At 42.8% G+C, this 51,079-nt stretch carries 47 protein-coding genes and 1 pseudogene; 24 read left to right on the top strand and 24 right to left on the bottom strand.

Features of this window, described 5'->3' with window-relative positions; all coding sequences use genetic code 11:
• Window positions 1-263 (top strand): hypothetical protein (locus Q0L00_RS16915; protein ID WP_297338071.1); only part of this gene is annotated, 263 nt, incomplete at its 5' end.
• Here Q0L00_RS16915 and Q0L00_RS16910 read toward each other — a convergent pair.
• From Q0L00_RS16910 to Q0L00_RS16890, 5 genes are all read right to left on the bottom strand, one after another.
• Window positions 244-732, bottom strand: a complete 489-nt coding sequence (locus Q0L00_RS16910) for a hypothetical protein (protein ID WP_297338070.1) — start codon at window positions 730-732, stop codon at window positions 244-246. The genes Q0L00_RS16915 and Q0L00_RS16910 overlap by 20 nt on opposite strands.
• Window positions 733-790: 58 nt before the next feature.
• On the bottom strand, window positions 791-1,513 hold the full coding sequence (locus Q0L00_RS16905) for a hypothetical protein (RefSeq protein WP_297338069.1): 723 nt from the start codon (window positions 1,511-1,513) through the stop codon (window positions 791-793).
• The gene (locus Q0L00_RS16900; protein ID WP_297338073.1) at window positions 1,513-3,210 is read right to left on the bottom strand and encodes an AHH domain-containing protein; all 1,698 of its coding nucleotides are present in this window, start codon (window positions 3,208-3,210) and stop codon (window positions 1,513-1,515) included. The genes Q0L00_RS16905 and Q0L00_RS16900 overlap by 1 nt, the downstream gene beginning before the upstream one ends.
• A 481-nt stretch (window positions 3,211-3,691) precedes the next feature.
• Window positions 3,692-6,028 carry a M1 family metallopeptidase gene (locus tag Q0L00_RS16895; RefSeq protein WP_297338068.1) on the bottom strand — a complete coding sequence of 779 codons (2,337 nt, stop codon included), beginning with the start codon at window positions 6,026-6,028 and terminating at the stop codon, window positions 3,692-3,694.
• Window positions 6,029-6,041: 13 nt separating this feature from the next.
• The gene (locus Q0L00_RS16890; protein ID WP_092790188.1) at window positions 6,042-6,623 is read right to left on the bottom strand and encodes a HupE/UreJ family protein; all 582 of its coding nucleotides are present in this window, start codon (window positions 6,621-6,623) and stop codon (window positions 6,042-6,044) included.
• A 124-nt stretch (window positions 6,624-6,747) separates the two neighbouring features.
• On the opposite strand from Q0L00_RS16890, the gene Q0L00_RS16885 reads away from it, so the two are divergent.
• On the top strand, window positions 6,748-7,203 hold the full coding sequence (locus tag Q0L00_RS16885) for a DUF6702 family protein (RefSeq protein WP_297338067.1): 456 nt from the start codon (window positions 6,748-6,750) through the stop codon (window positions 7,201-7,203).
• Window position 7,204: 1 nt separating this feature from the next.
• Here the strand turns inward: Q0L00_RS16885 and Q0L00_RS16880 are convergent, their stop codons facing one another.
• Together Q0L00_RS16880 and Q0L00_RS16875 are read right to left on the bottom strand one after the other, a co-directional pair.
• Window positions 7,205-7,864: a hypothetical protein gene (locus Q0L00_RS16880; RefSeq protein ID WP_297338066.1), complete on the bottom strand. Its 660-nt coding sequence runs from the start codon at window positions 7,862-7,864 to the stop codon at window positions 7,205-7,207.
• 75 nt (window positions 7,865-7,939) lie between these two features.
• Window positions 7,940-8,518: a Crp/Fnr family transcriptional regulator gene (locus Q0L00_RS16875; RefSeq protein WP_297338065.1), complete on the bottom strand. Its 579-nt coding sequence runs from the start codon at window positions 8,516-8,518 to the stop codon at window positions 7,940-7,942.
• Window positions 8,519-8,626: 108 nt separating this feature from the next.
• On the opposite strand from Q0L00_RS16875, the gene Q0L00_RS16870 reads away from it, so the two are divergent.
• Window positions 8,627-9,049 (top strand): MarR family transcriptional regulator, encoded by a 423-nt coding sequence (locus Q0L00_RS16870; protein WP_297338064.1) that lies wholly within the window; start codon window positions 8,627-8,629, stop codon window positions 9,047-9,049.
• A gap of 6 nt (window positions 9,050-9,055) precedes the next feature.
• On the top strand, window positions 9,056-9,478 hold the full coding sequence (locus Q0L00_RS16865; RefSeq protein ID WP_297338063.1) for an organic hydroperoxide resistance protein: 423 nt from the start codon (window positions 9,056-9,058) through the stop codon (window positions 9,476-9,478).
• A 53-nt stretch (window positions 9,479-9,531) separates the two neighbouring features.
• On the opposite strand, the gene Q0L00_RS16860 is transcribed toward Q0L00_RS16865, so the two are convergent.
• The gene (locus Q0L00_RS16860) at window positions 9,532-10,509 is read right to left on the bottom strand and encodes an NADPH:quinone oxidoreductase family protein (protein ID WP_297338062.1); all 978 of its coding nucleotides are present in this window, start codon (window positions 10,507-10,509) and stop codon (window positions 9,532-9,534) included.
• 98 nt (window positions 10,510-10,607) lie between these two features.
• On the opposite strand from Q0L00_RS16860, the gene Q0L00_RS16855 reads away from it, so the two are divergent.
• Complete coding sequence (locus tag Q0L00_RS16855) at window positions 10,608-11,996, top strand: dipeptidase (protein WP_297338061.1); 1,389 nt, start codon at window positions 10,608-10,610, stop codon at window positions 11,994-11,996.
• Between the two features lie 54 nt (window positions 11,997-12,050).
• Window positions 12,051-14,168, top strand: coding sequence for a cytochrome c biogenesis protein CcdA (locus Q0L00_RS16850; protein ID WP_297338060.1), 2,118 nt, complete (start codon window positions 12,051-12,053; stop codon window positions 14,166-14,168).
• A gap of 37 nt (window positions 14,169-14,205) precedes the next feature.
• On the opposite strand, the gene Q0L00_RS16845 is transcribed toward Q0L00_RS16850, so the two are convergent.
• On the bottom strand, window positions 14,206-14,394 hold the full coding sequence (locus tag Q0L00_RS16845; RefSeq protein ID WP_297338059.1) for a hypothetical protein: 189 nt from the start codon (window positions 14,392-14,394) through the stop codon (window positions 14,206-14,208).
• Between the two features lie 115 nt (window positions 14,395-14,509).
• Between Q0L00_RS16845 and Q0L00_RS16840 the strand changes: the two genes are divergently transcribed.
• From Q0L00_RS16840 to Q0L00_RS16780, 13 genes and pseudogenes are all read left to right on the top strand, one after another.
• Window positions 14,510-15,955, top strand: coding sequence for a BatD family protein (locus Q0L00_RS16840; protein WP_297338058.1), 1,446 nt, complete (start codon window positions 14,510-14,512; stop codon window positions 15,953-15,955).
• Window positions 15,955-17,040 (top strand): chorismate synthase, encoded by a 1,086-nt coding sequence (gene aroC / locus Q0L00_RS16835; protein WP_297338057.1) that lies wholly within the window; start codon window positions 15,955-15,957, stop codon window positions 17,038-17,040. Before Q0L00_RS16840 ends, aroC begins: the two co-directional genes overlap by 1 nt.
• A gap of 11 nt (window positions 17,041-17,051) precedes the next feature.
• Window positions 17,052-18,380, top strand: a complete 1,329-nt coding sequence (locus Q0L00_RS16830) for a dicarboxylate/amino acid:cation symporter (protein ID WP_297338056.1) — start codon at window positions 17,052-17,054, stop codon at window positions 18,378-18,380.
• Between the two features lie 95 nt (window positions 18,381-18,475).
• Window positions 18,476-19,180 (top strand): annotated as a pseudogene (gene ccsA, locus Q0L00_RS16825) (cytochrome c biogenesis protein CcsA); the annotation flags it as partial.
• A gap of 2 nt (window positions 19,181-19,182) precedes the next feature.
• Window positions 19,183-19,428 carry a CcmD family protein gene (locus Q0L00_RS16820; protein ID WP_297338055.1) on the top strand — a complete coding sequence of 82 codons (246 nt, stop codon included), beginning with the start codon at window positions 19,183-19,185 and terminating at the stop codon, window positions 19,426-19,428.
• Between the two features lie 276 nt (window positions 19,429-19,704).
• Window positions 19,705-20,121 (top strand): cytochrome c maturation protein CcmE, encoded by a 417-nt coding sequence (locus tag Q0L00_RS16815; RefSeq protein ID WP_297338054.1) that lies wholly within the window; start codon window positions 19,705-19,707, stop codon window positions 20,119-20,121.
• Window positions 20,122-20,144: 23 nt separating this feature from the next.
• Window positions 20,145-22,664 (top strand): cytochrome c biogenesis protein CcsA, encoded by a 2,520-nt coding sequence (gene ccsA, locus Q0L00_RS16810; protein ID WP_297338053.1) that lies wholly within the window; start codon window positions 20,145-20,147, stop codon window positions 22,662-22,664.
• 311 nt (window positions 22,665-22,975) lie between these two features.
• On the top strand, window positions 22,976-23,344 hold the full coding sequence (locus Q0L00_RS16805; protein WP_297338052.1) for a molecular chaperone DnaK: 369 nt from the start codon (window positions 22,976-22,978) through the stop codon (window positions 23,342-23,344).
• Between the two features lie 15 nt (window positions 23,345-23,359).
• Complete coding sequence (locus Q0L00_RS16800; RefSeq protein ID WP_297338051.1) at window positions 23,360-24,121, top strand: hypothetical protein; 762 nt, start codon at window positions 23,360-23,362, stop codon at window positions 24,119-24,121.
• Complete coding sequence (locus Q0L00_RS16795) at window positions 24,114-24,869, top strand: ATP-binding protein (protein ID WP_297338050.1); 756 nt, start codon at window positions 24,114-24,116, stop codon at window positions 24,867-24,869. The genes Q0L00_RS16800 and Q0L00_RS16795 overlap by 8 nt, the downstream gene beginning before the upstream one ends.
• Window positions 24,870-24,905: 36 nt before the next feature.
• Window positions 24,906-25,532, top strand: coding sequence for a response regulator transcription factor (locus tag Q0L00_RS16790; protein ID WP_297338049.1), 627 nt, complete (start codon window positions 24,906-24,908; stop codon window positions 25,530-25,532).
• Complete coding sequence (locus Q0L00_RS16785; protein ID WP_297338048.1) at window positions 25,532-26,584, top strand: Gfo/Idh/MocA family oxidoreductase; 1,053 nt, start codon at window positions 25,532-25,534, stop codon at window positions 26,582-26,584. The genes Q0L00_RS16790 and Q0L00_RS16785 overlap by 1 nt, the downstream gene beginning before the upstream one ends.
• 47 nt (window positions 26,585-26,631) lie before the next feature.
• Entirely contained in the window at window positions 26,632-27,054 is a 423-nt protein-coding gene (locus Q0L00_RS16780; protein ID WP_297338047.1) for an outer membrane insertion C- signal, read from the top strand.
• A 2-nt stretch (window positions 27,055-27,056) separates the two neighbouring features.
• Here Q0L00_RS16780 and Q0L00_RS16775 read toward each other — a convergent pair whose 3' ends face one another.
• Window positions 27,057-28,010 carry a pyridoxal-phosphate dependent enzyme gene (locus Q0L00_RS16775; RefSeq protein ID WP_297338046.1) on the bottom strand — a complete coding sequence of 318 codons (954 nt, stop codon included), beginning with the start codon at window positions 28,008-28,010 and terminating at the stop codon, window positions 27,057-27,059.
• Between the two features lie 96 nt (window positions 28,011-28,106).
• On the opposite strand from Q0L00_RS16775, the gene Q0L00_RS16770 reads away from it, so the two are divergent.
• The gene (locus Q0L00_RS16770; protein ID WP_297338045.1) at window positions 28,107-28,772 is read left to right on the top strand and encodes a peptidoglycan DD-metalloendopeptidase family protein; all 666 of its coding nucleotides are present in this window, start codon (window positions 28,107-28,109) and stop codon (window positions 28,770-28,772) included.
• Here the strand turns inward: Q0L00_RS16770 and Q0L00_RS16765 are convergent.
• Entirely contained in the window at window positions 28,769-29,545 is a 777-nt protein-coding gene (locus tag Q0L00_RS16765) for a type III pantothenate kinase (protein WP_297338044.1), read from the bottom strand. The genes Q0L00_RS16770 and Q0L00_RS16765 overlap by 4 nt on opposite strands.
• A gap of 71 nt (window positions 29,546-29,616) precedes the next feature.
• On the opposite strand from Q0L00_RS16765, the gene Q0L00_RS16760 reads away from it, so the two are divergent.
• Window positions 29,617-30,093: a GNAT family N-acetyltransferase gene (locus Q0L00_RS16760; RefSeq protein WP_297338043.1), complete on the top strand. Its 477-nt coding sequence runs from the start codon at window positions 29,617-29,619 to the stop codon at window positions 30,091-30,093.
• Window positions 30,094-30,925: 832 nt separating this feature from the next.
• On the opposite strand, the gene Q0L00_RS16755 is transcribed toward Q0L00_RS16760, so the two are convergent.
• Window positions 30,926-31,456 carry a DinB family protein gene (locus tag Q0L00_RS16755; RefSeq protein WP_297338042.1) on the bottom strand — a complete coding sequence of 177 codons (531 nt, stop codon included), beginning with the start codon at window positions 31,454-31,456 and terminating at the stop codon, window positions 30,926-30,928.
• 75 nt (window positions 31,457-31,531) lie between these two features.
• Here Q0L00_RS16755 and gldD point away from each other — a divergent pair, with 75 nt between their 5' ends.
• A complete protein-coding gene (gldD, locus tag Q0L00_RS16750) occupies window positions 31,532-32,110 on the top strand; it encodes a gliding motility lipoprotein GldD (RefSeq protein ID WP_297338041.1) in 579 nt (192 codons plus the stop codon).
• On the opposite strand, the gene Q0L00_RS16745 is transcribed toward gldD, so the two are convergent.
• The gene (locus Q0L00_RS16745) at window positions 32,107-33,882 is read right to left on the bottom strand and encodes a sodium:solute symporter family protein (protein ID WP_297338040.1); all 1,776 of its coding nucleotides are present in this window, start codon (window positions 33,880-33,882) and stop codon (window positions 32,107-32,109) included. The genes gldD and Q0L00_RS16745 overlap by 4 nt on opposite strands.
• 166 nt (window positions 33,883-34,048) lie before the next feature.
• Here Q0L00_RS16745 and Q0L00_RS16740 point away from each other — a divergent pair, with 166 nt between their 5' ends.
• Both Q0L00_RS16740 and recG read left to right on the top strand, forming a co-directional pair.
• Window positions 34,049-35,110: an aminoglycoside phosphotransferase family protein gene (locus Q0L00_RS16740; RefSeq protein WP_297338039.1), complete on the top strand. Its 1,062-nt coding sequence runs from the start codon at window positions 34,049-34,051 to the stop codon at window positions 35,108-35,110.
• Between the two features lie 64 nt (window positions 35,111-35,174).
• Window positions 35,175-37,268: an ATP-dependent DNA helicase RecG gene (recG, locus tag Q0L00_RS16735; RefSeq protein ID WP_297338038.1), complete on the top strand. Its 2,094-nt coding sequence runs from the start codon at window positions 35,175-35,177 to the stop codon at window positions 37,266-37,268.
• A gap of 37 nt (window positions 37,269-37,305) precedes the next feature.
• Here recG and Q0L00_RS16730 read toward each other — a convergent pair whose 3' ends face one another.
• From Q0L00_RS16730 to Q0L00_RS16680, 11 genes are all read right to left on the bottom strand, one after another.
• The gene (locus tag Q0L00_RS16730) at window positions 37,306-38,409 is read right to left on the bottom strand and encodes a glycosyltransferase (protein ID WP_297338037.1); all 1,104 of its coding nucleotides are present in this window, start codon (window positions 38,407-38,409) and stop codon (window positions 37,306-37,308) included.
• Complete coding sequence (locus Q0L00_RS16725; RefSeq protein WP_297338036.1) at window positions 38,406-39,554, bottom strand: glycosyltransferase family 4 protein; 1,149 nt, start codon at window positions 39,552-39,554, stop codon at window positions 38,406-38,408. The genes Q0L00_RS16730 and Q0L00_RS16725 overlap by 4 nt, the downstream gene beginning before the upstream one ends.
• The gene (locus Q0L00_RS16720) at window positions 39,554-40,684 is read right to left on the bottom strand and encodes a glycosyltransferase family 1 protein (protein ID WP_297338035.1); all 1,131 of its coding nucleotides are present in this window, start codon (window positions 40,682-40,684) and stop codon (window positions 39,554-39,556) included. The genes Q0L00_RS16725 and Q0L00_RS16720 overlap by 1 nt, the downstream gene beginning before the upstream one ends.
• A gap of 291 nt (window positions 40,685-40,975) precedes the next feature.
• The gene (locus tag Q0L00_RS16715) at window positions 40,976-41,785 is read right to left on the bottom strand and encodes a class I SAM-dependent methyltransferase (RefSeq protein ID WP_297338034.1); all 810 of its coding nucleotides are present in this window, start codon (window positions 41,783-41,785) and stop codon (window positions 40,976-40,978) included.
• Window positions 41,782-42,687: a class I SAM-dependent methyltransferase gene (locus Q0L00_RS16710; protein ID WP_297338033.1), complete on the bottom strand. Its 906-nt coding sequence runs from the start codon at window positions 42,685-42,687 to the stop codon at window positions 41,782-41,784. The genes Q0L00_RS16715 and Q0L00_RS16710 overlap by 4 nt, the downstream gene beginning before the upstream one ends.
• 105 nt (window positions 42,688-42,792) lie before the next feature.
• Entirely contained in the window at window positions 42,793-43,542 is a 750-nt protein-coding gene (locus Q0L00_RS16705) for a class I SAM-dependent methyltransferase (protein WP_297338032.1), read from the bottom strand.
• A 128-nt stretch (window positions 43,543-43,670) separates the two neighbouring features.
• Window positions 43,671-45,059: an O-antigen ligase domain-containing protein gene (locus Q0L00_RS16700; protein ID WP_297338031.1), complete on the bottom strand. Its 1,389-nt coding sequence runs from the start codon at window positions 45,057-45,059 to the stop codon at window positions 43,671-43,673.
• Complete coding sequence (locus Q0L00_RS16695) at window positions 45,050-45,979, bottom strand: glycosyltransferase family 2 protein (protein WP_297338030.1); 930 nt, start codon at window positions 45,977-45,979, stop codon at window positions 45,050-45,052. Before Q0L00_RS16695 ends, Q0L00_RS16700 begins: the two co-directional genes overlap by 10 nt.
• Window positions 45,963-47,255: an oligosaccharide flippase family protein gene (locus Q0L00_RS16690; protein ID WP_297338029.1), complete on the bottom strand. Its 1,293-nt coding sequence runs from the start codon at window positions 47,253-47,255 to the stop codon at window positions 45,963-45,965. The genes Q0L00_RS16695 and Q0L00_RS16690 overlap by 17 nt, the downstream gene beginning before the upstream one ends.
• 12 nt (window positions 47,256-47,267) lie before the next feature.
• Entirely contained in the window at window positions 47,268-48,335 is a 1,068-nt protein-coding gene (locus tag Q0L00_RS16685) for an exopolysaccharide biosynthesis protein (protein ID WP_297338028.1), read from the bottom strand.
• A complete protein-coding gene (locus tag Q0L00_RS16680) occupies window positions 48,332-50,893 on the bottom strand; it encodes an SLBB domain-containing protein (protein ID WP_363318561.1) in 2,562 nt (853 codons plus the stop codon). The genes Q0L00_RS16685 and Q0L00_RS16680 overlap by 4 nt, the downstream gene beginning before the upstream one ends.
• Window positions 50,894-51,079: the final 186 nt, after the last annotated feature.

Here is a 51,079-nt window from a genome sequence, read left to right as displayed (position 1 = left end):
AAAATTATGTACTTATTATTTCTGAAAACTGTGTAATGTTATTTTCTGGTGACATCCTTAAACCTAGGGATAAAAAAAGTCCCAAAAAATACCCAGAACTGGGTATTTTTTGGGGGTTTTCTTTCGGTTTTGAAGAAATCCTCAGTCTTTTCTATCGATCTGAATCGTCCGATTGGGAGAAAAGTCCTTATTCAGCATCTTGGAAAACAAGGTCAACTTTTGATAATATAAGTAGTCTTCCTTTTACCGTAATTGCTCTTTAATAAAATAGGTACATCCTTTATCTGTCCAGCTTTCCCCAGTTTTGATGGGAATCAACTCTGCTTCAAAGATATCCTGCCCTCGATAACCCAAGCCCTGAAGATCGTCTCCGTCCAGAAAGTTTCCCAACTCCTGAGAAAGGTCTATGATTAATTTGTGCTTGATCAAATAGGCGGATTGAAGGACCAAATAGCGAGGATCATTGTTTTTCGGTTCCACGAATTTTAATTGTGCTATCAACTCAAACATCGATACCGGCTGATACCAGGAATCCCCGGCATCTTCCCATTCCCGATCTTCTATATCGAGCGGAGTGAGGGGCAGTTGGTAGCGGTCTACCAGATAGCTTAAAGCTTCCCTTGCCTGCTCTTCTGGAGAAAGGTCGGACTCGTAGAGTTCGGTGATTTTTTGCTGGAGACTTTGCTCAGATTCTACCCATTCTTCCAGACTGGGCCATGGCTTTCGTTGCATAAGGGATCTTTTTGTTTGAAGAAAATCCAGCCCTGAATATTCAAGACTGGATATCGATTTATTTGTAAAACTGCTTTCTCAAACCATTGGGACCATACCATTCTTCATCGGGGATTTCCAGAGGTTTGAACTCGATGCCTTGAAATCCATTTTCCTCTATTTCCTTTTTCAAATCCTCTGAGACTATTATTCCTAGGATCGGTACTTTATCAAAGAGCAAAATTGGACGTTTCTCTGATTCTTTTACGAAAGGTCTTTTAGGGTAAACAGAAACCCCATTTCCCCAACCTTCCTTTTTCACTTTTAGAAATTCAGAAAGATTATTGAACTTACGAAGTTCTGTATTTCTGGTTCTATCCACATAAACTCCGTATTTGTTTTTGATCGGTGTATCTGTATCCACATAAAAAGTGGTTCTGTCAAAATCCAAGGAATCGTCTGAAAAGGATATAAAATTTGTAATCCAATACCCTTCAACTTTCTCCTTACTTTGGATAAGTGTGATAGGAAAGAATTCAATGCACGCACTTTCACAACATTTCTCCAAAAATGATTTGAGTCGAGAAGAGACGATTAATCTTGGAGAGAGCATGCCTCCGGCTGAAAAAAAATCTGGAATCCGCTCTCCTTCGTTTAAGATAATATCTGATATTATTGGCTCAAAGCCCACTTTAGAACGATTGTCATGTTTTCCAATAAACATAGGATCGTTTACATGACATTTTTCTATGTAATTTTTGATCAAATCCTTGGGAGACTTCATCATTTGATAGTATTTCATCAGAAGGTTATATCGTTTAAATGTTTACTTGGATTAGCTTGGATGGCAGCCTTTGCATCATTTACAAGTTTAACTAATTCATTATTCCATTGATCTTCTGGAAACCTCCTTTCAATAAAATCAAGCTTTGATTCAATCAAATCATTATAGACATCATGATTTGGCTGATTTCTTGCTTTCGTGACCGGAATCCCATTTAACGATTCATTCATATGAAACCCCCAATCTGCTGCTTTTTGGACAACAGGATGTTCTTGAATTTTTTTTGACCATGGAATAATATGGTGAGCCTGATGAGTAGCAGAGTTCATCGATGGGAAATTTTTCGCTAAATCAGATCGATAACCAAAGGTTATTTTTCCTTCCAAATTTACTACCCACCTTAAAATTCTTTTTGATGGAATATCACTTGTTGATGAAATAACCTTCCATCCCATTCTTGAACCAGAGGCAATAATCCCATAAAATGGAATTGCCGAGGCCGCGGAAATGGTTGCATTAACCCCATCACCCTCAATCAAATAAAGTGTTGCATTCAATAAATCCGCAGGTTCACCTAGGACAGGAACTAAGCCAGCAATATCCAATGTCCAATGAAGGGCTTCTTTGGTTGCCTCATAAAGTAGTTTTCCATCACTCCATTCAGGATGTTCATGCTTTAAAAAAGCTATTTTAGCTGAAAAATAGGTATAGAATAAGTGTAGTGTAGCCGGATTGCTTAAATCAGCCTCCACTAAGCCGTCTACTGCAAGCCCAAAAGTTGAATTAAAAGGTTTGTCCAGAACTCCATTCATCCCTGCTGAAATAGTAAACAAAGCTGCGTTTTGATCTATCATTTCATCCTCTCCAAGTGCTTGCCATAGATCTTTGGCGAAGGTTTGATTATCAGGATGGCTTAAATACTGCAGGTGGTAATCTGATAAAGCTCCATTTAAATCCCTGTTGATTGAATTAGAAATTTTAGAAGGCGTGAAGGCAGGTGTACCAAAATCAGAAACGTCACAGTCCATGCAGGTCATCGCCCCTTCATTTTCTGCAACTCTTTTTCTAGAATATGGATCAGCACATGTAATTGTAATAATTGTGGTAAAACTACATACCGATTCACAATAAGAGCCTCCAATACCAGTTTCTGTGGATTGGTAGCTTATTGTCCAAGAACAAGAAGTACCTCCGCCAGAACTCCCTGAACCAGAAGAGCCTCCTCCACTTTCCGGTGTACTTCCACCGCCTGGTGTAATCCACGCATCTCCACTTCCACCAGTAGATCCGCCTCCACCAGATCCGGATTCTATAGTAACTTGGTCACAAATTACCGGATCCCCATTTTCATCAAACACTCCCTGACACCTTTCCAGAAAAGTAGGATTAGAATCATTGAAAAAATTAGAAAAAGAATACCGCTTGATTATAGCACCCGACTGGAGTAAATCTTTAAGTTCTAAAAATGACTGATACTGAAGGCTGTCAAATTCGTACTTTAGTACATATTGATCCAGCAGATTATCCAGGCTATCGGTGACCACCACCAAGTTGAAGGTGCTAAACCGATCATCTTTTTCCAGAAAAGGTACCGTGTACGTTTTTCTGAGTAATGAATCCTGCGTAAGCAGGGACGCATCCAGATCAAACAAAAAATCTGACATCTCCCGGTTCCGGGCGGATTGTATAATATCCACACCCACCCGCTTACTCATTTTCAATCCCAGATTTTGCAGATCCGCTGGATCGGCAGACTGCACCTTGAATTGACCCTGTTCACTTTCAATAGTATCCTTTTTGAGTGCCGGATCGGTATCGATCTCCTGCTGGCAACCCCAAAAACTTAGTAAAAAGACTGCGGCTAAAAGTCCTTTAAAAATCAGTTCTTTTAAAGCCAAAAGTTTGCTGTTTTCATAAAATTTAAATTTTTAACTCCTTAAACCTAAGGCTAAAAAAAGTCCCAAAAAATACCCAGTTCTGGGTATTTTTTGGGGGTTTTCTTTCGGTTTTGAAGAAATCCTCAGTCTTTTCTATCGATCTGAATCGTCCGATTGGGAGAAAAGTCCTTATTCAGCATCTTGGAAAACAAGGTCAACTTTTGGATAAAAAACAAAACCCTCCAAAGGGATTCCCGATAGGTATCAGGACCCTTGGAGGGTGGATATTTTTCGCAAACCTGTCAGGTCTGCTTGAAAATTACTTTTTCTTCTGTGCCCGCTTCATCGGATTGTCTCCTGTAGAAGCACCTCTTGCGCCACCTCGACCTTTGAAGAGTTCGAAGCGCGTAGGCTGGTACTGTCTTGGCCAGTAGTTGCTCGACTCATCGATATCGGCAGTCTCCCGATATGGATCCAAAACAAACTGCACTACTTCTTTTTTCTTGGGGAAAACTTTGGTCACCTTCGTTTCATTCAGCTTCCAGATTTCAGCAGGAATCCGCTCGATCTCCGAGGTACCATCAGCATACTGAAACTCAATGATCAAAGGCATAACCAAGCCGCCTACATTTTCGAAAGTAAGCTCATAGAAATTTAGATCCGAATTGAGCAACTCTCGCTCTTTATCCGTCAAGCTCGCCATAAATTGCTTGTATTCTTCCTCATCCTCGGGAGTAATCGCAAATCGATCGTAGCTATTGTAGAAATCACGCGTGGCCGGGTCGGCTTCCAACACGGTCTGTGGTACGTCAACTTTGTTAAACTCCTTACTGACGTAAGTTTCCTCTCGCTCAAATTCAGCCCGATCGGCTGCTTTCTTTTCGGCAGGAGTTCGGTTATCCAACTTAAACCATTTTACATCCTGAATGGCAATATCCACCGGTTCGGTCTCGTAAAACCATCCTCTCCAGAACCAATCCAGATCGATAGCCGAAGCATCCTCCATTGTACGGAATAAATCCTCTGGGGTCGGATGCTTAAACATCCATCTTCTTGCGTACTCTTTAAAGGCATAGTCAAACAGTTCTCTTCCCATCACGGTCTCCCGTAAAATATTCAAAGCGGTAGCCGGCTTGGCATACGCATTAGGGCCAAATTGAATGATATTTTCCGAATTGGTCATGATCGGCTCCAGGTACTGCTTTTCACTTCTCATGTAAGGAACAATTTTATGGGCCGGCCCACGACGGGAGGGGTAATCCCGATCCCATTCCTGCTCAGCCATAAACTGCATAAAGGTATTCAAACCCTCATCCATCCAAGTCCACTGACGCTCGTCGGAGTTGACGATCATGGGGAAAAAGTTATGCCCCACTTCATGAATGATTACGGAGATCATTCCGTATTTTACGGCTTCCGAATAGGTGCCGTCTTTGTCGGGACGACCATAGTTGAAGCAAATCATTGGGTATTCCATCCCATTGCTTCCTTCTACTGATATAGCGGTGGGGTAAGGATAGTCAAAGGTTTTTTCAGAATAAGATTTGATCGTATGGGCCACTACTCGTGTGGAGTATTGCTCCCAAAGCGGATTGCCTTCTTTGGCATAATAAGACATGGCCATCACATCCTTTCCGCCCTGCTTTACGGCCATGGCATCCCAGATGAATTTTCTGGAAGAAGTCCAGGCGAAATCACGCACATTTTCAGCTTTAAATATCCAGGTTTTCTTTTCGGTTGATTTTCCTTTTTCCAGTTTTTCGGCTTCTGCCTGAGTCCGGATGATGACCGGATTATCATAGGTTTGCTTGGCTTTGTTCCATCGCTCCAGTTCGGTTGCGGAAAGTACCTCTTCCGGATTTTGCAAAACTCCGGTAGCCCCTACCATGTGATCGGCCGGAACGGTAATTCGGACTTCATAATCCCCAAAAGTCAAGGCAAATTCACCTCTTCCAAGAAATTGCTTGTTTTGCCAGCCTTCAAAATCAGAGTAAACAGCCATCCTTGGAAACCACTCGGCCATCGTGTAGAGGTAATTTCCATCCTCTGGAAAATACTCATAGCCCGGACGGCCGGAAATGTAACTCATCCTGTCTGTGATGTTGAAGGACCAGTCCACCTTGAAGGAAAAAGTCTCTCCTGCCTTTAAGGGCTGCGGCAAATCAATTCGCATCATGGTTTTATTCACCGCGACAGGAAGAGCATTTCCATTTTCATCTTTTACATCTAAAACCTTGTAACCAAACTCCTCATTTTCCCAAAGGATGCCTTCCAAGGTTCGCATGGTCATGCGTGAATTGATGGAGCTTTCGGCAACCTTAGGCGCCTCAGACTCGGGACCTCGTTGGTTTTCTTCCAGTTGCACCCAAAGGTAGGTGAGTTGGTCCGGAGAGTTGTTGATGTAGGTGACCGTCTGGGATCCTTTGATGGATTGATTGTCATCATTGAGTTCCACATCGATCACGTAATTGGCCTGCTGCTGCCAATACATGTGTCCCGGAGCACCTGAAGCGGTACGGTACACATTCGGAGAGCGAAGCATCGTTCCGAGTTGCTCAAAACGCTCAGCATGATTTTGCTCCGATCGGCGAGCCTGTGACCAGCCTTCGGTCGAAACCAGCGCAAACAAAGCGATAGCGAGTCCAAATTTTCTCATAGAGTTATATTTATTACCAGAATTTCGTTTCTAACATTAATACTAAAGCCACTCCCAAAACCATCGAGGAGACAACCAAGGCCCAGTCCCGCTTGTTTACGCCTGCTATTCCCACCAAAATGGAAGTCAGCAGCAGAAATGCCCCCACAATAACCAATTGCCCCGCTTCCAAACCCAGGTTGAAAGCCAAGAGTGGTTGCCAAATCGACGCCTCTTTTCCCAACAATTCGCGGAGATAATTGGAAAAACCCAGTCCATGGATCAATCCAAAAAACAAGGCAAAGAAATAATTGAGTTGAACCCCGCGTCCAGAGCTAGGCCTGGGCTTCAATATCGTCATAAATGCGGTAATGGCAATAGTCACCGGAATCAAAAACTCGATCACATCCGAGCGTACATTGACGATTTTAAAGGTAGCCAAAGCCAAGGTCAAAGAATGCCCAATCGTAAATGCCGTGACGAGAATCAAGATCTTTTTCCAATCTCTTCCCGTAAATACCGCACAGAGTGCCAACACAAATAGGATATGATCGTAACCCTGAATATCCAAAATATGCTGAAGGCCTAATTTAAAATAAAGCTCAAATGTGTTCATGGTCGGTGATTATATACTTCAATAGAAGTAAATTGCGGCAATTATACGGGATTATCCCCACAAAAGACACAGCGAGTACCTCCAAATGCAACAGTTTTACATATTCATAATCAGTCTGGGATGGATGGTCCTAACGCATCCGTTTTTCATCAGCTTGACCGAAATCCGGCAAAACCCCGAAAATCAGCGATTTGAAATTTCCCAAAAAATCTTTTGGGATGATTTGGAGGTCAGCTTGCGGGAATTTCATCAGGTAGAAATTGATTTTTTGGAACCGCAGGATTCCGGAAAGCTCCTTTCTCAAATTGAAAAATACTTATTGGAAAAAAACAAATTGTGGATAGACGGAAAGGCGCTTGAGTTACGAGTCTTGGGCTATGAAATTGAGGAGGATGCCGCTTGGTTTTATTTAGAATCTGAACCTCAAGCCTGGAATTCTAACATTCGAGTTCAAAACAGCATTCTCATTGATGATTTTGCCACTCAACAAAACATCGTTCATGTGTACAAAGGCAACAGCCGAAGTCCCCGTAGTTTGCTTTTAGGAAAAGGAAATGAAGTGGATGAGTTAGCGTTTTGATTTAGCGCAATTCCCATCTGAGAAAGGGGCCAAACGAATCCCGATAGGTTTTATCAGCACCAAACTGGTCGAGATTGGCTCCGATCCCAAAAATCATTGGCCCTTTTTTTAATCCTGTCCGCAGATAGAGGTAACTCCGATTATGCGCTCCTTCGCGTATGCTATGATTGTAAATAAATTGCAACCGGGTATAGAGTACCCACTTTTCAGAAAGCATTGGCTTGTATTCGTATAGGCCAAAAAGCTTAAAATCCTGTTCTTGATTAACATAGAAGGTTGCCACAGTCACCGCAAGAAATTTCGCTGAAACATAGGTGTGTAAGGGCCCAAAAATCGGGTAAAAGCCAACCACTGAGTTCATTTCTCCACCAGCCATAGCACCAAAACCTTTTTTCCCAAACTCATATTGAACCTGTGCAGGAATGAGGACAGATGACTTTCTCATTTCATTTTGATCATTCGCAGTGAAAGTGGTCACCGTAAAAAAATTGAACCGGCTCGTCGGAGTAAATTGCTTTTTGACCACTAGTTGAAAATAGAGTTGATCCTGCGAAGGCATAATTTCTATGGGAATAGGGGGTTCGGGGGCTTGGGCAAAAAGTATTTTGATAGGAAATCCAATACTAAAAGTTAGGAAAAACCAGGATCTGAAGGGCTTCATTGTTTGGTGAGTTTGTTTATCACAAAGGTGAAGCGGATCCTTTTCCAAAATCTTGCGCTAGGGCAAGACTTTATTCTAAAGCTCTGATTTTAGACGACTTAATGTGAATGGGGTTACTCCAATGTAGCTTGCGATTACCTTGCTGGAAAGCCGAGCTAAAATTCCCGGCTGATACTTCATCAACCACTTCAATCGATCGAGGGCGCTTTCGCCTTGTAAATTATAAATCCTTCGCTGGGAAGTGGTGTAGGCCATTTCCAAAATTCCCCGATAGACTTTATTGACAGCAGGATGGCTGTCAACCAAGCTATAAAAATCCGTCTTGGAAATAAGTTTAGCCCGGGTTGGTTCCAAGGACTGAATAAATTCAAAAGAAGGTTCGCCACTAATCATACTCGAAAGTGCGGTTCCAAATTTTCCCTCGAACCCAAAATACCGGGTAAACTCTTCCCCTTCCGCTGTAATATGAAATAATCTTATACAGCCTGATTCGACAAAAATCATAAAATTGCAAACCTCCCCTGCCTGAAGGATAAATTCTCCTTTCTTAAATTCTTTGCTCAAAAAGTAAGGTTCAATCTCAGCCAATTCAGCATCTGAAATGGAAGTATGCTTTTGAAAATATGCTGAAATAGGAATTCTTCGCTGGCTCATAGGAATAAACTTGATCAATAATATACCCAAAATTCACTAAAAATCTGAATTTTACTTTTCATTTATAAAGAATCAAATTAAATTGTTTCAAATCAAAAAATCAGGATCATGGCCGATCTTTCAACACTTTCACGATTGCTCTACAGCAACTCCAGACTTCTCATCCAGGCTTTTCAAGAACAGTTGAAGCCATTTGATCTTACCTACACCCAATTCCTGACCCTATCCATTCTTTGGGAAGAAGACGGACTTTTTGTCAATCAAATCGGAGACCGATTGGAATTAGACTCTGGGACGCTCACGCCATTGCTCAAAAAACTGGAAGCTCAAAACTATGTGATGCGAATTCGAAGTGAAAATGATGAGCGTAAAGTTCGAGTCGAACTCACCTATCCCGGAAAATCTTTGCAACGTAAAGTTCTGCAAGCTATGGATGATTTTTCGGCTGATTTTGAGCTATTAAGTGAGTCAGAGTTGAAGCGTTTAAACCATTCCCTTCAAGACTTGTTAGAAAAGCAAAAATCACATTAATCTCTTATGGAAAAACTGAATATCGATTACACCGCCGTAGCTATTAATAGCGGTGGAAGAAAAGGACATGTTAAAACTGAGGATGGCAAATTGGATTTTGAAGTCTCCATGCCCAAGGAAATCGGAGGAGATGGGGAAAAAACCAACCCTGAGCAACTTTTTGCCGCGGCATACGCTTCCTGTTTTGGAGGAGCATTGGGTGCTGTTGCTGGAAAAACTAGCCTTAGAGATTCCGAAGTCAAAGCCAAGGTTCATTTGGGAAATTACGGACCTGGAAGTTTTGGCCTAGCAGTAGATATTGAGGTGAAAATACCACATGCAGAATCTTTGGAACATGCCCAAAAATTAGCCGAAGCCGCTCATGAGGTTTGTCCATATTCTAAAGCGACGAGAGGAAATATTGAGGTGAAGGTGAAAGCTGTGGAATAAACGCTAATTTGAAATATAAAAAATAAGGGGGGCGGATTTTACTCTGCCTCTTTTTATTTCAACAAAACCACCCCTTTTCCCAGCATTTTTCGGTCCATTATTGCTCGTAAAGCTTCAGGCGCCTCCTCGAGTTGATAGCGCTTTCCGATATGTTGTTTGATTTTTCCTTCCATTATCCATTGCATCAGTTGGGAAACGTTTTCTGTGTTTTTTCCCGGTTCCAATTTTGAAAATTGACCCCAAAAAACGCCCATGATCGATGCCCCTTTCAGTAAAGGTAAATTCAGTGGGATTTTCGGGATTTCCCCGTTTGCAAAGCCCACCGTCAGATAGCGCCCTCTCCATGCGATGCCTCGAAATGCAGATTCCGAATAGTGTCCTCCCACAGGATCAAAAATCACATCTGCTCCCTTTCCATTAGTCAGCTCTTTGATGCGGGACTTGAGATCCTCTTTTTCGTAGTTGATGGTGAAGTCAGCTCCCTTTTCGCGGCATAATTCCAGCTTTTCTTCGGAGGATGCAGCAGCGATGACATTTGCACCCATCAGCTTTCCCAATTCTACTGCGGCCAGCCCAACTCCTCCGGCAGCACCTAATACCAATACGATTTCACCAGGTATTAACTGAGCCCGATCTTTCAGCGCATGAAAAGAGGTGCCATAAGTATACAATGTCGTCGCGGCGATTTCAGCGGGGATTCCTTTGGGCAAGGGAAAAATCCGATCGGTATCCACGGCCAATTTTTCTGCGAATCCCCCCCAGCCACAAAGTGCCAACACCGCATCGCCGATTTGAAAATTTTTCGCCTTTTCTCCTATGCCAATTATTTTTCCGGCAACTTCACCTCCTGGGGAAAAGGGCAAATCGGGTTTAAATTGGTATTTCCCCTGAATAATAAGCGTATCGGGAAAATTGACCCCGCAAGCCTCCACTTCGACAAGAACCTGGTTTGGGCCAAGGCTTGGTTCTGTTACTTCTTGAAATTTCAAGCTTTCAGGCATCCCAAATTTTTCACAACTAATCGCTTTCATGGCTTTTGTAATCGGTGTCACAGAGAAAAGATCGGTTGAAAATAGGCATTTCCTTGCGAAAGCGATAATTTTGAACGCTTTAACAAAACAACGATCGAATGTCAGCCCAACAATTTATCCAAGACCATAAAGAACGATTTTTAAACGAGCTGCTAGACCTGCTCCGAATCCCTTCGGTTAGTGCCGACCCCAAATTCAAAGACGAGGTATTCCAAGCCGCCAATTTTGTCAAAGAAAGCCTGATCAAAGCCGGCGCCGATACCGCAGAGATTTGTCAAACAGCTGGCTATCCGATTGTTTACGGAGAAAAAATCATCGATCCCGCTCTTCCTACCGTATTGGTCTATGGACATTATGATGTACAGCCAGCTGACCCCTATGAGCTTTGGGATTCTCCGCCATTTGAGCCGGTAATAAAGAAAACTAAAATTCATCCGGAAGGGGCCATTTTTGCCCGGGGTTCTGCCGATGACAAGGGTCAGTTTTACATGCATGTCAAAGCCTTTGAAGCAATGATGGCAACCGATGAATTACCCTGCAATGTGAAATTTATGATCGAGGGTGAGGAAGAAGTCGGTTCGGACAACTTGGACCAATTCGTCATCGAAAATAAAGAGAAACTTAAGGCTGATGTCATTTTGATATCCGACACACACATGATCTCGATGCAGGATCCTTCCATCACGGTAGGATTACGGGGCATGGCCTACATGGAGGTAGAAGTCACCGGCTCCAATCGAGATCTGCACTCCGGGACTTACGGGGGTGCGGTCGCCAATCCAATCAATGTTCTTTGTGATCTAATCGCATCGATGAAAGATGAAAACGAGCATATCACAATTCCTGGATTTTACGACAAGGTCCAAGAATTGACTGCTGAACAAAGAAGTCGCCTCAATGAAGCTCCTTTTGACCTGCAGGAATACAAATCCAAGTTGGACATTGATGAGGTTCACGGGGAAAAAGGCTACACTACTATTGAGCGAGTAGGCATCCGTCCTACCCTGGATGTCAATGGTATTTGGGGAGGTTATACCGGCGAAGGGGCCAAAACGGTTCTACCGTCCAAAGCCTATGCAAAAATCTCCATGCGGTTGGTGCCGGATCAAGACTGGAAAGAAATTGCCAAGCTATTTGAGGATTATTTCAGATCAAAAGCTCCTGCTTCCGTCCGTGTGAATGTAAAAAGCCATCATGGGGGAGCACCTGCAGTGGTTTCCGATTCTTCTGTCGGATACAAGGCTGCCGAAGCAGCAATGGAGGAGACTTTTGGAAAAAGACCCATTCCAACGCGAGAAGGCGGGTCAATCCCCATTGTGGCCTTATTTCAAAAAGAATTGGGTTCGGATCCTATCCTTTTTGGTTTTGGTCTGGACACCGATGCGCTTCACTCGCCCAATGAGCATTATGGCGTTCAAAACTACTTCATCGGAATTGAGACCATTGCTGCATTCTTCCGTCATTTCAGAAAATTAAGTGAGGCCTAAATAGGAACTAAGCCCCTTCAAAAATCCTTTGTCCTTAAAAGCCAAACGCTCGATATGAAAATTTCTTTCTCTTGGGTCTCCAGCCTGATTCTAGTAGTAATCCTACTTTTTTCACCCAAGTTGGAGGCGCAAATCATTTCTCCTCCGGAGTGGAAGGTGAGTTTATCCCCTGAAAAACCTCGGGTAGGTGAAAAAGCCACTTTGATTTTTGAGGCGAGCATTCCTGCGAGTTGGTATGTCTACGGGACGGACTTTGATCCGGGTTTGGGGCCTCTGCTGACCACCTTGGTTTTGGAGGATTCGGAGAGTTTTGAGCTGATTGGAACCTTAAGAGAAGTTAATGCCAAAACCAAATACGACCAGGTTTGGGAGGGAGATATTACCTACTTTATGAATGAAGGTAGGTTTGAGCAGGAGGTACGGATCAATGCATCGGGCACCTTCACCGGCGTAATCGAGTATCAAATGTGTACGGATCTTACCGGACAATGTATCAATTACGAAGAGGATATTTCGTTTTCCTTTTCAGCTGGTGAGCAGATGACCCCAGAAGAATCCCCTGCCGATGCGCTTACCAAAAACGAGGATTCACTTGAATCGGCTCAGCTCAAAACTCCCATTTTGGAAGATTCGAGCCAATCAGCACCCATTTTTACCGAAGCAGAGGAACAGGCTCCTTCAGCTGAGCAGGATTCAGGATCGATTACTAATTTCCAAGCAGAAGGAAATTCAGATACCAGTCTCTGGGGTTTTATGGTTTTGGCTTTTCTGGCCGGATTGGCTGCACTTTTGACCCCTTGCGTATTTCCCATGATCCCGATGACGGTGAGTTTTTTTACCGGACGGGCAAAAAGTAAGGCGACTGGAATCCGACAGGCTTTTATTTATGGCATTTCCATTATCGGAATCTACACGATTGCGGGTACGGTAGTGGCGGCGATTCAGGGTCCTGAGTTTGCCAATTGGCTGGCCACGCACTGGCTTCCCAATCTTTTCTTCTTTGGAATTTTCATCTTTTTCGCTTTAGCCTTCTTAGGTTTATTCGAAATTAACTTGCCTTCTGGATTTGTCAATAAGGTGGATGCCAAGGCCGAAAAAGGGGGACTTGGAGGAATATTCTTCATGGCTTTTACTTTAGTTTTGGTTTCCTTTTCTTGCACAGGACCCATCGTGGGTTCGATTTTGATTTCTTCGGCTGGGGGAGAATTGATCAAACCTATCTTGGGCATGTTTGCTTTTTCCTTAGCTTTTGCCATTCCCTTTACGCTTTTTGCCATCTTCCCGGAATGGATGAATCGACTGCCTAAATCCGGCGGTTGGCTCAACTCAGTGAAAGTGGTGCTGGGCTTTTTGGAATTGGCCTTGGCCTTCAAGTTTCTATCCATTGCCGATTTGGTGTATCACTGGGGAATTTTGGACCGGGATATTTTCCTCATTATCTGGATTGTGATTTTCGGAGCTTTGGGTTTGTATTTATTGGGCAAAATCCGCTTGCCACATGACTCAAAACTGGAATACATCGGGGTACCGCGTCTTCTTTTAGCGCTGTTCACCTTCATGTTTGTGGTCTATATGATTCCGGGGCTTTGGGGTGCTCCGCTCAAATACCTGAGTGGTTATCTCCCCCCGATGAGCACACAACAGTTTAAAATAGGAGCAGTTTCTTCAGGTGCAGCTAGTGGTTCCTATGTCTTGGATGAGCCCGTGAAATATGCCGATATTTTGGAGATTCCTCATGGCATCAAAGGTTACTTCGACTACGAGCAAGGCCTACGAGCAGCCAAGAAAGCTGATAAACCGCTTTTGATTGACTTTACGGGTCATGGCTGTGTCAATTGCCGTAAAATGGAAGAAAATGTATGGGTTGATCCGGAGGTTCTTCGCCGCCTGAAGGAGGATTTTGTGATGGTTGCGCTCTACATTGACGAGCGACTCGAGCTTCCTGAGCAAGAATGGTATACTTCCGAATACGACGGAAAAGTCAAAAAAACCATGGGTAAGCAAAATGCGGATTTTCAGATTACCCGATTCCAAAACAATGCACAGCCTTACTATGTGATTTTAGATCATCAAGAAGAGTTGGTCGCCAAGCCAAGAGCCTATGACACCGATATTCAGGCTTTTGTGGAATATCTGGACGGAGCAAAGGCAGAATTTGAAAAAAGAAATTAAAAAAACCCTGCTTTTGAAGGCAGGGCTCAAATTTTGATCAACTAGCCGGCTGAAAATACCGGTTGAGAATACTACCGTGAACTTTCTCAAACATTTGGTAGCACCAAGCTCTAAATTCCTCGACTTCTGTTGGTAAAATAAGTCTCAGGCCTTTTCGCAACTCCCGCTCAAACAAATACTTGGAGAAGCTGACTTTTTGCAAAATGGTCTTTACGTATTCTATCATAGTCTAAAGAGTTTAGGGTTTATTTAACTGAATTTAAGTTTCCATACGGAGGCTTTTCCTCCAATGTTACGTAAAATTAGGGTTTCCAAATTGGAATTATCCTTAATTTCGCAACATGTGTAAAACGCTACTTTCTTCTGTATTGGTATTTGTGCTCTTCTTTTTTTCTGGAGAGCTCTTCGCACAGCAAGTGGAAGTGGAATTGGGTCCCGATCAAATTGGCTTAAATGAGACTTTCACCATTAAGATAAATGTGGCCAATGAAAAAATCAAGTCCTATGATCAATTTCCGGATATTCCCGGTTTCCAAAAGCAAGGGATCTCCCAATCCTCTTCAATGAATGTGATCAATGGGCAAGTTACCAGCTCAAATAGCATCATCCAATACTACAAGCCCAGCCGAAAAGGAGAATTCTCACTCCCCCCTTTTAGCATTGAAATCAATGGGCAGAATTTTGAGTTTGAAGGAAAAACCATCACCGTAACTGATCCGGTATCGAGTGGCAGACCCAGAGGAAATACCGGCGATCCCTTTTCTGATTTTTTCAACAGGAGTCAAGAAGAACCTGAGTACATTGAGTTGGATGATGAAGCTTTTTTTTCGGTCACAGTGGACAAAGACACTGTCTTTGCTGGAGAAGGGTTTAACATGACCTTGGCATTTTACATGTCAGAGACCAATCAAGCCCCTTTTAATTTCCATAAGCCTGGAGAGCAGCTCGATAATGTGCTCAAACAAATCAAACCTACCAACGCTTGGGAAGAAAATTACAATATCTCCAACATAGACCCTGAGCAAGTCATGATCAATGGCAAACGATGGGTGAGGTATAAAGTTTATGAGGCGACTTTCTACCCCTTTTCTGAAGGTACCCTTGAAATCCCCAGTATCCCTTGGGAAATGATTAAATATCGAATTGCCAAAAACCCTACCTTTTTTGGTTCCAATCGACAGGAAGATTTTAAAACCTTTTACTCAGCTCCCAAAACCGTCACCGTCAAACCCTTGCCCTCCCATCCCCTTCGAAATGAAGTAGCTGTGGGCGAATATCAGCTTAGAGAAAACATTACCGAGTTGGAAGTAGAAACCGGTGAAGGTTTTAATTATAGCTTTGGAATCTCCGGAGTAGGAAATATCAACGCGATTTCTCCGCCTAAACTCTTACCTGGTCGAAATATTGACACTTTCGACCCCAATGTTAGACAGCAAATCAATCGCGGATACGGAAGAGTCTCCGGAATCAAAGAATTCAATTATTTTATGACCATCAATGAGGCCAGCGAAGTGAACCTCGGAGAAACTTTAGAATGGATTTATTTTGATCCAACTAGAGCTGTTTACGACACGCTCCGACCTACCGCCATCATTAAGGCAGTTGGAGAAAGCAAAGTAAATCAGGCAATTTCCAATCGAAGGCTAGGAGGAATCTATGACCGGATTGCCAGTGAAGACAACCGGTTTTTAAACGAGCGATATAAATACTATTTTACCGTCGCGATAAACTTGCTACTTTTGGCCTCCGTGGTCTTTTTGGCAGTGATCATCATACGAAGAAAATAATGGGTAATACATTTGGGAAGCTTTTTAAAATCACCACATTTGGGGAATCCCACGGGATTGCACTTGGGGTAACGGTCGAAGGCTGTCCGGCAGGATTGGATATCGATGAGCAATTTATTCGGGCAGAAATGCAACGGCGAAAACCCGGTCAGTCCAAAATCACCACGCAACGAAAAGAGGAAGACGAAATTGAACTTCTTTCCGGGGTATTTGAGGGGAAAAGTACGGGTACGCCTATCGGAATCATCATTCGAAATGCGGATCAAAAAAGCAAGGATTATTCCCACATTGCCGATAAATTTCGTCCCTCCCATGCCGATTATACCTATTTCGAAAAATATGGAATTCGGGATTACCGTGGGGGTGGAAGAAGCTCAGCGCGTGAAACTGCCGCACGGGTTGCCGGAGGTGCCATAGCCAAAATGCTGCTAGCCAAAAAAGGCATAAAGATTACTGCCTTTGTCTCTCAAGTAGGAGAGCTAAAGCTGGATAAAGATTACCGGAAGCTGGATTTTTCTGAAATTGAAAATAATATTGTCAGATGCCCTGACCCACAGACCGCAGCGCAAATGATCGAATTGATCGATTCGGTTCGAAAAGATCGGGATACCATTGGTGGAGTGGTCAGCTGTGTCATCCAACATGCACCCGCTGGTCTTGGAGAACCTGTTTTTGACCGTCTCCATGCCGAGCTTGGTAAAGCCATGCTCAGCATCAATGCGGTGAAGGGATTTGAATTTGGGAGTGGTTTCGAAGGAGTCAAAATGCGGGGATCCCAGCATAATGATGCCTTTGTTAAAGAGGGAGAACAAGTCAAAACCAAAACCAATCATTCCGGCGGAATCCAAGGTGGGATCTCCAACGGAGAAGATATTTACTTTCGGGTGGCCTTCAAACCTGTCGCCACCATCATGCAGGATCAGGAATCCCTCAATGAATCCGGTGACAAGGTTACAGTCAGCGGTAAAGGGCGACATGACCCTTGCGTAGTACCCCGTGCCGTACCAATCGTGGAAGCCATGGCCGCTTTGGTCATTGCAGATTATCTTTTGTTGGCAAAAAGCAATAAACTTCGAGATATATAAACCCTGTCTTCATGCTGAAGAAAATTCCCTTACATACGCAGATCATTATCGGCCTGATTTTAGGCTTGATCTTCGGACTAGTCGTGATCAAAACTGATCTGCCCAATTCCTTTACCGTCGATTACATCAAGCCTATCGGCACCATTTTCATCAACGCACTGAAGATGATTGCCGTACCTTTGGTTTTTGCCTCACTAATCGTCGGGGTTTCCAATCTTGGTGATATTTCCAAACTTAGCCGAATCGGTGGAAAAACCATAGGGGCATACCTTACGACCACCGTTTTGGCTATCACCATTGGTTTACTCTTGGTCAATATTTTTAAACCTGGAAAAAGCCTCCCAATTGAAACTCGCGAAAACCTCATGAATCTTTATGAAGGAGATGCGGGAAATCGGGTAGGGCAAGCTGCAGAATTACAGGAGCAGAGTCCCCTTCAGCCTTTAGTGGATATCGTACCGGAAAATGTATTTTTGGCCGCTGGGAATAATGGAGCGATGCTTCAGGTGGTCTTCTTTGCTATTTTGGTGGGCATTGCATTACTCCAAATCCCCAAACAAAAAGGAGCGCCAGTCATTGCTTTTTTTGACGGACTAAACGATGTAATTATTCAAATCGTCAATTATATTATGCTGATCGCCCCTTATGGTGTATTTGCATTGATGGCTTCGCTGATCGTGGAAATAGCAGGAGACAACCCTGATTCTGCCGTCGAATTACTCCTGGCCCTGTTAAAATATAGCGCAGTAGTTGTGGGTGGATTATTTACCATGATTTTATTGGTTTATCCACTCATTCTAAAAGCCTTTACTAAAGTCCCTTACTTGGATTTTTTCAAGGCCATTCGACCCGCCCAATTGCTAGCCTTCTCGACCAGTTCCAGTTCAGCAACCCTACCGGTTACCATGAAGCAAGTAGAAGAAGAAATCGGGGTTTCTGAAGAAGTTTCCAGCTTTGTGCTTCCTCTTGGGGCGACTGTTAATATGGATGGGACGAGTTTGTACCAGGGTGTTGCCGCGGTGTTCATCGCTCAAGCATTGGGAATGGATCTGACTTGGACCCAGCAGTTGATGATTGTCCTGACTGCAACTCTTGCCTCTATCGGTTCGGCGGGAGTACCGGGCGCGGGATTGATCATGTTGATTATCGTCTTAGAATCCATTGGCGTACCCGCTGCCGGGATTGCCTTGATTATAGCCCCAGACCGAATTTTAGATATGTTTCGAACCGTGGTTAATGTCACAGGAGATGCGACAGTCTGTACTATTGTAGCAAGCACAGAGGGAGAATTACCGGACGGATTGATTCGAAAAAGTAATCCTTTGACACCAAACGAATAAGTATTCCTGTTGACAAAAATCAAAGGCCGGGTTGATCACAGCTTGGCCTTTACCTTTTGTAATAAAAAGCAGCGTTTTCAGGAACTTATACCTTATTTTTGCACTTGAAAAAGCAAAAATTACCTATGCGCCAATCTTGGTGGAAAATCCTTGCCATCGCACTGCTGCTGTACACCATCTTTGCGGGATTGCTGATGGATGCTCCTCGCTTGCCAATTCTAAATGAAACCATCCGCGCCTTACATTTTCATGTAACCATGTGGTTTGGGATGATTCTCATGTTGATGGTATCGGTTTATTACAGCATTCGCTATTTGCGAAGCAATGAGTTGAAGCATGATGATCTGGCTATTGAATTTACCAATTCAGCTATTCTTTTTGGAGTTTTAGGGATTGCCACCGGGATGCTATGGGCTAAATTCACTTGGGGAGATTATTGGAGCGGAGACCCCAAGCAAAACGCTTCAGCCATTGGGCTGTTGATGTATTTTGCTTATTTGATCCTCAGAAATTCACTTACCGATTCCCAGCAACGAGGGCGGATTGGGGCGATTTACAACATCTTTGCCTTTGCGGCATTTATTCCATTAATCTTCGTTTTACCTCGCTTGACCGACAGCCTTCATCCCGGTAATGGGGGAAATCCCGGCTTCAATGCTTACGATCTTGATTCCAAACTCCGAATGGTATTTTATCCCGCCATCATTGGATGGACACTTATGGGTGCATGGATAGCAACCGTACGAGTTAGAATGCGTAGAGTGGAACGAACCCTTGAAGATAAATTGATCAATTCCTAAGCATGAAAAAACTAGCACTTGTCTTCTTACTTGTCTTTTCCCTGCAGGCGATCGCCCAGGATAAAATTGAGGTGACTGAATCAGATTACAGCAATAATCAAATTGAGATGGCCGACAAAATGCGTGAAGATGGAAAAATCTATGTATTGGTAGGCATCATCGGAATTATCTTCATCGGAATTACGGGCTATCTGGTCTATACCGAACGGAAAATTAGCAAAATCGAAAAAAGCCTACCGGCCAATTAATACGAAATACCATGAAATCGAGCACGACCCAAGCGACACCCATTATATGGGGGAAAAATGCGAAGATTCCATGTGTCCTTAAAAAAAATTATTAACAGATGAAATCGAGCATGACCTACCCGTCACACAGCGAGATGATTATCATTGCGAGATTCCATCTGATCGCTAAAAAGCAAATTTTAAACAGATGAAATCGAGCATGACGTACCCGTCACACACCGGGAGGATTAAAATTGCGAGATTCCATATGACCTCTGAGAAACAAATTATAAACAGATGAAAAAAGGAAATCTAATTGGAATAGGAATCATCGCAATCGCCATTGTCATTATCATGACTTCAATCGGGGATGCGAGCAGCTATGAATCTTTCAATACGGCCTTGGAAATGAAAAAAGACGGCAATGAAAATGCCATCCATGTGGTAGGTCAATTGAAGAAAGATACCGACGGTGAAGTCGTAGGACTCCATGTTCGAGAAGATAAAACCTCCTTTACCTTTGTTTTAGTTGACAATGAAGGTACCGAGCAGGAGGTATTTTACAATGAACCTGTCCCGGCTGATTTTACTCGATCCGAATCGGTGGTTGTAATCGGCCAATTTAAGAATGATGAGATTTTCATCGCAGATAAAATCCTGATGAAGTGTCCCTCTAAATATCAGGAAACGGACGTGCAGGCGGCAGGAATGTGAAGTAGAAGCTTTAAAAAACAATCATGATCAATACCTTTATCGGTAATCTAGGCCATGTGATGAGCATTGTGGCCTTTGTCAGTGCTTTGGTATCGGCTTATGCCTATTACCAATACTACAAAGCAAATGAACTAGAAAAATCAAGCTGGAGACGCTTTAGCAGAGTCAGCTTTTACGTGCATGCGGTTTCCAGTGTAATGATTGCCTTTTCACTTTTTGAGATCATTTACAATCATCGCTTCGAATATTTTTACGCCTACTCCCACTCCAGCAAAGCGCTGCCGGTTCATTACATGATTTCCAGTTTCTGGGAGGGGCAGGAAGGAGCTTTCATTCTGTGGATATTCTGGAATGTCGTCTTAGGGATAAGCCTTATTCATACCAATAAAGCCTGGGAAGCTCCGGTTATGATTGTTTTTGCTCTCGTTCAGGCCTTTTTGGTGTCGATGATTATGGGTGTGGTGATTGGTGATTTGAAAATTGGGAGCTCTCCATTTATTCTACTTCGCGATGCCACACAAGCGCCAATTTTTCAAATGAACCCCGATTTTATCCCCGAAGACGGTACGGGACTGAATCCCTTGTTGCAAAACATTTGGATGGTCATTCACCCGCCAACCCTGTTTTTGGGCTATGCCTCGACCTTGGTGCCCTTTGCTTTCTTGATTGGAGGGTTGGCAACCCAGCGCTATTCCGAATGGGTCAGACCGGCTTTGCCTTGGGCAATTTTCTCCACGATGATTCTGGGAATGGGCATCCTGATGGGGGCTTATTGGGCCTATGTTACCCTGAATTTTGGGGGCTATTGGAACTGGGACCCGGTCGAAAATGCCGTCTATGTCCCTTGGTTGATTTTGGTGGCTTCTGTACACACCATGATAACCTATAAAAAAAGTAGTACAGCCTTGAAAACTTCCATTGTGTTGGTGATTTTATCCTTCATTTTGGTATTGTATGCTACATTTTTGGTTCGCTCAGGAGTTTTGGGAGATGCTTCCGTTCACTCCTTTACAGACTTGGGACTTTCTGGACAGCTGCTGATTTACATGCTCTTTTTTCTGGTGGTCGCCCTGTTTTTTGCCATTCGCTCCTGGAAACACATTCCGAGTTCGGAGCGAGAAGCATCCGTTTATTCCCGCGAGTTTTGGATTTTCATTGGTGCAACAACCTTAGGCTTGATGGGCTTTCAGGTGATTCTGCCCACCTCGATCCCTGCTTGGAATGCCTTGGTGGAAAGTTTCGGAGGAATCTCCAATATGGCCCCACCAGCGGATCAAGTGGAGTTTTATACCAAATTCCAACTTTGGTTTGGAGTAGCCTTGTCTCTATTGACTGCTGTGGGACAGTTTTTTTGGTGGCAAAAAATGGATAAAAAAGCCTTAAAAGAGGCGCTTTTGACTCCCTACATCATATCTGTTTTACTTTCAGCCGCCATTATCGTTTTGGCAAAAGTCTATGACTGGCGATACATGATCATTGTGTTGGCAGGGACTTTCACAATTGTGGCCAATGCAGTAATCCTTTCCAAACTGGTCAAAAAATCAACCTTCAAACTTGCCGGAGGTTCTTTGGCACATATCGGTTTGGGAATGGTTCTCATTGGAATCATGTTCAGTTCTGGCTATTCGGATACCATTTCAATCAATATGTCTGGGCTTACCTACAGCAATAGCTGGGAAGATGAATTAAATAAGGAACATGTCCTACTTTGGATCAATAAGCCCACGCAGATGAAAGATTACACGGTGATCTATCGCGGAAGACAAAAGAAAGTGGTGGGGATAAAGGAACTGGTTCCTGCAAAGATTTTGGAATCCACGGGTCAAGTGAACGAAGCGATTGCATTGGAGGACTACAAGGATTATTTCAAAAAAGGCGATAAAGTCAATTTGGTATTGGAAGAAAACGACTACTTCAAAATTGATTATTTCCAAAATGAAGTGCTGAAATTTTCACTCAGCCCCATGTCTCAGTTTAATGAGGGTATGGGCGGGCTAATTTCCTCCCCGGATTCTAAAATCTACCTGGATCGAGATCTTTATACCTATGTCGCTGCCATGAACGATTATGAAGACCCTGAGTGGAAAGAAGATGAGTTTTATGAAGTGGCTCCGGGAGATCAATTCCATGTGGCAGATTTTGTCACCTATTTTGATGGTGCAGAAGTGTTGACCGAAATCGATGATTATGTGCTACAAGAAGGGGATGTTGCAGTTAAAGCCAAGCTTCGAATTTTGGATTATGATGTGGAGAAAACGCTGGAACCTACCTTCATTATCCGGAACAACCAAGTGGGAAAACTCCCCGTGGTGGATAATGAACTAGGCATCAAAGTCACTTTGGACAATATCCTACCCGAACAAAATCAATTTGTTTTCAAGGTCAATCAATATCAGAAAGATTACGTCGTGATGAAGGCCATCGTCAAACCTTACATCAATGTGCTTTGGATTGGTTCGATTCTAATGCTGATTGGATTTACCGTGGCTATCTACCGTAGGTTTGATGAGTTTAAAAAAATGCGGGACAAGGGACTGGAATAATTCCTCAGTCTACCTAATCTAAGGAAAAGGAAAGCTTATCGCTTTCCTTTTTTCATTTTGATAAAACTATTCCTCAAAAAATCCAATTTCTATTGAAAAGAAAGCCTTATATTTTCCACACATTTCACCTAACTAACAAAACATGAAATGCCCATAAGCATAATTCTCACATAGGGGAATGATCATCCGGGTATTGCATCTGAGACAAACTAATAACCACATGAAATCGAGCATGACTAAATAGTCACACTTTGGTATGACTGCCAACCCTGCGAGATTCCATGTGACCTTTGAAAATCAATTATAGACACATGAAAATATCAAAAGAAGATTTTTTAGAAATGAAGGGCAAGTATGATAAAGAAGTCAAAAAAGGAAAGCCCGGGAAAAACAAAAATGGCCAAGTGGATGATCAAACCAACTGGGTCTTTTTCAATCGGGAAACCTTAGAACGGGTCTTAGCCGAAGCAGGAAATGATCCTCTGAAAGGCGGTATTCAATTTTTCATAACCGAATACTCCGAAAAAACAGCAAAAAAATATCACCCCAACAATCCCGATGAGTACGAGGGTAGACTGACCCTGGTGATGAAGCCGATTAAAGATGTAGGACTGATTGGTGATGATGAAGAAGGGGATTATGAAAACACCGGAGTCCAATGCCCTCCAAGCTGCCCTTAAACCCACTAATTACGCATGGATTTTTTGATTGATTTTATTTTATCCTACAGATGGTATTTGATAGCAGTAAAAGTACTCACCTTGCTATCATTTTTTCTTTATTGGACCTTGCCCAGGCGGGAACGGAGGCTCAAATTTTTCACCTATCCTCTCGGGATAATGGTATTGGTGTTTTTTTATGAGCATCTAGGAAGCTTGACCAATACCAATCGGGAATGGAATGGATTTATCTACGACTATTTCTATCCAAATTATCCTCGAAACCTTTACAATGTTTGGGTGTATAATATTTTCAGCAATCAACTGGGGAGTATTTTATTCCTTCTTTTGATTAGAAATTTAATTCAAAATCCCCGCTTTAAACGGATAATCGGCGGATTGATAGTATCCATCACTGGAGTAACCCTGATTTTAGAACTTTCTGGGGTTTTACCTATTATCAATAGTCAGCCTATGATCTTTTACCTATTTTATGGGGGTATCATTATTTCCTGTGGATTATTTTTTATGGATTTACTGACCAATCCCAAATTGATGGATATGGATTTACTACGCGAGCTTTCTTTTTGGCAAGTCACCTTGATTTTGTTTTACTTTTCGATGGTATTTTTGATCCAAATCGCCTTTAACTACCTCTGGGCCACCCAGCCTGAATTACTAAGTGCTCTTCACACCATTCTTCGTTTTATGTTTACCCTAATCATGATCATCTTTACGCTGACCCTGGGACATCGGCTAATTTTCAAAAAACCAACCTTCACCATTTCCTATGACTGAGCAGGAAAGCCAAATATTAGCAATCATTTTTGGAGGGATTTTCTTAGGGGCCATCATGAGTTCCTTCGTCGTGGCCATGGTGGTATTGCATCGGCAGCGCCAAGTTCAAAACAAACAAAAACTCAACCAGCTGCAGACTGAATTTGAAAAAACACTGCTCAACGTAGAAAATGAAATCCAACAAGAGACCCTTACTCATATCGGCCGGGAGCTTCATGATAACATTGGTCAATTACTTTCCCTTTCTAAACTTTATTTAGGCTCTTCAAAACCAGAAAAACAAGCCGAGGGCAGAAATCTCATTACCAAAATCATCACTGAGGTAAGAGGACTTTCTAAAACACTCAACCTGGATTGGGTCGAATCCATGTCATTGAAGGAATTTATTTCCCAGCAACTTTTAAAAATACAGGAAACTGGCTTTTGTGAAACCACGCTTGAGAGCTGCCAAGAGGAGCCGGCATTTTCAAAAGATAAAAAACTGGTGCTGATTAGAGTGGTTCAAGAATGTCTCAACAATGCGATCAAACATGCTTCTCCCAGCAAAATCGAAGTAAAAATTCAGCAAAACCCTCAGGAATATCAAATCCATATTTCAGATAATGGAAAAGGTTTTGACCCCAGTGTTAAATCCACAGGGAGTGGAATGTATAACCTTAAGAAACGGATGGAAACGATAGGTGGGCAATTTTTTGTGACTTCCATCCTCGGCAAAGGCACAGACATCAAACTCTTATTGCCAAATTAAAAATATAAGGCTAATTTCAAGCTCACCCATTTGATTATGATCCGTATTGCGATAGCCGACGACCACACCCTCTTTGCAAAAGGAATAGAAGGTCTTTTGGAAGAACACCCAGAGTTTGAAATTTCTGGCGTCTTTGCCAATGGACAGGAGGTGATAGATTTTATTCAAGACCATGAAGTAGATATTATCTTGACAGACCTAAATATGCCCATCTTGGATGGATTTGGCGTATTGGACCAAATCAAAAATGGAGACTTCGGCATTAAAGTTATCGTCCTCTCCATGTATGATGAAGAAAAGATATTCAAAGAAGCGATGGACAAAGGAGCTGACGGATTTATCCTCAAAGATGCTGATCCGGATGAACTGGTATTTACTATTCATGAGGTCTTTGAAGGTCGACATGTCATTAATTTTGACCGGATCATCGAGCAAGCCAGGCCTAATGCTTTTTATGATTCCTTTCGCGACAAGTACAAACTCTCTAGACGAGAGGTTCAGATCATTACTTTGGTCAAAGACGGTCTTACCAATAAGGAAATCGCCAAAAACTTGGGACTAAGCCAAAATACCATAGAAACCCATCGCAAAAATATCCATCATAAACTTGGAGTCAACACCCGGGTAGAACTGGTAAACAAAGCCTACGAAATGAACCTGTAATGAAACTCTTTTCCCCTATACGTGTCGCTATCGTTGGATTTGGTTCGGTTGCTGAAAAAATGCACGCGCCTCTGATTGATGTTTGTCCGGATTTGGAACTTCAGGCAGTGGTAGAACGAAAGTCCAATACCTGTGAAAAAAAATATCCACAGGTTCAAACCTACCGAAGCCTAGAGTCCCTTCTCGAGCAGGATGCTGCAGATCTGATCGTGATTACCACCCCCAATGAATTTCATTTCCCGATGGCAAAGTTGGCTTTGGAAGCTGGAAAACATGTGGTCGTGGATAAACCAGTAACTATTTTCTCCAAAGAGGCTCAAGAGCTTTCCGATCTGGCAGAGAAAAAAAATCTACTTTGCTCGGTTTTTCAAAACAGACGCTTTGATGGGGATTTCAAGACCATCCAGCAGATTCTCCAACAAAACCTTCTGGGCAGAATCGTTTGTTTGGAATCTCATTTTGATCGGTTTAGACCAAAAATCGGCGAAAACTGGCGGGAAAAAAATGTCCCAGGAAATGGGATAACCTATGATTTGGGAACACATTTGATCGATCAATTCGTACTGGCATTTGGAACTCCAGACGCCGTATCAGCAGATATTCGCATGCAGCGGGATCATGTCGTCGCTGACGATTATTTTGATATTACGCTTGATTACGGGTTCCTTAAAGCTCGTGCCACCGCTGGGGTTATGGTAAATGCCCCCACACCTAAGTTTTTACTTCTTGGAGAAAAAGGCTCCTATCAAAAGTTTGGCCTTGATGTACAGGAAGCTGCGTTTAAAGTTGGAGAAAAACCCGAAGGAGAATCTTGGGGAGTGGAACCCAAAGAAAAATATGGTACACTTTACCTGGAAAATGAAACCCTTCCCTACCCAACAGCAAACGGAGACTATCGGGTATTTTATCAAAATATAGCCGATCAAATCCTGAAAGGCGAAGAGCCTTTGGTGAGACTTTCTGAAGCCATCTGCGTACTCAAAATCATCGAGGCGGCGTTTCAAAGTGCTCATGAGGGAAGAAAAATTTTAAAAGAAGAGGGAGCTTGGTAAGATTTTGGTTCTGTTTTGGGGAAAATAACTCCAAAACTTAACCCACTATGAAAAAGTTAGCCCTTCTTCTATTCGCCTTCACCTTCACTTCACTTTTAGCTGAAGCTCAAATCAGTGCGGGAGTCAATATGTTCAGCTCAAATACCTTTGTTACAATTGGTTCTAATCCAGATAAACCCTTGTTCGGAGAAGGGCGAATCAGTACCGGAAGTGACATTGACTTGGAATTGATGGGAGGCTATAACTTAGTCCAAAAGGAAGACGTCAATTTTTATTTAGGCATGGCGCTGGGGGTTTGGGACAATCGCCGAGATCATGATTTTTATGTTGGTATTCCTTTCGGTCTATTAGTCAAACCCTTTGGTGGAAGCAAAAATTTGGGATTGGTGTTGGAAGCCGCGCCGATTTTTCCCAGTGACTATAGCAGCTATTTCAGGGCGGGATTCGGATTTAAATATACCTTCCGCTAGTCTCAAAACGGAAGCTTTTCCAAATCCACATTGCCTCCGGATAGTATAATTCCTACCTTTTTCCCGGTAAATCGCTCCTTATTGGCCAAAAGTGCCGCTAAAGGAACTGCGCAAGAGGGTTCGATGACGATTTTCATTCGCTCATAAATCAAGCGCATGGCCTCGATAATTTGGGAATCTGTTGCCAAAAGTATATCATCGACATAGCGCTGGATAAGTTCAAAATTCAACTTGCCCAAAGAGGTCAGCAAGCCATCCGCTATGGTTTTTGGGTTGGTCTGGGGGATAATCTTTCCTGCGTGAAACGAACGGTAAGCATCGTCAGCACCCGTGGGTTCTCCTGCAATAATTTCGATATCCTCATCCCAATAATGACTCAGTAAAGCCGTTCCGCCTAGTAATCCTCCACCTCCTACGGGGGCCATTAAAATGTCCAAATTCGGCTGATCCTCAAGAAACTCTAAGGCACAGGTAGCTTGGCCCTCGATCACATCCAAGTGGTCATAGGGCGGAATAAAAGCTGCTCCGGTTTGATGAACTATCTCGGCTAAGGTTGTTTCTCTGGCTTGGAGCGTAGGTTCGCATTCGATAATTTCCCCTCCGTAGCCTTTGACCGCTTTCTTTTTGATCTCTGGGGCATTGGAAGGCATGACAATGTAGGCTGGGATTCCAGCTACCCTTGCTGCCCGAGCCAGAGCAGCTGCGTGATTTCCGCTACTATGAGTGGCCACTCCTTTTTCTTTTTGATCATCAGTGAGTTTCATGACCGCATTGGCAGCACCTCGGGCTTTAAATGCTCCTACTTTCTGAAAGTTTTCACATTTAAAAAATAGCTGGCAGCCTGCTAGTTCATCAATTGCCTCACTTTTCAAAATCGGAGTTCGGTGAGTAAATGGCTTAATCCTCACAGCGGCAAAACGAATATCATTGAGCGAGGGAAATGGATTTTGATTCATAGAGGAAAATTAGGCAGGAATGAGAAAAAGTCCTCAAAAATCCCATTTATTTTTTCAAGCCTTTCTAGTCCAGAGAAAAACTGTTTTATTTCGAATATGAATTGGAATACGATTGATTTTTATCCTGTAATGGGAGAACAACTTACCGCTGAAAATACGATTAAACTGGATTTCAGCCCAAAGAATGAAGACTTGGAAAAGGTCGATTTAACCCAGACCGCTCATTTTACAGATTTTGTTTTTTCACAGCTTTCCTCAGCACAAAAACAATTTGGTTTTGGAGGATACTTGGAGCATCGAGCGATTTACCGCCGATCAGAGGTTTTTGCGACTCCTTTGGCGGATTTTAGAAATATTCACTTGGGGATTGACCTTTGGTGCGAGGCGGGAACGCCGGTTTTTTGCCCTTTTGATGGCGTGATTCACAGTTTCCAGGACAATGCAGGCTTTGGAAACTATGGCCCAACCATCATTGTCCAGCATAAATTGGGAGAGCGAACACTTTTTAGCCTTTATGGGCACCTCTTTCGTTCTGACTTGAGTACCCTCCAAGTAGGTCAGCAAATCAACAGAGGCGACAGGCTTTGTCATGTCGGGCCATACCCGGAAAATGGGGATTGGCCGCCCCATTTGCACTTTCAACTCATCTGGGACCTGAATGGAAATTGGGGGGATTTTCCCGGTGTGGCTTCCCAAAGAGAGGTAAAAACCTATGCAGAACTTTGTCCAGACCCTAACCTCATGTTAAGGTTCAACCATTAATTCGCCTGATTTATCAAGTAAATTAACCTTAGTCCTTCCAGGGTTAAATTTTTATCCACCAGATCAAAATCCGATTCCAGTGGAGTCAATATGGCCGACAAGCCTCCGGTGGCAATCACCTTAAAGTCAGATTTCAATTCTTCCCGGATGGTTTGGAGCATGCCTTTTACCAAACTGGTATATCCATACAAAACTCCTGCTTGGATCGCGTGAATGGTGTTTTTTCCAATTGCCGATTCGGGTAATTTGAGTTCTACTTCGGGAAGTTTGGAGGTATTGAGAAACAAAGACTTGATCGCAGTTTTCAAGCCGGGCACAATATTTACGCCGAGAATACTACCTTCTGAATCGACCACAGTGAAGGTCAGCGCAGTCCCAAAATCGACAATAATCAGGGGACTTTGATAACGATCCCAAGCGGCCATGACATTACACATCAGATCGGCCCCTATTTCTTGGGGACGGAGGCTTTTTACCGGGAGATTTTGATAGCTCTTTTCGGTAATTTGAAATGGCTCCTTACCAAAATAACTTGTGCAAAAATCAACCAAAATCGAATTGATCTCCGGTACAACTGAACTCATTCCTATGCCCAGGATGTCTGCCGGAGTTAAGGAATGCTCCAAAAAATAAACTGGGACTTTCTGACTCAACTGAGAGATAAGTTTGTTGGTTTTAGTTTCCAGTCGAAACTGATTGGTCCATTTACCGGACTTTTCATCAAAAAGTGCAAAAACAACATTGGAATTTCCGGCATCGATGGCTAAAAACATGCTTTCTCTGAGTTTTGACTAATTTAGGCTTTCTCTATAGGAATTTCCAAATAAACTTAATTTATCAAATCATGTACACAATCAGAGCAGGAAAAATCGAGGATCTCCCACGGGTTTTGGAACTAATCAAAGAACTCGCCCTCTACGAAAAGGCTCCCGAGCAAGTCACCAATACCTTAGAAATGATGGAAAAAGATGGATTTGGTGAACACCCGGTTTTTGGACTTTTTGTTTGTGAAAAGAATGAAAATCAGGAAATCATTGGAATCGCTATTTATTACTATCGCTACAGCACCTGGAAGGGAAAACGCATGTACCTAGAAGACATTGTAGTGACCGAATCCGAAAGGGGAAATGGAGCGGGAAAATTGCTATTTGACCGAATCATGCAACAGGCCTTGGAAGCCAACTGTACTGGGATGATGTGGCAAGTCTTGGACTGGAATAAACCCGCGATCAATTTCTACAAAAAATATGACGCTTCGCTGGAGGCCGGCTGGTTGAATGCCCACCTTCAAGATTATGAAATCAAAAAGTTGCTGCAATAATTGAAAATAAAAACGATGATAGCTGGTTTTGAATAGGAAAAAGGCATAGACTCGAATATCTTCAGACAGCAAAAAAGAAGAGATTAGCTTTCCATCAAAGCCCTATTATTGCTTTCAGGTGTCGATCTCTAGCTTTTGGGAATCAGCTGCTGGGTATCAATCTGCTGGAGATTTTCAGGTGGCTGTAATTACATTTTAAACCTCACATGGAATTTGGCAGGGTTGATAGTCATGCCCCGGTGTCTAGCGCTCCCGTCATGGATATTTCATCTGTTTATAATTGTTTTCAGCGGTCAGATGGAATGCCCTGTATAATCATTCCCCTGTGTGAGGTTTATTCTCATGGGCATTTCATCAGACCCAATCATTTTTAGGTTACTTGGGGTTTACTCAGTTGGATATTTCTGAAGGTTGAAGGTCGAACCCAGTACTGTATTTCACTGACACATAGAAGACAGAAAGCAAAACAAGGCCTTCACCAAACGTTTGTTTGATAGGGATCAGATATTCCGTTGTGTTTTGGATTTTTGGCTCGGAGAAAATGTTTTCAGAATGGCTACGTTCCAAAAATTCCGCCTTGGAAGGTCGGTAATCCTTAGGTCCTCTCAACAAACCTTACCGGAGTGAGCAAAAGGAAAGGATGTGAGCAGGGCTTTCCTGGGGCGGAGTCCACTAGGAGGGGAGGAGGTAATTTAGATGATTCAATTCCCTTCATTCGGAATTCTCACAGCGAATAAAACCTTTGACCATTTTTGAGGTCAGCTTTAAATTCGATCCCTAAAAATAAGGCCAGTGAAAATCGCTGGCCTTATTTTAGGAAATCGAGGTAAAATTAAAACCCAACAAAAGCAGGAGGTTCTACTCCATTAGCTCGAAGATAAGCAATCGCCGCTCCTCGGTGATGCGTGGAATGATCCATCAAAAGAGCCATAACTTGTCTTCTGCTCACTTGGTTTCCAAAAACCTCGATGACTTCTCCTGCCTTTTCTGCCGGAAGTGCTTTCATCGTTTTGGCAGCGTAATCAAAGCTTTTGCTGACATAATCAGCTAATTCTGCTTTCGTCGCTGAAGCCAGTTCAATGCTGAAACCCGGGTCTTGTCCTAGTAAAAAGCCTTGAGAAATTCCCACCACCGCTGAACCAATATGATGGATTTGCTCCTTGAAGCTCATCGCTTCTGGGTCTGTTTTGTAATCCATGCCTGAATCCGGCATTTTGTCCAATACATCAAGTGTAAACTGCTTGCTATTCTCCCATTTAGACAAAAACTCGTCCATGGTAGTCTGTGCCGAAACCGAAGTGTAGGCAATCAACATCAACCCAGAAAGTAGGGTTTTCAGTAGGGTATTGAATCCTGTTTTCATATCATTTTTTTTGGTTTGTTGGTTAAATTTCGACCTTTCAATCTTCATATCAAATACGAATCGTAATTTTACCCCATGAAGTATTTCCTTAAAATTCCGGTAATCCTACTAATTTTTTGCTTGAGCTGCCAAAACCCCTATTTACCCAAGCCAAAAGGGTATAATCGAATCGATCTTCCTGTTCATCAATTTCAAGAATTAGGTCAGGATTTTCCCTACACCTTTGAATTTTCCGAGCATAGCCTTATTGAACAGGACTCTTTTAATCTAGATGAAAAATACTGGATCAATCTTAACTATCAGGACTTTGGAGCCAAGGTTCACCTAACCTATAAGGCAATTGATGGGAAAAATGTGGATTTTAAAACCTTGGCCATGGATGCTTTTAAACTTACTTCTGAGCATCAAGTAAAAGCCTATGGAATCGAAGAATCGGTGATTGCTACTCCGAATGGTTACACCGGAGTGGTAGCCGAACTCAGCGGAGAAGTTCCAACACAGTTTCAGTTTTTTGTAACCGATTCCACGGATCATTTTTTACGCGGTGCGCTCTATTTTAATACGGCGATGAAAAATGATTCACTCGCACCAGTAATCGAATTCATCAAGGTGGATATGGCCCACCTGATGAACTCGGTAAAATTTGAAAATTAACGGATATTTTTCCAGGATTTAATAATGATAGCCCCTCCCGCAAGTGCGACCAGGGTGGCAATGACTCCTCCTAAAACTTCTCCGTAGATCCAAAAGCCTGTCGCAAAGAGTGCGGCATAGACCATAATCGATCCGATGAGCATCAACCCAATTTCTTTGGGAAGCTGGCCGATGCTTTGTTTTTCCTCAGGATATCGGTCTAAGACTTTTTTCCAGCCAAAGGAAGCCGGATATACTTTTCGGTAGAAACTCAACAGGACTTCGTCTTTTTCGGGTCGAGTCAAGAAAGTAACCAATAGCCAACCGACAGTAGTAATGGAAACGGAGTAAACCAGTTTCAGATAGGCTTGATTTTCTGGAATAAGGATCCAGTTGACTTTGGGGTTGATTACTTCAAAGAAAATTGCGACCACAAAAGAAATCGCCATCGCAGAGATTTCGGTGTAGGCATTGATTCTCCACCAAAACCAACGAAGGATGAAAATCAAGCCAGTTCCCGCTCCGATCTGAAGCAAAATATTAAAGGCATCCAAGGCAGAAGAAAGGGCTAAGGCCAAAACTGCAGAAAGCACCATCAATCCTACCGTGGAAACTCTTCCGATGGTGACTAATTCTTTGTCGCTTGCCTCGGGTTTCACAAATCTCAGGTAAAAATCATTGACAATGTAAGAGGATCCCCAATTCAAATGGGTTGAAAGCGTGGACATCACCGCTGCAATCAATGAGGCCAAAACGATCCCAATCAAACCCGTCGGTAAGTAGGTCAACATCGCAGAATAGGCTAAATCATCTCCCAGTTTATCGACTGGAATTTGGGGGAAAGCTGCCTGCATATCACTGATGTTGGGAAAAATCACCAAGGAAGACAAAGCGATCAAAATCCAGGGCCACGGTCGTAAAGCATAATGAGCAATATTGAAAAACAAGGTAGCCCCTACCGCATTTCGTTCATCTTTAGCCGAGAGCATTCGCTGGGCAATGTAGCCTCCACCGCCCGGCTCAGCACCAGGATACCAAGTGGCCCACCATTGGATGGCAATGGGAAGAATAAACAAAGGAATGTAAACATTCGGATCTTGAAAGTCTGGGACAAAATCCAATTTATCCACCACATTGGCATGAGTGAGAAGGTTGGTTAATGAGCCGATTTCCGGTAAATCCAATATAAAATAGGCCGCCCCAAAAGATCCAATCATGGCAATGAAAAACTGGAAGAAATCCGTCAACAAAACCCCTTTTAATCCGCCCAAGGAACTATAAACCACCGTGACCACTGAAGCAATCAATAGGGTCTGTACAGGACTGAGACCGAGCATGACTCCCCCGATTTTGATTGCGGCAAGTGAGACAGTAGCCATGATGACTACGTTGAAAAACACCCCCAAATAAATGGCTCTAAAACCGCGTAAAAATGCTGCTCCTTTTCCAGAATAGCGCAATTCGTAAAATTCCAAATCCGTGGTCACTTCCGACCGTCTCCAAAGTTTGGCATAGACAAAAACCGTCAACATGCCGGTTAACAAAAATGCCCACCATGCCCAGTTCCCTGCAACGCCGTTTTTGCGGACGATATCGGTCACTAGATTGGGTGTATCGGCAGAAAAAGTAGTCGCAACCATAGAAACCCCCAAAAGCCACCACGGCATATTCCTTCCTGATAAGAAAAACTCTTTGGCCGAAGAGCCGGCCTTTTTGGACGTAACTAATCCAATCAATAATGAGATCACAAAAAAGGCGGCTATAATCGCCCAGTCGATCGCAGAAACATTCATAGGTTTTGGGTTAATTTGAATCAGCCAATTAACAAAATTTTGGCTAAATGTCATTTAACTTTTATAATAATTTTTAAAAACAGTTTCGCTTTCTTGTTTCTTCTTTCATTTTTGTATACCCATTGATTTCTCCATCTCATTTTCAAATCAACTTCTAATTTTGCATATGGACCAATCCCTTCAGCACCAGGTTTCCAGTTCCTATAACTTGGATCAATTTACCTTTGAACCGCTCGGAGAAGGCTTGATTCATGACACTTTTCTACTCATTTCCCCCAAAGGCAAATTTGTTCTTCAGGGCTTCAATACTTCAGTTTTCCGGTTTCCTGAACGAATCGCCGCCAACCTTTCCCACTTAAAATCAGATCTCGAGGGAAAGGAACTTCCCTTTATTCTACCCCTACCCAAAAGCACGGAGGAAGGCAAAGAAATTTTGCAGTTTGAAGGTAAACTTTACCGGCTATTTGATTTTATCGAGGGAGTGACTATTCAGGAGACCAAAGATCCCAATTTGGCAGGTATTGCAGCTCGTGCTTATGGAGCATTTGCTCAAGCTACCGCCCAAAATACGCTAAGCAACTATCAAGAAACCATCCCGGACTTTCATCGTCTTGATCTTCGGTATGAGCAACTTGAGCAGGCTGCAAAATCTAAGACTAGCTGGACCGATGAAGAGAAAAACCTACTGGAGTTTTACCTAAGCCAATCTCCCTTAATCGAACAATACCAAAAACAAATCCAAGTTCTACCCCTCCGAGTCATCCATAATGACACCAAAATCAATAATCTGATTTTCGCCGAAAAGCTGGATCGAGTAGTCGCACTCATTGATTTGGATACGGTGATGCCCGGATACCTGATGTATGATTTTGGGGATTTGGTCCGTACGATGGCCTGCAGTCGATCTGAAACTCAAACCGATTGGGAAAATGTAGCTTTGGTACCTGAAATTTTTGAAGCACTTTTGAAAGGGTATATCAGTGGCTTGGGTCAAGCGGTCCATGCTGAAGAACTGAAGTCTTTATTACTTGGAGGGGAAGTGATGACTGCCTTGATGGGGCTCCGGTTTTTTACCGATCATGTTTTGGGCAATATCTACTATCGGGTTCATTATTCAGAGCAGAATCTTCATCGTGCAAAAAATCAAATGATTTTGCTCCGTGATCAGCAGCAAAAACGAGATCAACTCCAAGACATTTGGAAAAAAACACGACCTGCTCGACAATAAGTGTCCAAAGCTTAGTAAGTTTTTACCTGCTGCAGTAAATTGCCCTTTGCTAATTAAAATTGCCTTGTCCGGATTTTTCGACACCAAAATAGAATTCCTCAAAGGGGTAGGTCCTCAAAAAGCTGAATTGCTCAATAAGGAACTGTCTATTTTCACCTATGGAGACTTGCTGCAACATTATCCTTTTCGCTACGAAGACAGGAGTAAGTTTTACAAAATCAGACAACTCCACGCCGAACTCGAAAATGTCCAAGTGATCGCCCGAATTCAGAAAGTAGAGTTGATCGGAATGGGAAACAAAAAACGATTGGTTGCCCATGTAGCCGATGAGACAGGTGAAATGGAAATGACCTGGTTCAAAGGAATTCAATGGGTTCAAAAGAAATTGCCAGCAGGAGCAGTCTATATCTTTTTTGGAAAACCGGCACTTTTTGGGCGGAAATGGAGTATTGCCCATCCAGAAATGGAGCCTTTGACCCAGTCCTCGGAAAAGCGCAATACCTTTCAACCGGTCTATTCAACGACCGAAAAACTTCGAGCACGCTATTTGGATTCAAGGGGAATCTCCAAAATCATGGAGCAGCTCGTTCAGGTAAGTTATGCCCACATTCAGGAATCCCTTCCCGAGGATATTTTAACCCACTATCAACTCATCGGAAAGCGAGAAGCGGTAAGACAGATCCACTTCCCGACTGAGCCTTCTCTTTTACAAAATGCCAGAAAACGGCTCAAATTCGAAGAGTTTTTCTTCTTGCAATTGAGGCTGTTGATGATGAAAGTTGCCCGAATCGACAAATACCGGGGACAAGTCTTGGACCACACCGAACTACTCACGGATTTTTATCAGAATCATATCCCTTTCGAACTCACAGGAGCGCAAAAACGGGTGATTCGGGAGGCTTATCAGGATATGAAATCCGGTAAGCAGATGAACCGATTGATCCAAGGGGATGTGGGTAGTGGCAAAACTATGGTGGCATTCATTTGTGCCTTGATTGCGATCAGTTCGGGAGCCCAAGCCTGTTTGATGGCCCCTACAGAGATATTAGCAAATCAACATTACGAAGGACTCAAAGAATATGCAGACCTGATGGGAATAAAAATCGCCTTACTCACAGGCTCAGTGAAAAAATCAAGCAGGAAGATCATTCATGAGGATTTGGTATCGGGCGAACTCAAAATTTTGATCGGCACTCATGCACTTTTAGAAGATGTGGTCCAATTCAAGAATTTAGGCCTGGCCATCGTAGATGAGCAACATCGCTTTGGGGTCGCTCAGCGGGCTAAGCTCTGGGCCAAAAATGAGAATTTCTATCCTCATGTCTTGGTAATGACCGCAACGCCAATTCCCAGAACCCTGGCAATGACCCTTTATGGGGATTTGGATGTATCGGTCATTGATGAATTGCCTGCGGGAAGAAAGCCCATCCAGACCGTACATCGCTATGATAAAGATCGACTGAAGGTTTTTGGTTTTCTCAATCAGGAAATTAAAAAAGGGAGACAAGTATACATCGTTTATCCTTTGATTGAAGAGTCGGAAACCTTGGATTTGAAAAATCTCATGGATGGCTATGAGAGTATTGCCCGAGCTTTCCCCCAATACCCACTCAGTATCGTCAACGGCTCTCAAAAAGCACAGGATAAAGAATATGAGATGCAGCGCTTTGTCAAAGGGGAAACCAAAATCATGGTGGCCACCACCGTCATCGAGGTCGGCGTGAATGTCCCCAATGCTTCGGTGATGGTCATCGAAAATGCGGAGCGATTTGGCCTTTCCCAGCTGCATCAGTTACGAGGCCGAGTCGGACGGGGAGCGGAGCAAAGCTATTGCATACTGATGAGTAAATACGAACTTTCCAAAGACTCTCGGATTCGTTTAGAGACCATGGTCCGAACCAATGATGGTTTTGAAATTGCAGATGTGGACCTAAGGCTCAGAGGACCGGGAGATCTAATGGGAACACAGCAAAGCGGTATTACCGATTTGCTGATCGCTGACCTGAGTAAAGACGCCCCAATTTTGACTTTGGCAAGAGAGGCTGCGCAGCAGGTTTTGCAAGAAGATCCCAATTTAAGTTTACCTCAACACCAACCCATTCTCCGGCAGGTGAGAAGTCAGAAGAAAACTGCAGTAAATTGGAGTCGGATTTCGTGAAAAAATTACTCCCCTGGCATATTCCTTAGGATTAAAACTATCGACCAGCCAATTCCTTAAACACCTCTAAATACTGATCAGCCACATAATCCCAGTTGTACTTTTGAGTGAGCCCTGATTGGGCCGTTTTTCTGAGCTGATCCATGCGATCAGCTTCCCCTTCTGCTTTTTCGACAAGTTGTTTTACCGATGCCGGATTTTTGTCAAAATACCAACCATGCTTTCCGTTTTGCAACATTTCTTGGTTAAATGGGGTATCTAAAGCTAAAATGGCACAGCCATAGCCCAGTGCTTTTAACATCGCGGGATTGGTTCCCCCGAATTCGTGTCCATGAAAATAGCAGTAACAGTGTGAATACAACGCCGCCAACTCATTCGGGTCAGTCACATAACCCGTAAACACTAAACGGGGATCTTGAATTTTTTTTAGGGAATTGGCCCAAGGATCGGAGAAGGGTACATCCCCAACCACAACTAAAACCCTACTAGAATTGGATCTTAAAAATCCCTCAATAATCAAGTCGGCATTGTTATCCGGGACGAGTCGCCCCACAATCAAAAAATAGCCTCTAGTATCCAAATTCCACTTTTTTAACGGTTCAGGTCCCACATTTTCTTTGGGATTAGCCCCATATGCGATCACTTTGGAATCTGTTTTGAAAAGCTCCAGATATACCCTTCTCATTTCATCCGAATCATTGATCAGTTGATCATAGAATTGGGTAGCCATTTTGGAAGCCCAGTAGAAATACCTTGCCCCTAAACCTTTCCATTTGGGCCGAAGCCATTCCAATCCATCCACATTGATAGCGGTTGGTTTGCGGAAGATTTTTGAAATCAACCCAAAGGGTCCATTTCCAGAATTGACTACAAAAATCACATCCACATCCGAAAAGCAAGCATGAACCATGGAGAAAAAAGTGTGGGTTAATTGGGTCAGACTTTTAGACTCGATTGCCGGGGTATAGATGCATTCGATCCCATTGACAAAGCGGGGTTTTTCTAAAAAAAGTGCGCGATGATTGTAAACTCGTACTTGAACTCCCTTTTGGACCAAGCGCTCCCCAAGTTCTTTGATCATGGTATCATACCCACCATATACGTAAGGATAGCCTTTGGCACCCATGATGGCTACTTTCATTTTTTTCTCAGTTGCTGCCATAGGTGATTTTGTATTTTTTCTTTGAAGGTTTCCAGGCTAAACTCCGCTAATACGCGATTTCTGCCCCGTTCACCCATCCTTTTCCGAAGATTTTCATCAACAATTAATTTTTTTAACGCATTCACTCCCGATTCAATATCTCCGATAGGAATCAAAAAACCGGTTTCTCCAGCCAGTACCAGTTCGGAAGCACCTCCGGATTGAGTAGCCACAATGGGTTTTCCGCTAGCCATCGCTTCTAAAATGACGGTAGGAAAGGAATCGGGTAAAACCGATGGAAGTACAAAAATATCCATTGAAGCCATCAGTTCAGGAATATCCCTTCTCAACCCCAAATAACTTATTTTTGCCTCTAATTTCTTATTTCTTATCTCTTTGATTAGTTCTGTTAAGATCCACTCATAGCCGGGATAGGGATCTCCAACGCATATAAAATGAAGGTTTTGATGGGATGAAAGTAACAGTTCGGCGAGTTGAAGAAAGAAAAGTTGCCCTTTGCCAGGATTGATTCGGCCAATCATGCCGATCAACACGGTGTTTTCATCCAGCTTCAGTTCCTTCTTGAGAGTTGGTTGGGCTGTTAAAAAAGCTTCGTAGGAAATCCCGTTATGAATCACCTGAATTTGGGATTTTTTCAAATACTTTTGCCAATGATCGGCCACTGCTTGGGAAACAGCAATGGGTTCTGCGCTACTTTGGTCCAGTAAATTCCTCAGAAATCGAAGGAGAATTTTGGGCCCTGGAATGATTTCATGAATATGCCAGGTGTGGGGCATTTGATTTCGTTTGGCCCAAAATGCCCCTACAGTCACTGCCAGCGTATTGGAATACACGAAACGGAACTGATGAGTTTGATGAAGTCGAGTTAAAAACCGGTAGGCCAACAGGGATTTTTTGAGCCGATTGAACATCCCCCATGGAGTAAAATATTTTCTGCGGAGAATCCCTAGATTCTGGATATGAACGTTTACTCCCAACTCAGCTAACATTTCTACCAAAGGACCGGGATGGGGCAAAACGACATGGATTTCCATTTTTTGGGACCGGAAAACCGCTAGGGTCTGCAAAAAAATCCGAGAGGAACCATACAAATCGGCTCCAGAATGTAAAGCCAAAATTTTCACTATTCGGCAGATTTGGGGTTAAGGATCAACTGATAAAAGCCATCAATAAATTTTTTGGCCGAAAAGTCTTCTGCCCGATCTTTTCCTTTTTGAATCAAGCTTTTTCGCAAGGAATTGTCTTGATCTAGCAAAATTAATTTTTGGGTCAAATCCTCCAAGCTTCCCGTTTGAAAGGCTAATCCTGCCTCTCCGGCAACCTCGAGAAGTGCAGGTTGGTTGGAATGAATAACCGGTACTCCAAATCCCATGGATTCTAAAATCGGAATACCAAATCCTTCATTTTCTGAAGGAAAAACATAGCCAAACGCTTTTTCATACAAGGCTTTGATTTCGCTGTCTTTGAGGTAACCGGTGACTAGAACTTTTCCTTGAAGTCCGAGCTTTTCGACCAATTTTAATACAGTTGGAAAGTCATTCATTAGCTTACTTTGACCAGGACCACCGGCTAGAACCAATTTTTTCTGGGATTGGGTACGCTGCAAAAACCCCCAGAAAGCCTGGACCAAAAGGGGGATGTTTTTTCGACGATCAAAGGTGCCTATATGGATAAAATAGGCTGAAGCCTTCAACTGGTTTTTTGCTAAAAATTGAGGATCGGATGCATTTTTGAGCCCTTTTGGAGCCTGATAAATCGCTGTAATCGGCCATTCAGAGCCTAAATATTGCAACAGCGAGTTTTTGGAATACTCCGTAGTGGTAACGATATGGGTTTTTTCCTTAAGTCCTTTTTTGATGAGGTTAATGAAATATTTACGCCACCAGGAGGGATAGTTTTGCGGGATCTGCCAAAAAAAAGCATCGTGAATGACGGTCAACCTCCGACAGGCTAAAGAGGCTGCTGGGGAGACAAAATCAGGGCAAATGAGTACATCCACCCCATGTTTTTTGACCAGATCCGGGAGTTGAAATTCTTTCCATCGAAAATAATCCAGGTGATAATTCAGGCGCTGCAGTTTGGATTGAGGCAGCTTAAATTTGACGTCTTTAACCTGCTCCTCGGGTTCGTGCGTAAAAATCCACTGAACCTCAGGATGAGGATATTTACGGGCTGCCTTAGCCAGCTCGACCATATAGGTCTTGATCCCGGTAGTGGCGACATTGAGGTATTGCAGATCAAGAAGGACTTTCAACAGATTAGGGCTAGTTATTAGTTGAAGTTAGTTTACAAGGTATGGATTGGAGGATATCAATTGGAATCCAAGTTAGCTATAAGTTAGTACCCAGCCTATAACTGTGCCAAAATTGAATTCATAGGGAGAATTGGGATCAATCAACTTTTCCTAAAACCTCATCCAAGCCCTCGAATAATGATTCGGTAAGCGGTTTTTTCTTCATTTCAAAATCAAAAACCCCAACGTTGAAAACCTTTTTTGGGTTAACCCCCTTTGGCTAATTTCCTAAGGAATCACCAGAAAGTAAAATCAATAGCAAGGAGGTTCAATTTTCCAATTAGTTTTCTCTTTCAGCGAAACGATTACCTCAAGATCATCTGCAAAAGTTTTTGTGAAATTTCCAACTTTTGATAGAAGCTTAAACAGTAAAAAGGGAGGCTTGAGCTCGTAATTTTTGTAATGGTAAGGGTGGACCTGAACCTCAAAATCATCCGATAGCATTGAAAAGTAGTGTTTCACTTCTTTAGCAGAATATTCCTTCCAATGGTGGCCATAGGTCACCTTTGAAAAAATATCCTCCACTGTAATCCCAATCGACTTAAGTAAAAAGAGGTTTTTTAGATTTCTGATCAAATTAGGAAAAGCGAATGCATTCGGTGTTGAAATATATACGATGCCCCCGGGTTTCAGAATCTGATAGATCGTTTTCCAAAATAGGATCGGGTTAAATGTGATGTGCTCGAGTATTTCGCTAAAAACAATCAGATCGTACTTACTTGAAACTCCTTGAAAGCTGGAAAGTTTTGCTAAATCGTTTTCCACTATAGTCTTTACCCCAAATCGCTTTCCTCTATCACGAACAAAGTCGAGTTCCCAGAACTCCTCTACATCCATGCCCTCTACTTGAAAACCTGACTGAGCTAATAAAACAGAAGAATGGAGGTAATGACTACCGATATCGAGAACAGATATTTCATCGGAGTTCAATTTCTCCCCGAAGTAGCTTTCTAAAAATCGGGTAAACCTCCGATATCGATTTTGATGAAATAGGAAATAGTCCTGTTCACTTTTTTGGGAAGAACTTAAAACCTCTTTTTCTAATTTCTCAAGTACGGTCATAGTTTGAAGTAAAATCCAGCCTGATCTCCCTTATTCATGTCATTTAAAATTTTTGCCTTCTTTTCAAAACTTTTTAAGTCTTGTGTTGAACAATTTCTACTCAAATCAAAGGTTATAAAATTTCCATTTCTTTTATACAGCTCTGTTCCCCAAAACTGACTGGCCGTACTATCAAATACCACTTTTTCGAGTTGTAATCCATGTCGATTACCTAAGATTTCCATTCCTCGAAGGCTGGGGATAAATAGGTGTCTGGGAGCATCCAGTTGAAACCAAAATTCGCGCTCAGTTTGCCAAACTAAGCCATCGGTAACCGGAAGCCGAATCAAGAGTTTCCCTCCTCGATTCAAAAGCCTCACCAATTGTTTGAGAGCAATATTAGGATCTGGCAAATGCTCAAAACTATGATGAAGCATCACCACATCAAATGTACCTTCGAGCTGTTCAAGTGATTTTTTAGAGATGCTTAACCCGGGCCTTCTTGTTTCCTGTCTGATGTACGGATCAAATCCCTGTAAATTTTTAAATCCAGAATACGCCAGTTGATGCAATGCAACCCCCGCTCCACAGCCAATGTCTGCAATCCGGTCCTCCTCTTGAAGCTCCAAGTTTTTGATCCAGTCGAAATATTCTGGGCCCTTTTGAATCCATCCCTTTTTAAATAATTGATAACGCAACCTTTTGAAAAACTTTTTAAAAACGGAATCTTCTCGAACCTCCTCAAAGGCATAGTAATCCTGAGGATAATATCGCCCCAAATCTTCAGGTATTTCGGCTATCCAAAGCGATTTGCAGTCTTTGCACTCAAAATACTCAAATTGCTCCCCCCAACCATACATCCGCTCAGTCCCAATTAGGGAGGTTTTTTGATCAGAAAGGCAGGCAGGACAAGAGGAAGGCATTTAAACAGAAGGGTAATGGATTGAATGAAAAGAATAATTTATCCAAATGTAGCAAGATTGATTAATCCTCTAGATTAATCCTGCTTGAAAAAAAATTCCAGAAATTTACTTCATTGTCTTGCAGATAATCCATTGGTTTACTTGAAAAAGGTTCTGGATCAATCGATTTACCTTTTTATGGATGGGCAATTGATAGGAGAGCAGATTACTTAATTTTTCTCCCAAACCATGGGTATAATGATCAACTAGGATAAGATCTAGTTCTTTGCAAAGATTGGCCAGCGTGCTTTTTGGAAAAATAAAGGTATGCTCAACTCCGTCTATGATATCGGGTACCTTCATCTGTATTAAATTAAAATAGCGATGAAACGTATAGAGCATGCTTCCAAGATTTGGGGTACCTATTGCAATGATTCCCCCTGGCTTTACGATCCTTTTCATTTCCTGAATATAGGCTATGGGGTCAAGTACATGTTCGATTACATGAGACATATGGATGAAGTCAAAAAAAGAATTGGGGTATTTTGCATCCATTATATCCCCATGAAAAGTTTCCACCGAGAAATGCTTGTGCACAAAATCTAATGCTCCCGAATCAAATTCTGTCGCGTATAATTGACAATCCAATTGATTGGCATAGGCCAGTCCAAGACCTAAGCCGCAGCCGACATCAAGAAACACCGCTCCATGACTTAACTCATTAAGATATCTAGTGCTTTCCAAAATTTCCTTTTTCGATTGGGATCGAATTTTTTGAAACTCCTTTAAAATTACCTGTTTATAGGCCATAGAGTCATAGTGATCTTTCTCATAATACGAAGTATAGTAGTCCCTTAATTCCTTTTGATCAGCCATGGGGTTAGCAAAGGAAACCTTGCAATTTTTACACCTAACCCTAGAAATATGAGGCCCCTTTCGCTTAAGATCCATCGCAAACCCAAGTAATTGTTCCCCTTTGCAGAGGGGACAATTTCTATGTAAAATCATGTGCTTATTTTTAGTTTAGAAAATTCATTCACGCTCAAGCCAACCATCCACCAGCTCACCCAAGAAACATAGGTATAGATTTCCACATTGGCAGTAAAAAGGGGCAGCAAAAGGCCAAACTTGACCGTTCCAGCGACAAAGGCTAAGCGAGCTACCGCGGTATTTTCACTAAGTTTAAATACCCGAATTGATAAATAGATCCCCGATAAAAGCGCAGCAATATAAAGTAGCATACCCAGCCAGCCCAATTGTACCCCATAAATCAGGAACTGATTTTCACCGCCCACCCGCAGGTCTTCACTGACACTACCAAAGTTGCCACTCATCGCAAGCCCGATTCCCAGTGGATTGGCAATCATCGAATCCAAAGCCAAAAACCATTCCACCACATGCCCCACACTGGAAGTATCGGCCAGGGTAATGGTATCGATGACAAAGAAATAAAGATCTTCTGATGCGAAATAGACTAGGTAAATCAAAAATGAGAATACCGAAGCTATACCAAATCCAATCAATCGATACAGGCCAAAAACCAAAGCGATAAAAAACAGCATGACAAAAAAAGCCGCAAACGATGCTCTGGAGGAAGCGAAGACTAAACTTCCTACACTACAAAACATGACTAGTAAATAGGGCCAAGTATATTCTTTTCGCTGAGTCAAAAACCAAATCAATCCGGCCGAAAAGCCCATCAATACCGAACTGGCCAGCTCAAGTGGATCTGAAAAAAAACTCCCCAAACGTTTCATCGCATTGGTGGACTCGAAGGTCCAAGTCAGCCCATAATTGCCCTGTGGCTCGATATCATTGATGTGGAGATTAAAAAGGGCATATCCTGTGAATTGCTGCAGATGTGCATTCAAAATAAAATGCTCGACCAGATTGACTGCAAAGGCACCTATCGTCACCATGAAAATAATTTTAAATAAGCGGTGAATTTCTTCCGGATTAAAATTCGTATTCCTCCCCAGAAAATAAACTAATCCTGGCATAAGCATACTCTTATAGTACAGCGCTTTATTAAGAAAAGACGCTTGGCCGATCGGCAAAACCAAAAAGACAAAAGCCAGACTCAAAAGTGCCACTAAAAAGTAATCGGTACTTTGAAGTCGAAAAGGATAATCAAAAGGCTTTCGTTGATGGATCAGCCAAGAACTTAAGGCCAAGAGAATGATGACTTCCTTAGTGGACTGAATAATTCCGACGATCAGCCCGGATTGGGTGCCTTGGTAAACAACGCTTAAACTCGTGATATAGAAGGGGAGAAAAGCAGCCAAAAAATAAATGAAATAAGCCCACTTTCCTTTGAAAATCAGCTTTTGAACTGTCCAAAGAAATCCAACCCCCACAGATAGGGCGACCAATAAAAATGCAATTAGGGCCATCTTGGTGCGGGGTTAAGTACGGTAGTGAATCCATCCTTTAAGCCTTTTGCTACAGCTCTTACCTTTTGAAACCGACCTCGAATCATAAAATAACTCATCCAACTGAAAAATCGAACAAAATGATAACCGTAGGCCAAAACAGGAAATTGATTGTTGGATCGAATCAGGTAAAATTGATTGCGAACATGGAAATAAAAAACCCGAGGACTCAGGGTTCCTTCTGCATGTTTTTTCTTTGAAGAGGCACCGGCCTCATGGTAAATTTTGGCCTGACTGTCCAGGTGAATTTCCCAGCCTTTTTCGCCAAAGCGAAGTGACCACTCCACATCTTCAAAATAAGCAAAATACTGTTCTTGCAGAAGCCCAGATTCCAAAATTGCTTCCCTACGAATCAGCATACAGCAGCCCGTCGCCCAATCCAGCTTTTGATCAGAAAGGGAAAAATTTTCAAGGTTTTTCCGATCACCCTTGGTGATCGCACGGCTGAGGAAAGCATTCCATTTTCCTCCGGCACTCCAGATTTTTTTTGGGCTTCCCAAAAAACAAATCAAAGGCTGAACAACACCTATTTTAGCTGATTCATTCATTTTCAACATCATCTTCCCCAAAAAATCCGGTTCGACTAGGGTGTCATTATTGAGCAGCAGGATATGGGAAAATCCCATTTCCAAAGCTTTTTTAACCCCCAAATTATTCCCCCCGGTAAACCCTAGATTCTCTGGGCTTTGGATCAAGAGAATCTCAGGAAATTCTGCTTCCAAAATTTCACCTTCATTTTCCCGGGAGGCATTATCGACCACAATCACCCGGAAGCTTGGAAAATCCACCTTTTTTAAGGATTGGAGACAGGCTTTGGTAAAGCTCAATCCATTCCAATTGACTAAAATAATAGCAACCGATATGTCAGGAGTAAAAGCCACGCAGCAGATCTTTTTTGTGATGGAATAATAAAACCAGGCAGATCAGAAATACCATCAGTTCAGTGGAAAGAATTCCGATACATAAGCCAACTCCTCCCATGGATGCGGTCAAAAAAGTGGATGCAATCATCATGTATGCACACATCATCCAGCTCGCCCGAAACAGAATCTTTTTCAAATCTGCCACCAATAAAAGCGTAACATTTCCCACATTGAGACAGGCTAAAAAAGGAACAAAAGAGAGAAGTTGGAGAAATTGCACAGAGGCAGGTAGGTCTGAGCGGGAAAGTACGCGGATTACCCAAGGAGAAAGCAGAAATGTCAAGCCAGAAATCAGGGCTCCGGCAAAGAGAACACGGATATAAACTCGTTTTAAAAATAGGAAAAAAGCTAAACGATCTTCTTTGTACAGTTTTGCTGAATTGGGAAATACAGCTTGGATGATTAAAGCTGGGAAGAGACGAATCACCATGACGATCCGCTCTGCCAGGCTATACATGCCCAGAATTTCTCCCGAATAAAAAAAGCTCAGAATAATCAGTCCTCCATTGATGGAAATATGGCTGGCCAAATTGCTGAAAAAGAGGAGCACATTATTTTTGATACTCGTCCAGATCGCTGTAAACTCCGGGCGATAAAATCGGATTTCCAAAAACGAATGAATATATCCTAGGAGCAGTAAATTAATTGAAAGCCCGAAGAAACCCATCATAAAATTAACCCACATACTCTGCTCAGGACCATGGATAAATAGGACAATCCCCATCAGAAAAAGCAGTTTGGAAAAAATGTTGGCAATGGAGATCAACTTCATTTTTTCCATGCCCTGAAAAAACCAAAGGGGCAAGGTGGCTTCCGAAAAGAGTAGAAGCACAGAAAAAACCAAGATCATCTGATATTCCTTGAAGAGATCAAAGCCAAAAACACCAACCAAAATCAACATGCTGGCAATCCCTGCCAACAGCATTTTCCCAGAGAAAACATTTGATACTAAATGAGAAAGGGCATCCTTGTCCTCCTGATTGACCGCCACTTCTCGGGGTGCACTGAGATTATACCCAAATCCCACCAAAATATTGAGCAAAACGATCACGGAAAGTGCCAAATTAACCAATCCAAATTGATCCACTCCAATATTCTGAATGAGCAAAGGCATGGAAATAAGCGAGATGAGCACATTGGAGGACTGGATCACCGCCAGAAATAAAAAATTCTGGATGGATTTATTTCGGATGTAATTTCCGAAAGGAAGAAGCTGATTGAGTTTTTCAAACATGCAGCCTATGGTTTAGCCTTCCTGCACATGTTTTTGGTACAATCGGCGGAAATAAAGGTAGAAAATGACAAAAATAAAGGTAATAAATGCCCCTAGAACCATCCCTTTGACCAATCGGATTTCACTGCGCTTCAGGGGGTATCTAGGTGAATCTATGATTTGTATCAGGGGTGAATTGTTGCGATGATTGACCTTGGCTATTTCCAGATTTTTGACCACTTCCTCGTAAACTGCTCCCGTGGCTTGGACATCTATTTGGCGTTTTCGGCTTTCGATGGTTGCCCGGGTTCGCAAGGGATTTGCATTAGGCACCTGATCGGTAGCAGCTGCGTATTCTCCAATACTTTCATCTAGTATTTTTCGAACCGAATCAGCTTGGGCTTGTAGAATCGAGAGATTCTCTCCGGTTTTTTTGGTTTTTGTTTCGTAGTAAAACGTGTTTACTTTTTCAACCAGGGTTTGGTTAAACACTTTTGCAAATTTTTCGTCTTTGGAGGAAATGCTCACTTGAATGATGCTGAGTTTCCGATCAGGTTTGATTACCGAAAGCTGATTTTCACGAATAAGTTTGGAGACCTCTTTGACCACAGAGTCTTGAGCGACTGAGAACAAATCACGGGAAATAGAAAAATCCATTGCGGGAATGTCCACTTTGGATGCCCATTTTTTATCCAATTTTTCAAAGCTAACATAACGATCAATGAGCAGGCTATGTTCATCAAAAGGGCTTAATAAGGTCTCTCCAAGCATGCGGTCGGATTTATACAGCTCCATGATATTATCTCCCTGAAAAAGGCCACTCGTACTTCCTAAAGAACCAATATTGACACCAACCAATGAGGCCAATCCAGACATTTGCCCGATGCTGCTTCCATCTCCTTCCTCTAGGACAAAGGAGGTTTCGGCATGAAAAACCGGCTTTTTAAAAATCGACACCAAAGCACCCAGAAGGACTCCCAGAGCAAGCGAAATCAAGAGCACTTTCCATTTTAAGCGGAAATACCCCAGCCACTCGTTCAGGTTGAGTATTACCTCACGGAAGGTCCATTGATTGTCAGAAAAATGCTGTTTTCCCGTCATGGTTGATTCCAGTTGATTTGTGAAAGCACCAAGGCCAAGGTAGCCAATCCGGTGGTCACCCCGACTACATCTCCAAGACGAAGTGGAATTTTTGGACCTTTGGTGGGTACAATCACCTCAGCTCCAGGTTCGATCATAGGATATTTCCGGATCCCCAAAAACCCTGTCGTCCGTTTAACCGCTCCATTGGCGTAAACCACATAGGTTTGCTTTCGATTGGCTCTTCGCTCAAATCCTCCTGCCCGATTGATGTAATATTTTAGTGATTTACCACTTTGATACCTAAGGGTGGTCGGGTAAACCACATCCCCACGCATCCGGATGGTTTGAAGGAGTTTGGGAACAGACAGAACGTCACCTTCTTCCAGAAGCAAGTCATTTTCCGAACCCGGGTTCTTAAGAATCTCTTCTAAATCAATGGCTACCGCCTCTGTTTCCTTAATCTTCACCGCAAACCCAGGCGTTTCGGAAGCAATCTGATCCAAGGATTCCTTTTTGGTCTGTACCCATTGATTGGCAGAGTCGGCTACGCCCTTAGGCAAATCCTTAAATAAGCGCTGCAAAAGTTCCTCTTGCGCTTCAGAATTAGTAGGGTCAGCCAAAAGCTGAAGGCGAAGAGATTCCAAATTTCGCTGCCTTCTGAGCTGCTCGGATTCGGTATTGAAAAACTCCGTCCGACGAATCAAAGTGGCCCCTTTGGCATAAGCAAATCGGTTCAGACCTCCAGCTCGATTCACCAAATCCGAAATCCTCTCGCTAGCCGATTCGATGGAGAAAATCCCCGGTGAATTCACCTGACCTTCCACAGAAACGAGTTTTTGCATGGTAAAGCTTGCCCGCTTCCGCACAATCACCTGATCAAAGGGCAAGATGATTTTTGAATTTTCTGAAGGTGCTAAATTAGGATTGACCTGTACGGGGATGATCGTTGAGAGGGCTCCCAACTCCACATCTTCCACTCTTCGGGCGATTTCAATGTCATTGGGATTAGCAGATTCTTGCAATCCTCCAGCAGAAATCAATAAATCCTCCACGGTCATGGATTCCGAATACGGATAAACTCCCGGACGCTTCACTTCACCGAGCACCTGTACATAGCGCTCATTTTGAATATCATAAATGCTGGAAATCCGAATCACATCCTCGCGCTGAAGCACAATGTCTTGGGTCGTTCCAGCCAAAATTTGATCAAGATTGACTTGAATTAATTCTGAGCTCAAATCCGCTTTGGTTCTTAAAATACTGGCCTGTTCGGTATACGCATCTCCTCGGAGTCCATCGGCATTTTCAATCAATTTTCCCAAGGTCAACCCCTCACTCAGTGCAAATGTCCCTTCCCGATATACAGCTCCTTTAATTTGAACACGATTGCTGAATCGATCCAAAACTTTACCCACGGTGATTTCGTCTCCGCCTTTGAGAATAAACATCCCAAATTGGTTTTTGTATACATCCGAAACGGAGCGTTGATTTCCAGTCACTCTGGATATGGCTACCCGATCTTGAAAGGCCAAGTCTGTAAATCCTCCGGCATAATCCAACAAATCTTCGAATGTATCCTCAGGGTTGATTTCAAAGGTCAGAGGTCGCTTGACTTCCCCCTTGATTTTGACTCGGGAAATAAACGGACTGACCAAAATCACATCTTGATCTTCAAGCTGAATATCCAAGTTGGCTTGACCATTAATTAGCAGATTGTACAGATCTACAGAGGCGATTTGCTCATTGTCCCGCATGACTTTGATCTCCCGCATTGTTCCGTTTTCATTGGGCCCCCCTGCCGCGTAAAGCGCATTGAAAACAGTGGAAAAAGCGCTGAGCGTGAATGTACCTGGCAGCCGGACTTCTCCGAGAATGTGTACTTTGATGGTTCGAACATTTCCCAGGGTGACTTGGAGAAAGGTGGATGGATTGCTTCCCGAAAGGCTGGGATAGTATTCAGCTACCCGGTTTTTGATAATTCCGGAGGCCTCTTCAATCGTTTTTCCTGAAACTGAAATGGGGCCGATATTATCCAAAAGAACGAAGCCATCAGGATTTACCGTTGCCTCATAATATTGCTCGGATTGCCCGTAAATATCCACATACACCACATCACCAGGTCCGAGAATATAGTTTTTTGGGGTAGCCTGATTCAGACTGGGTTCAAAACTGAGCCGACGATTTTTTTGATAAAAAAGATTGGAGCCAAAGATTTGATTTGTGCCTTCCTCGCTTAGGGATTCTTGAGGCTGGATCAACCCACGGGTGATCTCATTGAGATCCATTTGCTGCCGGGGATCTCTGCGAGAAGCATTGCTAGATCGCCTACTCGCTCCACTTCCATCGAGCTCCTGAAAGCGCTTTCGTAGTTTTTCCACTTCCACCTCAGGCATGCCACGCAGTTGGGCCATTTGGAGAAATTCTGCAGTGCTCAGTCCCAAATCATTGGCCCGACTAAGCAGTTCCTCAAGCTGATCATCACTCAGTTCATCCACTTTGATGGAGGTGATATCGATCGTTTGTTGTCCTTGGCTGATGACAGGAATCCCCATCATAAGAATCAAAATAAGGGGCAAAAAAAACCAAAATCGATTTTGTAAAGTCATAAGCGAAAGCTATCCCGGGTGAATTTCGAACAAATATGCGATTTAAAAATCCGTCAATTTCTGAATTTAACCAAAAATAGTTCCAAAAAGCTATTTCTTCCCCAGGGAAATCGCTTTTAGATTTTAAGGATTTTAGCTCGATACGTATCATCCAAT

Origin of the sequence: Algoriphagus sp., assembly GCF_024305035.1 — a bacterium.
In the GTDB taxonomy this organism is placed as follows: Bacteria; Bacteroidota; Bacteroidia; order Cytophagales; family Cyclobacteriaceae; genus Algoriphagus.
This window is presented reverse-complemented; position numbering and strand designations above follow the sequence as displayed.

Excerpts from the sequence above, each read along its gene's own strand:
- Q0L00_RS16910 (WP_297338070.1), bottom strand. The coding sequence starts at position 732 with ATGCAACGAAAGCCATGGCCCAGTCTGGAAGAATGGGTAGAATCTGAG.
- Q0L00_RS16905 (WP_297338069.1), bottom strand. The coding sequence starts at position 1,513 with ATGAAATACTATCAAATGATGAAGTCTCCCAAGGATTTGATCAAAAAT.
- Q0L00_RS16900 (WP_297338073.1), bottom strand. The coding sequence starts at position 3,210 with ATGAGTAAGCGGGTGGGTGTGGATATTATACAATCCGCCCGGAACCGG.
- Q0L00_RS16895 (WP_297338068.1), bottom strand. The coding sequence starts at position 6,028 with ATGAGAAAATTTGGACTCGCTATCGCTTTGTTTGCGCTGGTTTCGACC.
- Q0L00_RS16890 (WP_092790188.1), bottom strand. The coding sequence starts at position 6,623 with ATGAACACATTTGAGCTTTATTTTAAATTAGGCCTTCAGCATATTTTG.
- Q0L00_RS16885 (WP_297338067.1), top strand. The coding sequence starts at position 6,748 with ATGGTCCTAACGCATCCGTTTTTCATCAGCTTGACCGAAATCCGGCAA.
- Q0L00_RS16880 (WP_297338066.1), bottom strand. The coding sequence starts at position 7,864 with ATGAAGCCCTTCAGATCCTGGTTTTTCCTAACTTTTAGTATTGGATTT.
- Q0L00_RS16875 (WP_297338065.1), bottom strand. The coding sequence starts at position 8,518 with ATGAGCCAGCGAAGAATTCCTATTTCAGCATATTTTCAAAAGCATACT.
- Q0L00_RS16870 (WP_297338064.1), top strand. The coding sequence starts at position 8,627 with ATGGCCGATCTTTCAACACTTTCACGATTGCTCTACAGCAACTCCAGA.
- Q0L00_RS16865 (WP_297338063.1), top strand. The coding sequence starts at position 9,056 with ATGGAAAAACTGAATATCGATTACACCGCCGTAGCTATTAATAGCGGT.
- Q0L00_RS16860 (WP_297338062.1), bottom strand. The coding sequence starts at position 10,509 with ATGAAAGCGATTAGTTGTGAAAAATTTGGGATGCCTGAAAGCTTGAAA.
- Q0L00_RS16855 (WP_297338061.1), top strand. The coding sequence starts at position 10,608 with ATGTCAGCCCAACAATTTATCCAAGACCATAAAGAACGATTTTTAAAC.
- Q0L00_RS16850 (WP_297338060.1), top strand. The coding sequence starts at position 12,051 with ATGAAAATTTCTTTCTCTTGGGTCTCCAGCCTGATTCTAGTAGTAATC.
- Q0L00_RS16845 (WP_297338059.1), bottom strand. The coding sequence starts at position 14,394 with ATGATAGAATACGTAAAGACCATTTTGCAAAAAGTCAGCTTCTCCAAG.
- Q0L00_RS16840 (WP_297338058.1), top strand. The coding sequence starts at position 14,510 with ATGTGTAAAACGCTACTTTCTTCTGTATTGGTATTTGTGCTCTTCTTT.
- aroC (WP_297338057.1), top strand. The coding sequence starts at position 15,955 with ATGGGTAATACATTTGGGAAGCTTTTTAAAATCACCACATTTGGGGAA.
- Q0L00_RS16830 (WP_297338056.1), top strand. The coding sequence starts at position 17,052 with ATGCTGAAGAAAATTCCCTTACATACGCAGATCATTATCGGCCTGATT.
- Q0L00_RS16820 (WP_297338055.1), top strand. The coding sequence starts at position 19,183 with ATGAAAAAACTAGCACTTGTCTTCTTACTTGTCTTTTCCCTGCAGGCG.
- Q0L00_RS16815 (WP_297338054.1), top strand. The coding sequence starts at position 19,705 with ATGAAAAAAGGAAATCTAATTGGAATAGGAATCATCGCAATCGCCATT.
- ccsA (WP_297338053.1), top strand. The coding sequence starts at position 20,145 with ATGATCAATACCTTTATCGGTAATCTAGGCCATGTGATGAGCATTGTG.
- Q0L00_RS16805 (WP_297338052.1), top strand. The coding sequence starts at position 22,976 with ATGAAAATATCAAAAGAAGATTTTTTAGAAATGAAGGGCAAGTATGAT.
- Q0L00_RS16800 (WP_297338051.1), top strand. The coding sequence starts at position 23,360 with ATGGATTTTTTGATTGATTTTATTTTATCCTACAGATGGTATTTGATA.
- Q0L00_RS16795 (WP_297338050.1), top strand. The coding sequence starts at position 24,114 with ATGACTGAGCAGGAAAGCCAAATATTAGCAATCATTTTTGGAGGGATT.
- Q0L00_RS16790 (WP_297338049.1), top strand. The coding sequence starts at position 24,906 with ATGATCCGTATTGCGATAGCCGACGACCACACCCTCTTTGCAAAAGGA.
- Q0L00_RS16785 (WP_297338048.1), top strand. The coding sequence starts at position 25,532 with ATGAAACTCTTTTCCCCTATACGTGTCGCTATCGTTGGATTTGGTTCG.
- Q0L00_RS16780 (WP_297338047.1), top strand. The coding sequence starts at position 26,632 with ATGAAAAAGTTAGCCCTTCTTCTATTCGCCTTCACCTTCACTTCACTT.
- Q0L00_RS16775 (WP_297338046.1), bottom strand. The coding sequence starts at position 28,010 with ATGAATCAAAATCCATTTCCCTCGCTCAATGATATTCGTTTTGCCGCT.
- Q0L00_RS16770 (WP_297338045.1), top strand. The coding sequence starts at position 28,107 with ATGAATTGGAATACGATTGATTTTTATCCTGTAATGGGAGAACAACTT.
- Q0L00_RS16765 (WP_297338044.1), bottom strand. The coding sequence starts at position 29,545 with ATGTTTTTAGCCATCGATGCCGGAAATTCCAATGTTGTTTTTGCACTT.
- Q0L00_RS16760 (WP_297338043.1), top strand. The coding sequence starts at position 29,617 with ATGTACACAATCAGAGCAGGAAAAATCGAGGATCTCCCACGGGTTTTG.
- Q0L00_RS16755 (WP_297338042.1), bottom strand. The coding sequence starts at position 31,456 with ATGAAAACAGGATTCAATACCCTACTGAAAACCCTACTTTCTGGGTTG.
- gldD (WP_297338041.1), top strand. The coding sequence starts at position 31,532 with ATGAAGTATTTCCTTAAAATTCCGGTAATCCTACTAATTTTTTGCTTG.
- Q0L00_RS16745 (WP_297338040.1), bottom strand. The coding sequence starts at position 33,882 with ATGAATGTTTCTGCGATCGACTGGGCGATTATAGCCGCCTTTTTTGTG.
- Q0L00_RS16740 (WP_297338039.1), top strand. The coding sequence starts at position 34,049 with ATGGACCAATCCCTTCAGCACCAGGTTTCCAGTTCCTATAACTTGGAT.
- Q0L00_RS16730 (WP_297338037.1), bottom strand. The coding sequence starts at position 38,409 with ATGAAAGTAGCCATCATGGGTGCCAAAGGCTATCCTTACGTATATGGT.
- Q0L00_RS16715 (WP_297338034.1), bottom strand. The coding sequence starts at position 41,785 with ATGACCGTACTTGAGAAATTAGAAAAAGAGGTTTTAAGTTCTTCCCAA.
- Q0L00_RS16710 (WP_297338033.1), bottom strand. The coding sequence starts at position 42,687 with ATGCCTTCCTCTTGTCCTGCCTGCCTTTCTGATCAAAAAACCTCCCTA.
- Q0L00_RS16705 (WP_297338032.1), bottom strand. The coding sequence starts at position 43,542 with ATGGCTGATCAAAAGGAATTAAGGGACTACTATACTTCGTATTATGAG.
- Q0L00_RS16700 (WP_297338031.1), bottom strand. The coding sequence starts at position 45,059 with ATGGCCCTAATTGCATTTTTATTGGTCGCCCTATCTGTGGGGGTTGGA.
- Q0L00_RS16690 (WP_297338029.1), bottom strand. The coding sequence starts at position 47,255 with ATGTTTGAAAAACTCAATCAGCTTCTTCCTTTCGGAAATTACATCCGA.
- Q0L00_RS16685 (WP_297338028.1), bottom strand. The coding sequence starts at position 48,335 with ATGACGGGAAAACAGCATTTTTCTGACAATCAATGGACCTTCCGTGAG.